Annotated in this window: 53 protein-coding genes, 1 tRNA gene, 2 pseudogenes and 1 riboswitch (2 of these 57 cut by a window edge); of the genes and pseudogenes, 39 read left to right on the top strand and 17 right to left on the bottom strand. The window is 71.7% G+C overall.

The genetic code is table 11. From position 1 onward, the window contains the following. Nucleotides 1-76: the end of an ABC-F family ATP-binding cassette domain-containing protein gene (locus ABS735_RS22425; RefSeq protein WP_373900800.1), read on the top strand. It extends 1,571 nt beyond the left edge of the window; 76 of the gene's 1,647 nt are visible here — the last part of the coding sequence; its start codon lies off the left edge, out of view; it ends in the stop codon at nt 74-76. 205 nt (nt 77-281) lie between these two features. Here the strand turns inward: ABS735_RS22425 and ABS735_RS22420 are convergent, their stop codons facing one another. From ABS735_RS22420 to ABS735_RS22410, 3 genes and pseudogenes are all read right to left on the bottom strand, one after another. Next, the gene (locus ABS735_RS22420; RefSeq protein WP_373900801.1) at nt 282-2,669 is read right to left on the bottom strand and encodes a Tex family protein; all 2,388 of its coding nucleotides are present in this window, start codon (nt 2,667-2,669) and stop codon (nt 282-284) included. A 125-nt stretch (nt 2,670-2,794) separates the two neighbouring features. Beyond that, nucleotides 2,795-2,926, bottom strand: coding sequence for an LPFR motif small protein (locus tag ABS735_RS22415; RefSeq protein WP_007389050.1), 132 nt, complete (start codon nt 2,924-2,926; stop codon nt 2,795-2,797). Between the two features lie 116 nt (nt 2,927-3,042). Beyond that, nucleotides 3,043-3,913, bottom strand: a pseudogene (locus ABS735_RS22410) (SCO6745 family protein). A 113-nt stretch (nt 3,914-4,026) separates the two neighbouring features. Here ABS735_RS22410 and ABS735_RS22405 point away from each other — a divergent pair. Both ABS735_RS22405 and ABS735_RS22400 read left to right on the top strand, forming a co-directional pair. Beyond that, nucleotides 4,027-4,995, top strand: a complete 969-nt coding sequence (locus ABS735_RS22405) for a GlxA family transcriptional regulator (RefSeq protein WP_373900803.1) — start codon at nt 4,027-4,029, stop codon at nt 4,993-4,995. A gap of 48 nt (nt 4,996-5,043) precedes the next feature. After that, on the top strand, nt 5,044-5,679 hold the full coding sequence (locus ABS735_RS22400) for a DJ-1/PfpI family protein (RefSeq protein ID WP_373900804.1): 636 nt from the start codon (nt 5,044-5,046) through the stop codon (nt 5,677-5,679). Here the strand turns inward: ABS735_RS22400 and ABS735_RS22395 are convergent. Beyond that, complete coding sequence (locus tag ABS735_RS22395; RefSeq protein ID WP_373900805.1) at nt 5,666-6,421, bottom strand: enoyl-CoA hydratase/isomerase family protein; 756 nt, start codon at nt 6,419-6,421, stop codon at nt 5,666-5,668. The two genes, ABS735_RS22400 and ABS735_RS22395, sit on opposite strands and share 14 nt — an antisense overlap. Before the next feature lie 195 nt (nt 6,422-6,616). Here ABS735_RS22395 and ABS735_RS22390 point away from each other — a divergent pair, with 195 nt between their 5' ends. Next, on the top strand, nt 6,617-7,069 hold the full coding sequence (locus ABS735_RS22390; protein ID WP_373901273.1) for an ATP-binding protein: 453 nt from the start codon (nt 6,617-6,619) through the stop codon (nt 7,067-7,069). 39 nt (nt 7,070-7,108) lie between these two features. On the opposite strand, the gene idi is transcribed toward ABS735_RS22390, so the two are convergent. Further along, on the bottom strand, nt 7,109-7,702 hold the full coding sequence (gene idi / locus ABS735_RS22385; RefSeq protein ID WP_373900807.1) for an isopentenyl-diphosphate Delta-isomerase: 594 nt from the start codon (nt 7,700-7,702) through the stop codon (nt 7,109-7,111). 331 nt (nt 7,703-8,033) lie between these two features. Then, a complete protein-coding gene (locus ABS735_RS22380) occupies nt 8,034-8,972 on the bottom strand; it encodes a cation diffusion facilitator family transporter (RefSeq protein WP_373900808.1) in 939 nt (312 codons plus the stop codon). Nucleotides 8,973-9,448: 476 nt separating this feature from the next. Between ABS735_RS22380 and ABS735_RS22375 the strand changes: the two genes are divergently transcribed. From ABS735_RS22375 to ABS735_RS22280, 20 genes are all read left to right on the top strand, one after another. Then, nucleotides 9,449-11,266, top strand: a complete 1,818-nt coding sequence (locus ABS735_RS22375; protein WP_373900809.1) for a DUF5941 domain-containing protein — start codon at nt 9,449-9,451, stop codon at nt 11,264-11,266. Further along, the gene (locus tag ABS735_RS22370; RefSeq protein WP_373900810.1) at nt 11,263-12,015 is read left to right on the top strand and encodes a phosphocholine cytidylyltransferase family protein; all 753 of its coding nucleotides are present in this window, start codon (nt 11,263-11,265) and stop codon (nt 12,013-12,015) included. The genes ABS735_RS22375 and ABS735_RS22370 overlap by 4 nt, the downstream gene beginning before the upstream one ends. After that, nucleotides 12,003-13,064, top strand: a complete 1,062-nt coding sequence (locus ABS735_RS22365) for an iron-containing alcohol dehydrogenase family protein (RefSeq protein ID WP_373900811.1) — start codon at nt 12,003-12,005, stop codon at nt 13,062-13,064. Before ABS735_RS22370 ends, ABS735_RS22365 begins: the two co-directional genes overlap by 13 nt. Continuing rightward, on the top strand, nt 13,042-13,821 hold the full coding sequence (locus tag ABS735_RS22360; RefSeq protein ID WP_373900812.1) for a CDP-alcohol phosphatidyltransferase family protein: 780 nt from the start codon (nt 13,042-13,044) through the stop codon (nt 13,819-13,821). Before ABS735_RS22365 ends, ABS735_RS22360 begins: the two co-directional genes overlap by 23 nt. Before the next feature lie 8 nt (nt 13,822-13,829). After that, a complete protein-coding gene (locus ABS735_RS22355) occupies nt 13,830-14,702 on the top strand; it encodes a glycosyltransferase family 2 protein (RefSeq protein WP_373900813.1) in 873 nt (290 codons plus the stop codon). Between the two features lie 95 nt (nt 14,703-14,797). Continuing rightward, complete coding sequence (locus tag ABS735_RS22350) at nt 14,798-15,727, top strand: ABC transporter permease (RefSeq protein WP_373900814.1); 930 nt, start codon at nt 14,798-14,800, stop codon at nt 15,725-15,727. Next, the gene (locus ABS735_RS22345; protein WP_373900815.1) at nt 15,720-16,508 is read left to right on the top strand and encodes an ABC transporter ATP-binding protein; all 789 of its coding nucleotides are present in this window, start codon (nt 15,720-15,722) and stop codon (nt 16,506-16,508) included. The genes ABS735_RS22350 and ABS735_RS22345 overlap by 8 nt, the downstream gene beginning before the upstream one ends. A 359-nt stretch (nt 16,509-16,867) precedes the next feature. Next, nucleotides 16,868-17,788, top strand: coding sequence for a squalene synthase HpnC (gene hpnC, locus ABS735_RS22340; RefSeq protein ID WP_373900816.1), 921 nt, complete (start codon nt 16,868-16,870; stop codon nt 17,786-17,788). Next, a complete protein-coding gene (gene hpnD / locus ABS735_RS22335) occupies nt 17,785-18,735 on the top strand; it encodes a presqualene diphosphate synthase HpnD (protein ID WP_373900817.1) in 951 nt (316 codons plus the stop codon). The genes hpnC and hpnD overlap by 4 nt, the downstream gene beginning before the upstream one ends. Further along, entirely contained in the window at nt 18,735-18,893 is a 159-nt protein-coding gene (locus tag ABS735_RS22330) for a DUF6380 family protein (RefSeq protein ID WP_373900818.1), read from the top strand. The genes hpnD and ABS735_RS22330 overlap by 1 nt, the downstream gene beginning before the upstream one ends. After that, nucleotides 18,890-20,326: a hydroxysqualene dehydroxylase HpnE gene (gene hpnE, locus ABS735_RS22325; RefSeq protein WP_373900819.1), complete on the top strand. Its 1,437-nt coding sequence runs from the start codon at nt 18,890-18,892 to the stop codon at nt 20,324-20,326. The genes ABS735_RS22330 and hpnE overlap by 4 nt, the downstream gene beginning before the upstream one ends. A gap of 68 nt (nt 20,327-20,394) precedes the next feature. Next, nucleotides 20,395-21,459 (top strand): polyprenyl synthetase family protein, encoded by a 1,065-nt coding sequence (locus tag ABS735_RS22320; RefSeq protein ID WP_373901274.1) that lies wholly within the window; start codon nt 20,395-20,397, stop codon nt 21,457-21,459. Between the two features lie 116 nt (nt 21,460-21,575). Then, complete coding sequence (shc, locus tag ABS735_RS22315) at nt 21,576-23,615, top strand: squalene--hopene cyclase (RefSeq protein ID WP_373900820.1); 2,040 nt, start codon at nt 21,576-21,578, stop codon at nt 23,613-23,615. Beyond that, nucleotides 23,615-24,256, top strand: coding sequence for a phosphorylase family protein (locus ABS735_RS22310; RefSeq protein ID WP_373900821.1), 642 nt, complete (start codon nt 23,615-23,617; stop codon nt 24,254-24,256). Before shc ends, ABS735_RS22310 begins: the two co-directional genes overlap by 1 nt. A gap of 6 nt (nt 24,257-24,262) precedes the next feature. Continuing rightward, entirely contained in the window at nt 24,263-25,285 is a 1,023-nt protein-coding gene (gene hpnH, locus ABS735_RS22305; protein ID WP_153176840.1) for an adenosyl-hopene transferase HpnH, read from the top strand. A gap of 4 nt (nt 25,286-25,289) precedes the next feature. After that, nucleotides 25,290-26,444, top strand: a complete 1,155-nt coding sequence (gene ispG / locus ABS735_RS22300) for a flavodoxin-dependent (E)-4-hydroxy-3-methylbut-2-enyl-diphosphate synthase (protein WP_373900822.1) — start codon at nt 25,290-25,292, stop codon at nt 26,442-26,444. Between the two features lie 28 nt (nt 26,445-26,472). After that, a complete protein-coding gene (gene dxs, locus ABS735_RS22295) occupies nt 26,473-28,425 on the top strand; it encodes a 1-deoxy-D-xylulose-5-phosphate synthase (protein ID WP_373900823.1) in 1,953 nt (650 codons plus the stop codon). Further along, a complete protein-coding gene (locus tag ABS735_RS22290; protein WP_373900824.1) occupies nt 28,426-29,811 on the top strand; it encodes an aspartate aminotransferase family protein in 1,386 nt (461 codons plus the stop codon). Between the two features lie 64 nt (nt 29,812-29,875). Continuing rightward, complete coding sequence (locus ABS735_RS22285; protein ID WP_373900825.1) at nt 29,876-30,490, top strand: helix-turn-helix domain-containing protein; 615 nt, start codon at nt 29,876-29,878, stop codon at nt 30,488-30,490. Further along, the gene (locus ABS735_RS22280) at nt 30,487-30,606 is read left to right on the top strand and encodes a DUF6126 family protein (protein WP_007389118.1); all 120 of its coding nucleotides are present in this window, start codon (nt 30,487-30,489) and stop codon (nt 30,604-30,606) included. The genes ABS735_RS22285 and ABS735_RS22280 overlap by 4 nt, the downstream gene beginning before the upstream one ends. A 21-nt stretch (nt 30,607-30,627) precedes the next feature. On the opposite strand, the gene ABS735_RS22275 is transcribed toward ABS735_RS22280, so the two are convergent. Then, entirely contained in the window at nt 30,628-31,425 is a 798-nt protein-coding gene (locus ABS735_RS22275; protein ID WP_373900826.1) for a tyrosine-protein phosphatase, read from the bottom strand. A gap of 424 nt (nt 31,426-31,849) precedes the next feature. Beyond that, nucleotides 31,850-32,009, top strand: a riboswitch (cyclic di-AMP (ydaO/yuaA leader). Nucleotides 32,010-32,011: 2 nt separating this feature from the next. Between ABS735_RS22275 and ABS735_RS22270 the strand changes: the two genes are divergently transcribed. After that, nucleotides 32,012-32,965: a M23 family metallopeptidase gene (locus ABS735_RS22270; RefSeq protein WP_373900827.1), complete on the top strand. Its 954-nt coding sequence runs from the start codon at nt 32,012-32,014 to the stop codon at nt 32,963-32,965. A 235-nt stretch (nt 32,966-33,200) separates the two neighbouring features. Continuing rightward, nucleotides 33,201-33,986 (top strand): SGNH/GDSL hydrolase family protein, encoded by a 786-nt coding sequence (locus ABS735_RS22265; RefSeq protein WP_373901275.1) that lies wholly within the window; start codon nt 33,201-33,203, stop codon nt 33,984-33,986. A 34-nt stretch (nt 33,987-34,020) separates the two neighbouring features. Here ABS735_RS22265 and ABS735_RS22260 read toward each other — a convergent pair whose 3' ends face one another. After that, a complete protein-coding gene (locus tag ABS735_RS22260; protein WP_373900828.1) occupies nt 34,021-34,641 on the bottom strand; it encodes a TetR/AcrR family transcriptional regulator in 621 nt (206 codons plus the stop codon). Between the two features lie 150 nt (nt 34,642-34,791). Here ABS735_RS22260 and ABS735_RS22255 point away from each other — a divergent pair, with 150 nt between their 5' ends. Next, nucleotides 34,792-35,985 carry an MBL fold metallo-hydrolase gene (locus ABS735_RS22255; protein WP_373900829.1) on the top strand — a complete coding sequence of 398 codons (1,194 nt, stop codon included), beginning with the start codon at nt 34,792-34,794 and terminating at the stop codon, nt 35,983-35,985. A 182-nt stretch (nt 35,986-36,167) separates the two neighbouring features. On the opposite strand, the gene ABS735_RS22250 is transcribed toward ABS735_RS22255, so the two are convergent. Continuing rightward, nucleotides 36,168-37,184, bottom strand: a complete 1,017-nt coding sequence (locus ABS735_RS22250) for an SDR family NAD(P)-dependent oxidoreductase (RefSeq protein WP_373900830.1) — start codon at nt 37,182-37,184, stop codon at nt 36,168-36,170. A gap of 73 nt (nt 37,185-37,257) precedes the next feature. On the opposite strand from ABS735_RS22250, the gene ABS735_RS22245 reads away from it, so the two are divergent. From ABS735_RS22245 to ABS735_RS22190, 12 genes are all read left to right on the top strand, one after another. Beyond that, nucleotides 37,258-38,208 carry an AraC family transcriptional regulator gene (locus ABS735_RS22245; protein ID WP_373900831.1) on the top strand — a complete coding sequence of 317 codons (951 nt, stop codon included), beginning with the start codon at nt 37,258-37,260 and terminating at the stop codon, nt 38,206-38,208. A gap of 429 nt (nt 38,209-38,637) precedes the next feature. Then, the gene (locus ABS735_RS22240; protein WP_373900832.1) at nt 38,638-40,524 is read left to right on the top strand and encodes an ATP-binding protein; all 1,887 of its coding nucleotides are present in this window, start codon (nt 38,638-38,640) and stop codon (nt 40,522-40,524) included. 135 nt (nt 40,525-40,659) lie between these two features. Next, complete coding sequence (locus ABS735_RS22235) at nt 40,660-41,094, top strand: roadblock/LC7 domain-containing protein (protein WP_328563914.1); 435 nt, start codon at nt 40,660-40,662, stop codon at nt 41,092-41,094. Between the two features lie 2 nt (nt 41,095-41,096). After that, complete coding sequence (locus ABS735_RS22230; RefSeq protein ID WP_133885222.1) at nt 41,097-41,471, top strand: DUF742 domain-containing protein; 375 nt, start codon at nt 41,097-41,099, stop codon at nt 41,469-41,471. Beyond that, entirely contained in the window at nt 41,449-42,078 is a 630-nt protein-coding gene (locus ABS735_RS22225) for a GTP-binding protein (protein WP_373900833.1), read from the top strand. The genes ABS735_RS22230 and ABS735_RS22225 overlap by 23 nt, the downstream gene beginning before the upstream one ends. Next, nucleotides 42,075-42,650 carry a GAF domain-containing protein gene (locus ABS735_RS22220; protein WP_373900834.1) on the top strand — a complete coding sequence of 192 codons (576 nt, stop codon included), beginning with the start codon at nt 42,075-42,077 and terminating at the stop codon, nt 42,648-42,650. The genes ABS735_RS22225 and ABS735_RS22220 overlap by 4 nt, the downstream gene beginning before the upstream one ends. Before the next feature lie 200 nt (nt 42,651-42,850). Beyond that, complete coding sequence (tdh, locus tag ABS735_RS22215; RefSeq protein ID WP_373900835.1) at nt 42,851-43,879, top strand: L-threonine 3-dehydrogenase; 1,029 nt, start codon at nt 42,851-42,853, stop codon at nt 43,877-43,879. 37 nt (nt 43,880-43,916) lie between these two features. Continuing rightward, nucleotides 43,917-45,110, top strand: a complete 1,194-nt coding sequence (locus ABS735_RS22210; RefSeq protein WP_373900836.1) for a glycine C-acetyltransferase — start codon at nt 43,917-43,919, stop codon at nt 45,108-45,110. Between the two features lie 30 nt (nt 45,111-45,140). Then, nucleotides 45,141-46,043, top strand: coding sequence for a LysR family transcriptional regulator (locus tag ABS735_RS22205; RefSeq protein ID WP_373900837.1), 903 nt, complete (start codon nt 45,141-45,143; stop codon nt 46,041-46,043). Between the two features lie 80 nt (nt 46,044-46,123). Then, on the top strand, nt 46,124-46,483 hold the full coding sequence (locus ABS735_RS22200; protein ID WP_271321574.1) for an MmcQ/YjbR family DNA-binding protein: 360 nt from the start codon (nt 46,124-46,126) through the stop codon (nt 46,481-46,483). A 162-nt stretch (nt 46,484-46,645) separates the two neighbouring features. Then, nucleotides 46,646-47,983, top strand: coding sequence for an MFS transporter (locus ABS735_RS22195; RefSeq protein ID WP_373900838.1), 1,338 nt, complete (start codon nt 46,646-46,648; stop codon nt 47,981-47,983). Nucleotides 47,984-48,088: 105 nt separating this feature from the next. Continuing rightward, a tRNA-Pro gene (locus tag ABS735_RS22190) sits at nt 48,089-48,162 on the top strand. A gap of 188 nt (nt 48,163-48,350) precedes the next feature. Here the strand turns inward: ABS735_RS22190 and ABS735_RS22185 are convergent. The 8 genes and pseudogenes from ABS735_RS22185 to ABS735_RS22150 form a co-directional block, all read right to left on the bottom strand. Beyond that, nucleotides 48,351-48,794 carry a hypothetical protein gene (locus ABS735_RS22185; protein ID WP_373900839.1) on the bottom strand — a complete coding sequence of 148 codons (444 nt, stop codon included), beginning with the start codon at nt 48,792-48,794 and terminating at the stop codon, nt 48,351-48,353. After that, on the bottom strand, nt 48,791-50,191 hold the full coding sequence (locus ABS735_RS22180) for a hypothetical protein (protein WP_373900840.1): 1,401 nt from the start codon (nt 50,189-50,191) through the stop codon (nt 48,791-48,793). The genes ABS735_RS22185 and ABS735_RS22180 overlap by 4 nt, the downstream gene beginning before the upstream one ends. After that, on the bottom strand, nt 50,188-51,465 hold the full coding sequence (locus ABS735_RS22175) for an OmpA family protein (RefSeq protein ID WP_373900842.1): 1,278 nt from the start codon (nt 51,463-51,465) through the stop codon (nt 50,188-50,190). The genes ABS735_RS22180 and ABS735_RS22175 overlap by 4 nt, the downstream gene beginning before the upstream one ends. Next, the gene (locus tag ABS735_RS22170; protein WP_373900843.1) at nt 51,462-52,367 is read right to left on the bottom strand and encodes a hypothetical protein; all 906 of its coding nucleotides are present in this window, start codon (nt 52,365-52,367) and stop codon (nt 51,462-51,464) included. Before ABS735_RS22170 ends, ABS735_RS22175 begins: the two co-directional genes overlap by 4 nt. After that, nucleotides 52,364-54,634 (bottom strand): hypothetical protein, encoded by a 2,271-nt coding sequence (locus tag ABS735_RS22165; RefSeq protein WP_373900844.1) that lies wholly within the window; start codon nt 54,632-54,634, stop codon nt 52,364-52,366. The genes ABS735_RS22170 and ABS735_RS22165 overlap by 4 nt, the downstream gene beginning before the upstream one ends. A 5-nt stretch (nt 54,635-54,639) precedes the next feature. Continuing rightward, a complete protein-coding gene (locus ABS735_RS22160; RefSeq protein WP_373900845.1) occupies nt 54,640-55,251 on the bottom strand; it encodes a toll/interleukin-1 receptor domain-containing protein in 612 nt (203 codons plus the stop codon). A gap of 260 nt (nt 55,252-55,511) precedes the next feature. Beyond that, the gene (locus ABS735_RS22155) at nt 55,512-56,549 is read right to left on the bottom strand and encodes a transcriptional regulator (protein ID WP_476755895.1); all 1,038 of its coding nucleotides are present in this window, start codon (nt 56,547-56,549) and stop codon (nt 55,512-55,514) included. A gap of 87 nt (nt 56,550-56,636) precedes the next feature. Further along, a pseudogene (locus ABS735_RS22150) lies at nt 56,637-56,639 on the bottom strand (helix-turn-helix domain-containing protein) (its annotated part continues 270 nt past the right edge of the window); the annotation flags it as partial.

Genomic DNA, 56,639 nt, shown 5'->3' with positions numbered 1-56,639 from the left:
CCGCATGCTGAACGCGGTACGAGTCACCCGCCGCCTGGAGGTGACGGACGGCAAGGTAGTGGAGGCTCCCGCGTAACTGCGGGCAATTGTGCCTCCCCCAGTGCCTGAACGGCCTGGCAGGTACCCCCAGGGCGATGGGGGTCCCCCCGCGCGAGCGCAGCCGAGCGTGGGAGAGGGGGGGGCGGTGGGGGCACCTCCCGCTCGAGCGGAGCCGAGAGTGGGGGAGGCACCCCGCAACGCCGGGCCGCGCCCCGCGCCCCCACCGCCCCGACGCCGGGCGCCTACGCCAACCCGGCCCGCCGCAACGCGTCAGCCATCGCCCCGTTGGACGGAGCAGGAGCCGATGACGGACGCCCCTTCCCCCCACCGCCGGAAGCACCCCGCTGCTGCCGCTGCCGAGGCGGCCTGCCGCCCCGCTCCTTCTTCGGCTCCCCTGGCGAACCCTGCGGAGCCGCCTCGTCGTCCAGCCGCAACGTCAACGAGATCCGCTTGCGCGGAATGTCGACGTCCATCACCTTCACCTTCACGATGTCCCCGGGCTTCACCACGTCCCGCGGGTCCTTCACGAACGTCCTCGACATCGCGGACACGTGCACGAGCCCGTCCTGATGCACACCGACGTCCACGAACGCCCCGAACGCGGCGACGTTCGTGACGACACCCTCCAGCACCATCCCGGACGACAGGTCGGAGATCTTCTCCACGCCCTCCTTGAAGGTGGCCGTCTTGAAGGCGGGCCGCGGGTCGCGTCCCGGCTTCTCCAGCTCCCGCAGGATGTCGGTGACCGTCGGCAGACCGAACGTCTCGTCCACGAACTGGTCCGGCTTCAGCGACCGCAGCACCGACGTGTTGCCGATCAGCCCGGCCACCTCCTGCCCCGCTGTCTTCACCATCCGCCGCACCACGGGGTACGCCTCCGGGTGCACGCTGGACGCGTCCAGCGGGTCGTCGCCGCCCCGGATCCGCAGGAAGCCCGCGCACTGCTCGTACGCCTTGGGGCCGAGCCGGGACACCTTCTTCAGGGCGGTGCGCGACGTGAACGGCCCGTTCGCGTCGCGGTGCGCCACGATGTTCTCGGCGAGCCCGGAGGTGATGCCGGAGACCCGGGCGAGCAGCGGCGCGGAGGCCGTGTTGACGTCCACCCCCACGCCGTTGACACAGTCCTCGACCACCGCGTCGAGGGAGCGGGACAGCTTCACCTCGGAGAGGTCGTGCTGGTACTGGCCGACGCCGATCGACTTCGGGTCGATCTTCACCAGCTCGGCCAGCGGGTCCTGCAGCCGCCGGGCGATCGACACCGCGCCGCGCAGCGAGACGTCCATGTCCGGCAGTTCCTGGGAGGCGAAGGCGGAGGCCGAGTACACCGAGGCGCCCGCCTCGGACACCATCACCTTGGTGAGCTTCAACTCGGGGTGCTTGGAGATGAGTTCCCCGGCGAGCTTGTCGGTCTCGCGGGAGGCCGTGCCGTTGCCGATGGCGATCAGGTCGACCGCGTGCTCCTTCGCCAGCCGCGCCAGCTTGGCGATCGCCTCGTCCCACCGGTTGGCGGGGACGTGCGGGTGGATCACGTCCGTGGCCACGACCTTGCCGGTCGCGTCGACCACGGCGACCTTCACGCCGGTACGGAAACCGGGGTCGAGGCCGAGCGTCGCCCGGGTGCCGGCCGGGGCGGCAAGGAGCAGGTCGCGCAGGTTGGCGGCGAACACGTTGACCGCCTCGTCCTCGGCGGCCGTGCGCAGCCGCAGCCTGAGGTCGATGCCGAGGTGCACCAGGATGCGGGTGCGCCAGGCCCAGCGGACGGTGTCGCCCAGCCACTTGTCGGCGGGCCGGCCGCGGTCGGCGATCCCGAACCGGCTCGCGACGATCGCCTCGTACGACGAGGGACCTTCGGTGGGCTCCTCGGGCTCCAGGACGAGGTCGAGCACGTCCTCCTTCTCGCCGCGCAGCATCGCGAGGACGCGGTGCGAGGGCAGCTCGGTGAACGGCTCGGCGAAGTCGAAGTAGTCGGCGAACTTGGCGCCGGCCTCCTCCTTGCCGTCCTTCACCTTGGCGGCGAGCCGCCCGCGCCCCCACATCCGTTCGCGCAGCTCGCCGATCAGGTCGGCGTCCTCCGAGAACTTCTCCGCCAGGATCGAGCGCGCCCCGTCCAGGGCGGCCTGCGGATCGGCGACCCCCTTGTCGGCGTCCACGAATGCGGCCGCCGCGGCCAGGGGATCCACCGACGCGTCGGCGAGCAGTCCCTCGGCCAGCGGCTCCAGACCCGCCTCGCGCGCGATCTGCGCCTTCGTCCGCCGCTTCGGCTTGAACGGCAGGTAGATGTCCTCCAGGCGCGCCTTGGTCTCCGCACCGCGGATGCGCGCCTGAAGCTCCTCGGTGAGCTTGCCCTGCTCACGCACCGAGTCGAGGATCGCCGTACGCCGCTCTTCCAGCTCCCGCAGGTAGCGCAGCCGTTCCTCGAGCGTGCGCAGCTGCGCGTCGTCGAGCATCTCGGTCGCTTCCTTGCGGTAGCGGGCGATGAAGGGCACCGTCGAGCCGCCGTCCAGCAGCTCGACCGCGGCCTTCACCTGCCGCTCCCGCACGCCGAGCTCGTCGGCGATCCTGCTTTCGATGGACCTCACGTCGATGGACGCGCTGGACGCGTCGGACGCGCTGGACCCGGGTGTCGTCACGATCCCGTACCGCCTTCTCACTGAGGTTGCGCGGCAATTGTGGCAGGTGGCGACGACAATCGGGGATCAGGGCGCCGTCCCGGCCGGTCGGAACCGGTGGGAAGCCGGTGGGGAAGGGGCCGGGATCAGACCCGGCGGCCCCGGGTGGCGGACGATGCCCCGCCGAAGAGCCGGGCCAGGGCCCGGAAGGGAAGCGTCACCACGGTGGCGACTGCGCCACCGATCTGGCGCAGTACGTCTGCGATGGCACGGAACACGAGTTGCCCCTTTCGTCTCCCGGCCGCCCCGGCCGGGAGACGTACGGGTACCTCCGTACCGGCGCCGCATGCCCGTCCGTACGCCGCTGTGCGCGCCCGGGCGTGTCGACAGCGCGTCAGCGCTTGGCGAGCAGGTCCGCCGGGAAGGCGCCCGCACCGAGTGCCGTACGCGCGAAGACCGCCCCGAGTTCCGTCAGGCGCGCCACACCCTCCGCTCCCAGGTGTGCGTAAGGGGCCGTGTCCAGCCGGTCGGTCTCCCCTTCGATGCCCTCGCGCAGGGCCGTGCCCTCCTCGGTCAGCTCGCCGGCCGCGTCGACCAGCCCCCGCTCGCGCAGCCGGCCGACGGCCGCGTCCCACTCCTCCTGGGTCCAGCCCCGCGTGGTGAAGATCCACTTCGGTGCCATGCCCTTGCCGGTCGCGGTGTGCGTCACCAGCGCCTCCAGGCCGTCCAGTCCCGCGGTCATCAGCGCGGCGAGGTGGCCGTCGCCGCGGTGCTCGCGCAGCAGCGTCGCCGCGTGCCAGAACGCCAGGTGCGGGGCATCGGGCACGGGCAGGTCCGCGTGGGCCGAGTAGAGCGGGCGGGCGCTGCGCGAGCAGGCCTCGGCGGCGCGCAGGGCCAGCCCGGCCGCCTCCGCCATCTCGGCCGACGCCACGGCCTCCTCGCCCAGCAGGCGACGCAGCGTCGCGTCGACGGCGCGCAGGCGTGCCGCCAGGGCCTGCTGCGGCGTGACCTTCTCCCACACGGCGGGCACGTGCCGGGCGACGAGGTCGTGCTTGTAGTTGTAGAACGCCGCCGTCACGGCACCGGCGCCGACCGGACCCAGCGCGGCGGCACGCACCGCGAAATTGACGGCCGGGGCGTCGGTGACCCCGAGGGCGCCCAGCTCCCGGCCCAGGTCGGGGGAGAAAGTAGTGCGTGGAGTGCAGGGAGTTGAGCGCGTTGTGGCAGCGGCGGCCCGCGCGTGCGTCGATGGCGGCGGTTGTCATGCCGCGCAGGTTACCAACCGCTCAGTACGTCCTCCGGGCCTCTGGGGCGCATGGCAGGAAAGGTGGGGTTCTCGTCATTGCGGCCGTCCGGCGGTGGGCGAAGAATCGACGGCATGGCGCAGCGAACCCCGCGGACCGTCCTGGTCCTCCTCTTCGACGACGTCCAGAGTCTGGATGTCACCGGCCCCGTGGAGGTCTTCGCGGGCGCCGAGAAGCACACGCCGGGCACGTACCGCATCCGCACGGCAACGCTGGACGGTGCTTCCGTACGCACGTCCAGCGGTCTGACCGTCGTACCGGACCAGGCACTCGCCGACGCGCCGGAGCCGGACACCCTGGTCGTCCCCGGCGGCCAGGGCACCCGGAACCCCGACCCGCGCCTGACCGACTGGCTGCGCGGGCACGCGCCGCGCGCCCGGCGCCTGGTCTCCGTCTGCACCGGGGCGATCCTGCTCGCCCGGGCGGGTCTGCTGGACGGCCGCCGCGTCACCACCCACTGGGCCTACAGCGACCGGCTCGCCCGCGACCACCCGGCCGTGGACGTCGACCCCGACCCGATCTACATCCGGGACGGGAACGTGGCCACGTCCGCCGGCGTCACCTCCGGCATCGACCTCGCCCTCGCTCTGGTGGAGGAGGACCTGGGCCGGGACGCCGCCCTGACCGTCGCCCGGCACCTCGTGGTGTTCCTGCGCCGCCCCGGGAACCAGGCTCAGTTCAGCGCCCAGCTCGCCGCCCAGACCGCACGCCGCGAACCGCTGCGGGAGCTCCAGCAGTGGATCACCGAGCATCCCGGCGCCGATCTGAGCGTCGAGTCCCTCGCCGCCCGCGCCAGTCTCTCGCCGCGCCACTTCGCCCGCGCCTTCCAGGCGGAGACCGGCACGACGCCCGGCCGCTACGTCGACCGGGTCCGCCTGGAACACGCCCGCCGGCTCCTCGAGGACACCGGTGACGGCGTCGAGGAGGTCTCCCGCGCCACCGGTTACGGCACGCCGGAGGCCATGCGCCGCGCCTTCGTCAGAGCCCTCGGCACCTCACCGGCGGAGTACCGCCGCCGGTTCCGGCCCGCGCCGGCCCACTGAAACCCGTCCACGCACCGTCTCCACCGACCGATACCCGGAAGGAAACACGTGCAGATCGCCATCGTTCTCTTCGACCGTTTCACCGCCCTCGACGCCGTGGGCCCGTACGAGACCATGAGCCGCATACCGGGCGCCGAGACCGTCTTCGTCGCCGAGCGGACCGGCCAGGTCCGCAACGACACGGGGAGCCTGGCCCTCACCGCCGACCGGACCCTGGCGGACGTACCCGCCCCCGATGTCGTCGTCGTGCCGGGCGGCCCCGGCCAGGACACGCAGATGGACAACGAGATGCTGCTGGACTGGCTCCGCGCCGCCGACGCCACCAGCACCTGGACCACCTCGGTCTGCTCCGGCTCGCTGCTGCTCGCCGCCGCGGGTCTGCTGAACGGACGCCGCGCCACCTCGCACTGGCTGGCCCTGGGCCTCCTGAAGCAGTACGGCGTCGAGCCGACCGGGGAACGGGTCGTCACCGACGGCAAGTACGTCACCGCGGCCGGCGTCTCCTCCGGCATCGACATGGGCCTCACCCTGGTCGGCCGGATCGCCGGCGACGAGCACGCCCAGGCGGTTCAGCTGCTGACCGAGTACGACCCGCAGCCGCCCTACGACGCGGGTTCCCCCGAGAAGGCGCCCGCCCATCTCGTCGAGGAGTTCCACACCGGGAACCGGTTCATCCTGACGTAGGCCCGTTCCAGCCGAAACGCGGCTGCCTGCGCTCCAGGAAGGCGGCGACCCCCTCGGCGGTGTCGCCGCTGCCGCGTGCCTGCGCGGCCCAGTGGGCGTCCCGGTCCGTGCGTCCGTTCGCGAACTCCTTCGCCGCGGCCTGCGTCAGCAGCGAGCGGGAGACCAGCACCCGGGTGAACTCCGCCACCCGCTTGCCGAGTTCGCCCTCCGGCAGCACCTCGTCCACCAGGCCGGTGCGCAGCGCCCGCGCGGCGTCGATCAACTCTCCGCTGAACAGCAGGTACTTCGCGGTCGCAGGCCCCGTCAAGGCCACCAGCCGCCGGGTCGCGGACGCCGGATACACGACCCCCAGCTTGGCCGGGGTCACGCCGAACAGCGCCGTCTCCTCGGCGAACCGCAGGTCGCACGCCGCCGCCAACTGCGCCCCGCCGCCCACGCAGTGCCCCCGGATCGCCGCCAGCGTCGGCTTGGGGAACGCGGCGAGGGCCTCCTCGGCCCGTACCGCCAGCCCTTGCGCCTCCTCGGCCGACTCGCGCAGGGTCGAGATGTCCGCACCGGCGCAGAACGTCGCGCCCTCACCGGTGAGCACCAGCGCCCGCACCCCCGGGTCGGCGGCCAGGTCGTCGAGGACACGGGGCAGCGCCCGCCACATCGCGGCCGTCATGGCGTTGCGCTTGGCCGGGTGGTGGACGACGACGGTGGCGACCGAGTCGGCGACCCGGTGCAGCAGCTGCGGCTCCATGGACCGGATGCTATCCACCGGCCCCTCCGCTTCGAGCGGCCGGGCAGGCGGGACAGGAACGGTCGCGTGTCATGCGCCAACGATCAGAAACCGCTCGATATTTGCTGACTTGTGTTCAGTCCCTGGGGGCGGCCCGGCGCGTTACCAACACTCAGGGGTGTGGTGACAATCGAGCCCAGGGGTGGCGACCGGACCATGGACGAGACCGGGCCCGCCGGGCCGCTGCCGTACGAAGGTGTCTGGCGGTTCACCGCCCCCGCCGTGGACGCCTCGGTCCCGCAGGCCCGGCACGCCGTGCGCGACCTGCTGACGCGTCAGGGCGTACCGGTCTCCGACGACGTCACGCAGGCCCTCCTGCTGATCGTCTCGGAACTGGTCACCAACGCGGTACGGCACGCGGCGGTGCTCTCGCCGGTGCTCGCCGTGGAGGTCGCCGTCGGCGCCGAGTGGGTGCGGGTGGCCGTGGAGGACGACCACCCCTACCGCCCGACCGCCCTGGAGACCGACCACGGCCGGACCGGTGGGCGCGGCCTGCTCCTGGTCCGCGAGATCACCCGGGAGGCGGGCGGGGCCTGCGACGTCGCCCACACCGCGAGCGGCGGCAAGGTGATCTGGGCCGCCCTGCCGCTCAAGCACGCCCCGCGGTAGGGCGCCCCGCGGTACGGCGCCCCGCGGCGGGACCCCTGCTCACCAGCCCGCGGACGGGCCCGTCAGCTCGCGGACGGCCGGCCGGGCCGCGTCCAGCACCGTCATGAACCATGCCGAGAAGGTGTCCTTCGCGTGCCGCTCGGTCAGCTCCGCCGGGGACACGAAGGCCGTCTCCGCCACTTCCTCCGGGTCCGCGCGCAGCTCGGCCTGCACCAGGCCGACGAAGAGGTGGTTGTACTCCTGCTCGACCAGCCCGGAGGCCGGGTCGGGGTGGTTGTAGCGCACCGTGCCCGCCTCGGCGAGCAGGGAGGGCGACACCCCCAGCTCCTCGTACGTCCGCCTGGCCGCCGCGGCGAACGGCGCCTCGCCCGGGTAGGGGTGACCGCAGCAGGTGTTGGACCACACACCGGGGGAGTGGTACTTGCCCAGCGCCCGCTGCTGGAGCAGCAGCCGCCCCCGCTCGTCGAAGAGGAACACGGAGAAGGCGCGGTGCAACCGCCCCGGCGGCTGGTGCGCGGAGAGCTTCTCCGCGGTGCCGATCGTCACGCCGTTCTCGTCGACCAGTTCCAGCAAAATCGCGTCTGCGGTGCCGTTCGACGAGCTGGGCGTCGCGGTGGCAGGAGTGATCGGCATACCCATCCTTCACATCGGTCCTCGCGCCCCAAGTGTGCCGTACGAATCCGGCACTCTCGGCACTTCCCGGCACACCCGCATGTCCTGCGTGCCCGCGCGGGCACCGGGGGTGGCCGGTCGGACACCGAGCAGGGGTCCGATGGAAGATCATTCCCGGCGTCACCCTCCGGGAACCCCCGGGTTCGTCGCGCCCCGGCAGGGCAGCGCGGCTGACCGGACGCGGACGGGAGCGTTCAACAGCGCGTCCCGGTGCGTACGCGCCCCCTGGAGCCCTGGACGGTACGCCGGCCCCGCCGTGCCCCCGCCGTGCCCCGCCGTGCCCCGCCGTGCCTCAATGGCACAGCCGCGCCTCGTGCTCCGCGTGACCGCTGGGCTCCAGCTGGAACGTGCAGTGCTCCACGTCGAAGTGGTCGCCCAGGCAGCCCTGCAGCTCGTGGAGCATCTTCTCGTGGCCGATCGCGCTCAGCGCCTCGCCGTTCACCACCACGTGCGCCGACAGCACCGGCATGCCCGAGGTGATGGTCCAGGCGTGCAGGTCGTGCACGTCCTCGACCCCGTCAAGGGCCAGTATGTGGGCGCGCACCTCGGCGATGTCCACGCCCTTGGGTGCCGCCTCGAGCAGCACGTCCAGGGTCTCGCGCAGCAGCCGCCAGGTACGCGGCACGATCATCAGGCCGATCAGCAGCGACGCGATCGGGTCGGCGGGCTGCCAGCCCGTGGCCAGGATCACCAGCGCCGAGACGATCACCGCCAGGGAGCCCAGCGCGTCCGCCGCCACCTCCAGGAAGGCGCCCCGCACGTTCAGGCTCTCCTTCTGGCCGCGCATCAGCAGCGACAGCGACACCATGTTCGCCACCAGGCCGATCGCGCCGAAGACGACGGTCGGCCCGCCCGCGGTGTCGGCCGGCGTGACGAACCGGTCGATCGCCTCGTACAGGACGTAACCGCCGACCCCCAGCAGCAGCAGACAGTTGGCCAGGGCGGCGAGGATCTCGGCGCGGGCGTAGCCGAAGGTGCGGCGGTCGCTCGGCGGACGGCTCGCGAAGTGGACGGCCAGCAGCGCCATGCCGAGCCCCAGGGCGTCCGTCGCCATGTGCGCGGCGTCGGCGATCAGCGCGAGCGAGTCGGCGAGCAGGCCGCCGACGATCTCGACGACCATGACGGTGAGGGTGATCGCCAGCGCCACCCGCAGGCGGCCCCGGTAAGCGGCGGTCACCGTCCCGCCGGTGTGCCCCCCGTGTGCGTGCCCGTGATCGTGCCCAGCCCCCATGAGAAAGCCGCCTCCTTGTCCGCAGGGGCGTCCGGCACCCGGCGCCCGGATGACAGTCAACTACGGGTAGGGGGTATCCGGCAACGCGGCACTGAACACCGTTGTCATCTGCCCTGACCTGGGGAAACGCTATGCAGGTCAGGACGCTGAACGGTGATCGGAAGCACTCCGTCCGCCGGATGAGGACAGGGCCCGCCGAGGGCCGCTCTGACCCTGTGCGAACAACCGCCGACACTGTGCGATGTCCGCGATGCCCGGTCTGGGGGCGCGGTTTGTGAGGCGGGCCCCGGATCCACGATGATGATCGCGGCGAAGGCGGGTGCACGTGGCGTCGACCGACCGTGAAACGGGCGGTGAACACGGCGTTCCCGGCATCCGATAACCTCTGCCGACATGCCGCCCGGGTGCCCCAGGCACGGGCGCTCCACCATGCACAGGCCCGGCGTCCAGGCGCCGGCACCAGGGAGTGAGTTCGGTTGCCGACCGCCATCCTCACCGGTCAGCCGGTCCCCGGTTCGTCGATCGAGAGCGAGCTGCGGTCCCTGGGCTTCGACGTGCACCTCGCCTCCGGCGCCGCCGACACCGAGACCCTCCTGGCCCGGGCCCCGGGCGAGGAGCGGGTCGCCGTGGTCGACGCCCGCTTCGTGGGCCACCCGCACGCCCTGCGCCTCGGCCTCACCGACCCCCGCTTCCCGCTCGCCGCGATCCCGGGTGCCGTGACCGCCCAGCCCGCCGCCCGCCAGGCGCTGACCCGCGCGATGGCCCGCGAGAACTCCGCGGGCGGCGGCACCGCCGTGGCCGTGGACAGCCTCGCCGACCGGATCACCGCCGCCCTCGACGCCGACGGCGCCGACGTGCACCGCCCCGAACTGGGCAGCCTCGTCGCCGCCGTCCCCGCCGACCCGCAGGCCCGCAACGAGGCACGGCAGGCCGTCGCCGCCGTCGACGACGAGGCCGTACGCCTGAAGTCGGCGGTCAAGGCCCGCGACGGCTTCGTCACCACCTTCTTCATCAGCCCCTACTCCCGCCACATCGCCCGCTGGTGCGCGCGCCGCGGCCTGACCCCCAACCAGGTCACCACCGCCTCGCTGATCACGGCGCTCATAGCGGCGGGCTGCGCGGCCACCGGCACCCGCGGCGGCTTCGTCGCCGCCGGCGTCCTGCTCATCGCCTCTTTCGTCCTCGACTGCACCGACGGGCAGCTCGCCCGGTACTCCCTGCAGTACTCCACGCTCGGCGCCTGGCTGGACGCCACCTTCGACCGCGCCAAGGAGTACGCCTACTACGCGGGCCTCGCCCTCGGCGCCGCCCGCGGCGGGGACGACGTATGGGCCCTCGCCCTCGGCGCGATGGTCCTCCAGACCTGCCGGCACGTCGTGGACTTCTCCTTCAACGAGGCCAATCACGACGCCGCCGCCAACACCAGCCCCACCGCCGCCCTCTCCGACAAGCTCGACAGCGTCGGCTGGACGGTCTGGGTGCGCCGCATGATCGTGCTGCCCATCGGCGAACGCTGGGCCATGATCGCCGTCCTCACCGCGCTCACCACGCCCCGGATCACCTTGTACGCGCTGCTGATCGGCTGCGCGTTCGCCGCGACGTACACCACGGCGGGCCGCGTGCTGCGCTCGCTGACCCGCAGGGCCACCCGCACCGACCGGGCGGCGAAGGCGCTGGCCGACCTCGCCGACTCGGGACCGCTCGCCGAAGCCGCCGCCAAGGGCCTGCGGAGCACCGCCCGCCGGCTGCCCGGCTTCACCGCCCCGGCCGTCGCCCTCCTCGGCGGCGCGGCCGTCGTCGCGACCGCCGCTCTCACCGACTTCGGCGGGCCCTGGCCGCTCCTCGCCGCGATCGTCTACGTACTGACCTCCGCCCTCGCCGTCGCCCGCCCCCTCAAGGGCGCCCTCGACTGGCTGGTCCCGCCGTTCTTCCGGGCCGCCGAATACCTCACCGTCCTGGTGCTGGCGGCGAAAGCCGACGTGAACGGGGCCCTTCCGGCGGCTTTCGGGCTGGTGGCCGCGGTCGCCTACCATCACTACGACACGGTCTACCGCATCCGCGGCGACGCGGGCGCGCCGCCGCAGTGGCTGGTGCGGACGATCGGGGGGCACGAGGGCCGAACGCTGGTGACCTGCGTGCTGGCCGTGCTACTCACCGCCACACAGTTCAAGGTCGCGCTCACGGTCCTCGCCGTGGCCGTGGCACTCGTGGTGCTCGTCGAGAGCATCCGCTTCTGGGTCGCCGCCCACAAGGTCGGCGCACCCGCCGTACACGACGAAGGAGAACCCGCATGATCGGCCTCGTGCTGGCGGCCGGCGCCGGCCGGCGTCTGCGTCCCTACACCGACACCCTGCCCAAGGCGCTCGTGCCGGTCGGCCCCGAGGGGGCGGAGGACAGCATCACGGTGCTGGACCTGACCCTGGCGAACTTCGCCGAGGTCGGCCTGACCGAGGTCGGGATCATCGTCGGCTACCGCAAGGAGGCCGTGTACGACCGCCAGGCGGAGCTGGAGCAGAAGTACGGCGTCAAGCTCACCCTCATCGACAACGACAAGGCCGAGGAGTGGAACAACGCCTACTCCCTGTGGTGCGGCCGTGACGCCCTCAAGGACGGCGTGATCCTCGCCAACGGCGACACCGTGCACCCGGTCTCCGTCGAGAAGACCCTGCTCGCCGCCCGCGGCGACGGCAAGAAGATCATCCTCGCCCTCGACACGGTGAAGAACCTCGCCGAGGAGGAGATGAAGGTCGTCGTCGACCCCGACAAGGGTGTCCAGCGCATCACCAAGCTGATGGACCCGGCCGAGGCGACCGGCGAGTACATCGGCGTCACCCTCATCGAGGGCGAGGCCGCCGCCGACCTGGCCGACGCGCTGAAGACCACCTTCGAGCGCGACCCGCAGCTGTACTACGAGGACGGCTACCAGGAGCTGGTCAACCGCGGCTTCAAGGTCGACGTGGCGCCGATCGGCGAAGTCAAGTGGGTCGAGATCGACAACCACGACGACCTCGCCAAGGGCAGGGAGATCGCGTGCCAGTACTGACGAGGCTCATCCCGTCGCCGGTCGTCGTGGACATCCGCGCGGGTGCCCTCGACGACCTGGGGTGTGTGCTCGCCGACGAGCGCATCTCCCACTCGGGCAAGCTCGCCGTCGCCGTCAGCGGCGGCTCCGGCGCCCGGCTGCGCGAGCGCGTCGCCCCGTCCCTGCCCGGCGCCGACTGGTTCGAGGTCGGCGGCGGCACGCTGGACGACGCGATCAAGCTGGCCGGCGCCATGAAGGCCGGCCACTACGACGCGGTCGTCGGCCTCGGCGGCGGCAAGATCATCGACTGTGCCAAGTTCGCGGCGGCGCGCATCGGCCTCCCGCTGGTCGCCGTACCGACGAACCTCGCGCACGACGGCCTGTGCTCGCCGGTGGCCACCCTCGACAACGACGCGGGCCGCGGCTCCTACGGTGTGCCGAACCCGATCGCCGTCGTCATCGACCTGGACGTCGTCCGCGCCGCCCCGGCCCGCTTCGTGCGCGCCGGCATCGGCGACGCCGTCTCCAACGTCTCCGCGATCGCGGACTGGGAGCTGGCCAACCGCATCAAGGGCGAGAAGATCGACGGCCTGGCCGCCGCGATGGCCCGCCAGGCCGGCGAGGCCGTGCTGCGGCACCCCGGTGGCATCGGCGACAACGACTTCCTCCAGGTGCTGGCCGAGGCACTGGTCCTCACCGGTATCGCCATGTCGGTCTCCGGCGACTCGCGGCCCGCATCCGGCGCCTGCCACGAGATCAACCACGCCTTCGACCTGCTCTTCCCCACCCGCGCGGCCGCCCACGGCGAGCAGTGCGGCCTGGGCGCGGCCTTCGCGATGTACCTGCGCGGAGCCCACGAGGAGTCCGCCCACATGGCCGGGGTCCTGCGGCGGCACGGGCTGCCGGTGCTGCCCGAGGAGATCGGGTTCACGCCCGAGGAGTTCTTCCGGGCCGTGGAGTTCGCCCCCCAGACGCGGCCCGGCCGCTACACGATCCTCGAGCACCTCGACCTCAAAACCGACCAGATCAAGGACCTGTACGCCGACTATGTCAAGGCCATCGGTAGCTGAACTACGCCCGGTCGTCCATCCCGCGGGGGTCAAGGACCGGCGCAGCGGTGAGCACTGGGCGGGACGCCTCTACATGCGCGAGGTCTCGCTGCGGATCGACCGCTACCTGGTGAACACCAGGGTCACGCCCAACCAGCTCACGTACCTGATGACCGTCTGCGGCGTGCTCGCGGCCCCCGCGCTGCTCGTGCCGGGCGTCTGGGGCGCCGTGCTCGGTGTGGTCGCGGTCCAGCTGTACCTGCTCCTCGACTGCGTCGACGGCGAGATCGCCCGCTGGCGCAAGCAGTACTCGCTCGGCGGCGTCTACCTGGACCGGGTCGGTGCCTACCTGACCGACGCCGCGGTCCTGGTCGGCCTCGGCCTGCGCGCCGCCGACATCTGGGGCACCGGACGCATCGACTGGCTGTGGGCCTTCCTCGGCACCCTGGCCGCGCTCGGCGCGATCCTGATCAAGGCCGAGACCGACCTGGTGGGCGTCGCCCGGCACCAGAACGGGATGCCCCCGGTCAAGGAGGCGGCCTCCGAGATCCGCTCCTCCGGCATGGCGCTGGCCCGCCGGGCCGCCGGGGCGCTCAAGTTCCACCGGCTGATCCTCGGCATCGAGGCGTCCCTGCTGATCCTGGTCCTCGCGATCGTCGACGAGAGCCGGGGCGACCTGTTCTTCACCCGGCTCGGCACCGCCGTACTCGCCGGCATCGCGGTACTGCAGACCCTGCTGCACCTGGTGTCCATCCTCGCCTCCAGCAGGTTGAAGTGAGCGGGGCCATGAAGGTCGGTGCCGTCGTCATCACGATGGGCAACCGCCCCGAGGAACTGCGCGCCCTGCTCGACTCGGTCGCCAAGCAGGACGGCGACCCGGTCGAGGTGGTCGTGGTCGGTAACGGCTCGCCCGTCCCCGAGGTGCCGGACGGTGTGCGCACCGTCGAGCTGCCCGAGAACCTCGGCATCCCCGGCGGCCGCAACGTCGGCATCGAGGCGTTCGGCCCCGGCGGCAGCGACGTCGACGTGCTGCTCTTCCTCGACGACGACGGCCTGCTCGCCCGCACCGACACCGCCGAGCTGTGCCGCGAGGCGTTCGCGGCCGACGACGAGCTGGGCATCATCAGCTTCCGCATCGCCGACCCGGACACCGGCGAGACCCAGCGCCGGCACGTCCCGCGGCTGCGCGCCTCCGACCCGATGCGCTCCTCCCGGGTCACCACCTTCCTCGGCGGCGCCAACGCGGTGCGCACCCGCGTCCTCACCCAGGTCGGCGGGCTGCCGGACGCGTTCTTCTACGCCCACGAGGAGACCGACCTGGCCTGGCGGGCCCTGGACGCGGGCTGGATGATCGACTACCGGGCCGACATGGTGCTCAACCACCCCACGACCGCGCCGTCCCGGCACGCGGTCTACCACCGCATGGTCGCCCGCAACCGCGTCTGGCTCGCCCGCCGCAACCTCCCCGCGCTCCTGGTCCCCGTCTACCTCGGCGTCTGGATGGCGCTCACCCTGCTGCGCCGCCCGTCGCGACCTGCCCTGAAGGCCTGGTTCGGCGGCTTCCGCGAGGGCTGGACCACCCCGTGCGGTCCGCGCCGACCCATGCGGTGGCGTACGGTGTGGCGCCTGACCCGGCTGGGCCGCCCCCCGGTGATCTGACAAGCTCGTACCGAGAGCGTTCCGGCCCCGACCGGGGCCACCAGGTCCATGCAGGCCCGCGCGGCCGAGCATTTCGAAGACGAAAGTATCCACCAGTGAGTGAGACAACGCACGACGGCACGGTCGCCATGACCAAGCCCGTGTCGCCCGACGAGGGCCTCACACCGGCCCGGCTCGCCGCCAAGTACGGGCTGTCCGTGAGCGGTGCCCGGCCTTCCCTCATGGAGTACGTCCGCCAGCTCTGGGGACGGCGGCACTTCATCCTCGCCTTCTCCCAGGCGAAGCTGACCGCCCAGTACAGCCAGGCCAAGCTCGGCCAGCTGTGGCAGGTGGCCACCCCGCTGCTGAACGCGCTCGTCTACTTCGCGATCTTCGGTCTGATCCTCAACGCGGGCCGCGGCATGCCCAAGGACGTGTACATCCCGTTCCTGGTGACGGGTGTGTTCGTCTTCACCTTCACCCAGTCCTCCGCGATGGCGGGCGTGCGCGCCATCTCCGGCAACCTCGGACTGGTGCGGGCGCTGCACTTCCCGCGCGCCTCACTGCCCATCTCGTTCGCGCTCCAGCAGCTCCAGCAGCTGCTGGCCTCGATGATCGTCATGTTCGCCGTGGTCATCGGCTTCGGCAGCTACCCCTCGCTGTCCTGGCTGCTGGTGCTGCCGGCGCTCGTCCTGCAGTTCCTGTTCAACGTGGGGCTGGCGCTCGTCGTGGCCCGCATGGGGGCCAAGACGCCGGACCTGGCCCAGCTGATGCCGTTCATCATGCGGACCTGGATGTACGCGTCGGGCGTCATGTTCTCCATCCCGATCATGCTGGAGGACAAGCCGGCCTGGCTCGCCGACGTGCTCCAGTGGAACCCGACCGCCCTCTACATGGACCTGATCCGCTTCGCGCTGATCGACGGGTACGGCTCCGAGAACCTGCCGCCGCACGTGTGGGCGGTCGCGCTGGGCTGGGCCGTGGTCCTCGCCGTCGGCGGCTTCGTGTACTTCTGGAAGGCGGAGGAGAGGTACGGCCGTGGCTGAGCAGCAGCAGGACAAGCGGGTTCCGACCGTCATCGCGGACGAGCTCCACATCGTCTACCGCGTCAACGGCGCCAAGACCGGGAAGGGCAGCGCCACCGCCGCCCTGAGCCGCATGATCAAGCGAGGCTCCGACGACGCGGCGCGGGGCGTGCGCAAGGTGCATGCCGTGCGCGGCGTCTCCTTCACCGCCTACCGGGGCGAGGCCATCGGCCTGATCGGGTCCAACGGCTCCGGCAAGTCGACACTGCTGCGGGCCATCGCCGGCCTGCTGCCCGCCGAGCGCGGCAAGGTCTACACCGACGGCCAGCCCTCCCTGCTCGGTGTGAACGCGGCCCTGATGAACGACCTGACCGGCGAGCGGAACGTCATCCTCGGCGGCCTGGCCATGGGCATGACCCGCGAGCAGATCAAGGAGCGCTACCAGGACATCGTCGACTTCTCCGGCATCAACGAGAAGGGCGACTTCATCACCCTGCCGATGCGCACCTACTCCTCCGGCATGGCCGCCCGGCTGCGCTTCTCCATCGCCGCCGCCAAGGACCACGACGTCCTGATGATCGACGAGGCGCTGGCCACCGGTGACCGCAAGTTCCAGACCCGTTCCGAGGAGCGGATCCGGGAGCTGAAGAAGGAGGCCGGCACCGTCTTCCTGGTCAGCCACAACAACAAGTCCATCCGCGACACCTGCAACCGGGTCCTGTGGCTGGAGCGCGGCGAGCTGCGCATGGACGGCCCGACCGACGAGGTGCTCAAGGAGTACGAGAAGTTCACGGGCAAGTAGCCCGACACGCCAGGGCCTCGCCGGAACTGTTCCGGCGAGGCCCCGCGTCTGCAAAGGAAACGTCAACTCCTGGCGTTCTCAGGAATCTTGAAGCCAATCGGTGTGTTGTTGTGATGCGCCGTGCCCCCCGACGGACGCCCGTGAGTTGTACAACGTAAGCTGTACCGGTCCTGAAACGCGGCACATGGGGCGATAATGCCCGACACCCTCGAGCGGGCCTGCCGCGCGGGTGGCAGGGCGGCGTGTCCGAAATAGTGTGTATTGGATCGGCAGTGTAGAACGGGAGATGTGACGGCAATGGCTACGGAAACTCCCCAGCTCCGCGAAGCGTGCGCCGTCCCCGCCCAGGGCAGCCCGCGATGACGGCCACCGACACGGCGCAGGCCGTCGACCCGGAGCGCGGCACCCTGGCCAAGGCCGCGGACGAGAACTTCCCCGTCGCCCCCTTCTTCCTGCCCCGCGCCTGGCGCACCGACCTCATGGCCGTGTACGGCTTCGCCCGCCTCGTCGACGACATCGGCGACGGCGACCTCGCCCCCGGCGGTGCGGACGCCCGCCTCCTCGGCGTCCCCGAGGACCGCGCCGACGACCGGCTGCTGATGCTCGACGCCTTCGAGGAGGACCTGCGCCGTGTATTCGAAGGCGCCGACGGTTCCGACGGGCCGCCCCGCCACCCGCTGCTGCTCCGTCTGGTGCCCACCGTCCGCCGCCGCGCGCTGACCCCCGAGCCCTTCCTCGGCCTGATCGCCGCCAACCGCCAGGACCAGCTGGTCGCACGGTACGAGACCTACGACGACCTCCTCGCCTACTGCGAGCTGTCCGCCAACCCGGTCGGCCGGCTCGTCCTCGCCGTCACCGGCACCTCGACCCCCGAACGGATCCGCCGCTCCGACGAGATCTGCACCGCCCTCCAGATCGTCGAGCACCTCCAGGACGTCGCCGAGGACCTCGGCCGGGACCGGATCTACCTGCCCGCCGAGGACATGAAACGTTTCCACGTCCAGGAGACGGACCTCGCCGCGCCCACCGCCAACGCCTCCGTGCGCGCCCTGATCGCGTACGAGGCCGCTCGCGCCCGCGACCTGCTGAATGAAGGAGCCCCCCTGGTGGGTAGCGTCCACGGCAGGCTGCGACTGCTCCTCGCGGGCTTCGTGGCGGGTGGAAGGGCGGCGCTGCGCGCGATCGCCGCGGCGGATCACGACGTACTTCCCGGCCCGCCCAAGTCAGGCAAGGTCCACTTGCTGCGCGAGGCGGGCGTGGTCCTGCGAGGAGAGGGGTGATCGGGTCCGTGGAGTCGTCAGCGAACATGCCGGCACCGGTGCTCGCCGCCTACAGCTACTGCGAGGCCGTCACCGGTCAGCAGGCACGCAACTTCGCCTACGGCATCCGGCTGCTGCCCACGCCCAAGCGGCGGGCGATGTCCGCGCTGTACGCGTTCTCGCGCCGGGTCGACGACATCGGCGACGGCGTGCTGGCCGACGACGTCAAGGCCGCCCGGCTGGAGGAGACCCGGGCCGTGCTCGCCCGGATCCACGACGGCGCGGTCGACGAGGACGACACCGACCCGGTCGCCGTCGCCCTCGCCCACGCCGCCCGGCAGTTCCCGATCCCGCTGGGCGGCCTCGACGAGCTGATCGACGGCGTCCAGATGGACCTGCGCGGCGAGACGTACGAGACCTGGGACGACCTGAAGGTCTACTGCCGCTGCGTGGCGGGCGCCATCGGACGCCTCTCGCTCGGCGTGTTCGGCACCGAACCGGGGGCGCGCGGCGCGGAACGCGCGCCCGAGTACGCCGACACGCTCGGCCTCGCGCTACAGCTCACCAACATCCTGCGCGACGTCCGGGAGGACGCCGAGGGCGGGCGCACCTACCTGCCCGCCGACGACCTCGCCAAGTTCGGCTGCTCGGCCGGGTTCAACGGGCCGACACCACCCGAGGGCTCCGACTTCGCGGGCCTCGTGCACTTCGAAGTGCGTCGGGCCCGCGCCCTTTTCGCCGAGGGCTACCGGCTGCTGCCCATGCTCGACCGGCGCAGCGGCGCCTGCGTGGCCGCCATGGCCGGCATCTACCGCCGCCTCCTCGACCGCATCGAGCGCGACCCGGAGGCCGTGCTGCGCGGCCGGGTCTCCCTGCCCGGACGCGAGAAGGCGTACGTCGCCGTGCGCGGCCTGTCCGGCCTCGACGCCCGGCACGTCACCCGGCGGGCCGTCAGGAGGCGCGCCTGATGGACACACCGGGCACACTCGACTCCCAGGACCCGTACAAAACGACCGGCGGACAGCAGGGGGCAACCCTCCGGTGGCGGTCGGCGTCCCTGACTGAGACGGTCAGCCGTACGCCGTTCAAACACCACGGCGGCCGGACAGGGAAGGGCGCACCATGACGCAGGGCAAGGGCACGCGCGAGGGCCGAATGCTCGCGGACGTCTCGGCCCTCGGCCCCGGCGGGCATGCCGTCGTGGTCGGCGGCGGACTCGCGGGGGTCACCACCGCGCTGGCGCTCGCGGACGCCGGCGTGCGCGTCACCCTGCTCGAAGGGCGCCCCCGACTGGGCGGACTCGCCTTCTCCTTCCGGCGCGGCGACCTCACCGTCGACAACGGCCAGCACGTGTACCTGCGCTGCTGCACCGCCTACCGGTGGTTCCTCGACCGGATCGGCGGAGCGGCGCTCGCACCGGTGCAGGAACGTCTCGACGTGCCCGTGGTCGACCTGGCCAGGGCCGAGGGCAACCGGCTCGGCAGACTGCGGCGCGACGCCCTGCCCGTACCCCTGCACCTGGGGCGCAGCCTGGCGGCCTACCCGCACCTCTCCCTCGCCGAACGCGCCTCGGTGGGGCGTGCCGCGCTCGCGCTCAAGGGTCTCGACCTCGCCGATCCGACCCTGGACACCCAGGACTTCGGCAGCTGGCTGACCGCGCACGGTCAGTCGGCGCGTGCCGTCGAGGCCCTGTGGGACCTGGTCGGGGTCGCCACCCTCAACGCGGTCGCGGGCGACGCCTCCCTGGGGCTCGCCGCGATGGTGTTCAAGACGGGTCTGCTGTCCGACCCCGGAGCGGCCGACATCGGGTGGGCCCGCGTCCCGCTGGGCGAACTGCACGACCGGCTGGCCCGCAAGGCGCTCGACTCCGCGGGCGTCCGTACCGAGGTCCGTACACGCGTCACCTCCGTCTCTGTAAACGAGAACGGCGGCTGGAGCGTTCAGGTTCCCGGCGAGACGCTCGAAGCGGACGCCGTCGTCCTCGCCGTACCCCAGCGCGAGGCCCACGACCTCCTGCCCCACGGCGCGCTCGACGCCCCGGAAAATCTTCTGCGGATCGGCACCGCGCCGATCCTCAACATCCACGTGATCTACGACCGCAAGGTGCTCGCCACGCCGTTCCTCACGGCCCTCGGCACCCCCGTGCAGTGGGTGTTCGACCGCACCGAGGCCTCCGGACTGAAGGAGGGTCAGTACCTGGCGCTGTCCCAGTCGACGGCGCAGAACGAGATCGACGAGCCCGTGGCCGCGCTGCGCGAGCGGTACCTGCCCGAACTGGAGCGGCTGCTGCCGCGCACCCGGGGTGCCGAGGTGAAGGACTTCTTCGTGACCAGGGAGCGCACCGCGACGTTCGCCCCCGCCCCCGGCGTCGGCCGCCTCAGGCCCGGCGCCCGGACCAAGGCACCCGGCCTCTACCTGGCCGGAGCGTGGACCGCCACCGGGTGGCCCGCGACCATGGAGAGTGCGGTTCGCAGCGGTGTCGGGGCGGCGGCCGCCGCGCTCGGCGCCCTGGGCCGGTCCCGCGGCCTCCTTCCCGATTTCTTCGAGGAGGCGGCGTGAAAGCCGATCCACGCGGGACCGACTCCCGCACTCCCGGCACCGCAACTGGAGGAAAGACTGTGCCCACTGTGCCCCCGGCCCCGAAGGCCGATCGACGGACCACGGTGGACGTGACCGCGCTTCTGGAGCGCGGCCGGACCCTGGCCACGCCGGTCCTGCGGGCGGCGGTCGACCGCCTGGCCCCTCCCATGGACACCGTCGCCTCCTACCACTTCGGCTGGATCGACGCCCAGGGCAACCCCGCGGACGGCGACGGCGGCAAGGCCGTACGCCCCGCGCTCGCCGTGCTCTCCGCCGAGGTCACCGGCGCCGCGCCCGAGGTCGGCGTACCGGGCGCGGTGGCCGTGGAACTGGTGCACAACTTCTCCCTCCTGCACGACGACCTGATGGACGGCGACGAACAGCGCCGCCACCGCGACACCGTCTGGAAGGTGCACGGCCCCGCCCAGGCCATCCTGGTCGGCGACGCCCTGTTCGCCCTCGCCAACGAGGTGCTGCTCGAACTGGGCACCGTCGAGGCCGGCCGCGCCACCCGCCGGCTGACCAAGGCCAGCCGCTCCCTGATCGACGGTCAGGCCCAGGACATCTCCTACGAGCACCGCGACCGCGTCAGCGTCGAGGAGTGCCTGGAGATGGAGGGCAACAAGACCGGCGCCCTGCTCGCCTCCGCCAGCTCCATCGGCGCGGTGCTCGGCGGGGCCGACGAGCACACCGCCGACACCCTCGAGAAGTACGGCTACCACCTGGGCCTGGCCTTCCAGGCCGTGGACGACCTGCTCGGCATCTGGGGCGACCCGGACGCCACCGGCAAGCAGACCTGGAGCGACCTGCGCCAGCGCAAGAAGTCGCTGCCGGTCGTCGCCGCCCTCGCGGCCGGCGGGCCCGCCTCCGAGCGGCTCGGCGAGATCCTCACCGCCGACGCCAAGGCCAGTGACTTCGCGAACTTCTCCGAGGAGGAGTTCGCGGCCCGCGCCGCCCTCATCGAGGAAGCGGGCGGGCGGGAGTGGACCGCCGACGAGGCGCGCCGCCAGCACACCATCGCCATCGAAGCCCTCGACGCCGTCGACATGCCCGACCGGGTGCGGGACCGGTTCACGGCCCTCGCGGACTTCGTCGTCGTACGAAAGAGATGATCATTATCGGTCGAATAGCCCTCGCGTAGTCGCCGGCCGGTGTCGTGGAGACACGAGCACCGGCCGACGGCGGACCCAGCAGACGCACCACATGCACACTGCACGAAGGGGAAGCCATGACAGCGACGACCGACGGAACCGGGGCCTCCCTGCGGCCCCTGGCAGCCTCGGCCAGCGACACCGACAGCACGATCCCCGCCGCGGCGGCCGGGGTACCCGAAGCCGCCGCACGCGCCACCCGGCGCGCCACCGACTTCCTGCTCTCCAAGCAGGACGCCCAGGGCTGGTGGAAGGGCGACCTCGAGACGAACGTCACGATGGACGCCGAGGACCTGCTCCTGCGTCAGTTCCTCGGCATCCAGGACGAGGAGACCACCCGCGCCGCCGCCCTGTTCATCCGCGGCGAGCAGCGCGAGGACGGCACCTGGGCCACCTTCTACGGCGGCCCAGGCGAACTGTCCACCACCATCGAGGCCTACGTCGCCCTCCGCCTGGCCGGCGACTCACCCGACGCGCCGCACATGGCGCGGGCCTCGGAGTGGATCCGCTCCCGCGGCGGAATCGCCTCCGCCCGCGTCTTCACCCGGATCTGGCTGGCCCTGTTCGGCTGGTGGAAGTGGGACGACCTGCCCGAACTCCCGCCGGAGCTCATCTACTTCCCCACCTGGGTCCCGCTCAACATCTACGACTTCGGCTGCTGGGCCCGGCAGACCATCGTGCCGCTCACCATCGTCTCCGCGAAGCGTCCGGTGCGTCCCGCGCCCTTCCCGCTGGACGAACTGCACACCGACCCGGCCCGCCCCAACCCACCGCGTCCCCTCGCCCCGGCGGCCAGCTGGGACGGCGCCTTCCAGCGCATCGACAAGGCCCTGCACGCCTACCGCAAGGTGGCCCCGCGCCGGCTGCGGCGGGCGGCGATGAACAGCGCCGCCCGCTGGATCATCGAGCGCCAGGAGAACGACGGATGCTGGGGCGGCATCCAACCCCCGGCCGTCTACTCGGTCATCGCGCTCTACCTGCTCGGTTACGACCTCGAACACCCCGTGATGCGGGCGGGCCTGGAGTCACTGGACCGTTTCGCCGTATGGCGCGAGGACGGGGCCCGGATGATCGAGGCCTGCCAGTCCCCGGTGTGGGACACCTGCCTGGCCACCATCGCGCTGGCCGACGCGGGCGTACCCGAGGACCATCCGCAGCTGGTGAAGGCCTCGGACTGGATGCTCGGCGAACAGATCGTGCGCCCCGGCGACTGGTCGGTCAAGCGCCCCGGACTCCCGCCCGGCGGCTGGGCGTTCGAGTTCCACAACGACAACTACCCCGACATCGACGACACCGCCGAGGTCGTCCTCGCCCTGCGCCGGGTCAAACACCACGACCCGGAGCGGGTGGAGAAGGCGATCGGCCGCGGGGTGCGCTGGAACCTCGGCATGCAGTCGAAGAACGGCGCCTGGGGCGCCTTCGACGTCGACAACACCAGCGCCTTCCCCAACCGGCTGCCGTTCTGCGACTTCGGCGAGGTCATCGACCCGCCCTCGGCGGACGTCACCGCGCACGTCGTCGAGATGCTCGCCGTCGAGGGCCTCGCCCACGACCCGCGCACCCGCCGCGGCATCCAGTGGCTGCTGGACGCGCAGGAGGCGGACGGTTCCTGGTTCGGCCGCTGGGGCGTCAACTACGTCTACGGCACCGGGTCCGTGATCCCCGCCCTGACCGCCGCCGGGCTGCCCACCTCGCACCCGGCCATCCGCCGGGCGGTGCGCTGGCTGCAGTCCGTCCAGAACGAGGACGGCGGCTGGGGCGAGGACCTGCGCTCCTACCGGTACGTCCGGGAGTGGAGCGGCCGGGGCGCCTCGACCGCCTCGCAGACCGGCTGGGCGCTGATGGCCCTGCTGGCAGCGGGGGAGCGGGAGTCCCAGGCCGTGGAGCGCGGCGTCGAGTGGCTGGCGGCCACCCAGCGGGAGGACGGCTCCTGGGACGAGCCCTACTTCACGGGTACCGGCTTCCCGTGGGACTTCTCCATCAACTACAACCTCTACCGCCAGGTCTTCCCGCTCACCGCGCTCGGCCGGTACGTCCACGGGGAGCCCTTCGCCAAGAAGTCCCGCACCGTGCAGGCCCCCGCCGAGCCCGCCGCAGCCGAGGTGAAGGGCAGCTGATGACCCCGCAGACCGGCCCGTCCCCGCTGCTGATCGCCTGCGCGCTCGGCATCGAGCACCTCGCCCTGCGCACCGGCGACCGCGGTGGCGCCGGCGGGCCGGTCACCGTCCTGCGCACCGGCATGGGCCCGAAGGCGGCGGAGCGCTCGGTCGCCCGGGTCCTCGCCGACCCGGCGCTCGAGTCCGCCGCCGTGCTCGCCACCGGCTTCTGCGCGGGACTCGCCCCCGGCATGCACCCCGGCGACCTGGTCGTCGCCGAGGAGACCCGGGACCCACGCTCCACCGTCACCTGCGCCGCGACCGACCGGCTCGTCAAGGAACTCGTACGAGCCGTCCCGGGGCGCACCGTCCACACCGGGCCGCTGACCGGCTCGGACCACGTCGTCCGCGGCCCCGAACGCGCCGACCTGCTCGCGACCGGCGCGATCGCCGTGGACATGGAGTCCGCGGCCACGCTCCTGAGCGCCGTCCGCACGGGCCCGCGCCCGGTTGCGGCCGTCCGAGTGGTCGTGGACGCTCCAGAACACGAACTCGTCCGGATCGGCACCGTGCGCGGTGGAATATCGGCCTTCCGTGTTCTTCGATCCGTTCTGCCCGCATTTTTCGAATGGCACCGTTCTTTGTTGCTCCCCCGGAGGTGAGCCCAGATGGCCATGCCGCTGCGCCAGTCCATCAAGGTCGCTACATACCTGGCCGAACAGAAGATTCGCCGACGGGACAAGTTCCCGCTCATCGTGGAGCTGGAGCCGCTCTTCGCCTGCAACCTCGCGTGCGAGGGGTGCGGCAAGATCCAGCACCCCGCAGGTGTGCTCAAGCAGCGCATGCCGGTCGCGCAGGCCGTGGGAGCGGTGCTGGAATCGGGCGCGCCGATGGTCTCCATCGCCGGCGGCGAGCCCCTGATGCATCCGCAGATCGACGAGATCGTGCGGCAGCTGGTGGCCAAGCGGAAGTACGTCTTCCTCTGCACCAACGCCATGCTCATGCGCAAGAAGATGGACAAGTTCAAGCCCTCGCCGTACTTCGCCTTCGCGGTGCACATCGACGGGCTGCGTGAGCGGCACGACGAGTCCGTGGCGAAGGAGGGCGTGTTCGACGAGGCAGTCGAGGCCATCAAGGAGGCCAAGCGGCGCGGCTTCCGGGTCACCACCAACTCGACCTTCTTCAACACCGACACCCCGCAGACCATCGTCGAGGTGCTCAACTACCTCAACGACGACCTCAAGGTCGACGAGATGATGATCTCGCCCGCCTACGCCTACGAGAAGGCGCCCGACCAGGAGCACTTCCTGGGCGTGGAGCAGACCCGCGAGCTGTTCAAGAAGGCCTTCGCGGGCGGCAACCGGGCCCGCTGGCGGCTCAACCACTCCCCGCTGTTCCTCGACTTCCTCGAGGGCAAGGTCGACTTCCCGTGCACCGCCTGGGCGATCCCGAACTACTCCCTCTTCGGCTGGCAGCGCCCCTGCTACCTGATGAGCGACGGATACGTCCCGACGTACCGGGAGCTGATCGAGGACACCGACTGGGACAAGTACGGCCGCGGCAAGGACCCGCGCTGCGACAACTGCATGGCGCACTGCGGCTACGAGCCCACCGCCGTCCTGGCCACCATGGGCTCGCTCAAGGAGTCCCTGCGCGCCATGCGCGAGACCGTCTCCTCGAACCGGGAGTGACGTCATGACCGCCATTCCCTTGGGGCTCCCCGAGGTACCGGTCCGGCCGATCGCCGAGCGGCGCGTGTCGCGGCGGATCCACGTCGGGCCGGTGGCGGTCGGGGGCGGGGCCCCGGTGTCGGTGCAGTCGATGACCACGACCCGTACGTCCGACATCGGTGCCACCCTCCAGCAGATCGCCGAGCTGACGGCGTCGGGCTGTCAGATCGTGCGGGTGGCCTGCCCCACCCAGGACGACGCCGACGCCCTGCCGGTCATCGCGAAGAAGTCGCAGATCCCGGTGATCGCGGACATCCACTTCCAGCCCAAGTACGTCTTCGCCGCGATCGAGGCGGGCTGTGCGGCGGTCCGGGTGAACCCGGGCAACATCAAGCAGTTCGACGACAAGGTCAAGGAGATCGCCAAGGCGGCGAAGGACCACGGCACGCCCATCCGCATTGGCGTGAACGCGGGCTCGCTGGACCGGCGCCTGCTCCAGAAGTACGGCAGGGCGACCCCCGAGGCCCTGGCCGAGTCCGCCCTCTGGGAGGCGTCCCTCTTCGAGGAGCACGACTTCCGCGACATCAAGATCTCGGTCAAGCACAACGACCCGGTCGTCATGGTCGAGGCCTACCGACAGCTCGCCGCCCAGTGCGACTATCCGCTGCACCTGGGGGTGACGGAGGCGGGGCCCGCGTTCCAGGGCACGATCAAGTCGGCGGTCGCCTTCGGCGCGCTGCTCTCCCAGGGCATCGGCGACACCATCCGGGTGTCGCTCAGCGCTCCGCCGGTCGAGGAGATCAAGGTCGGCATCCAGATCCTCCAGTCGCTGGGGCTCAGGGAACGCCGGCTGGAGATCGTCTCCTGCCCGTCCTGCGGCCGCGCCCAGGTCGACGTCTACAAGCTGGCCGAGGAGGTCACCGCAGGTCTGGAGGGCATGGAGGTGCCGCTGCGCGTGGCCGTCATGGGCTGCGTCGTCAACGGCCCCGGCGAGGCCCGTGAGGCGGACCTCGGGGTCGCCTCCGGCAACGGCAAGGGGCAGATCTTCGTCAAGGGCGAGGTCGTCAAGACCGTCCCCGAGTCGAAGATCGTGGAGACCCTCATCGAGGAGGCGATGAGGATCGCCGAACAGATGGAGAAGGACGGCGCGTCGGGGGAGCCGGCCGTCACCGTGAGCTGACACACCACGGACCGAAGGGGGCCCGAGCGTGACGATTCTGGAGAGCATCCGGGGACCACGCGACCTGAAGGCACTGTCCGAGGCGGAACTCGGTGAACTGTCCGACGAGATACGTGACTTCCTGGTGCACGCGGTCGCCCGCACCGGCGGTCACCTCGGACCCAACCTGGGCGTGGTGGAACTCACCGTCGCCCTGCACCGGGTCTTCGAGTCGCCGGACGACCGCATCCTGTGGGACACCGGCCACCAGAGCTACGTGCACAAACTCCTGACCGGACGTCAGGACTTCTCGAAGCTGCGGAGCAAGGGAGGCCTGTCCGGCTACCCCTCGCGCGAGGAGTCCGAGCACGACGTCATCGAGAACAGTCACGCCTCCACGGTCCTCGGCTGGGCCGACGGACTCGCCAAGGCCCGTCAGGTGCAGGGCGAGCGGAGCCACGTCGTCGCCGTCATCGGTGACGGCGCGCTCACCGGCGGCATGGCCTGGGAGGCGCTGAACAACATCGCGGCGGCGAGGGACCGGCCGCTCATCATCGTCGTCAACGACAACGAACGCTCGTACGCCCCGACCATCGGCGGCCTCGCCAACCACCTCGCGACCCTGCGCACCACCGACAGCTACGAGCGGGCCCTGGCCTGGGGCAAGGACGTGCTCCAGCGCACGCCCGTGGTGGGCAACACCGTCTACGAGGCCCTGCACGGCGCCAAGAAGGGCTTCAAGGACGCCTTCGCCCCGCAAGGGCTCTTCGAGGACCTGGGACTGAAATACCTCGGCCCGATCGACGGGCACGACATCGGCGCCGTCGAGTCGGCGCTGCGCCGCGCCAAACGCTTCCACGGCCCGGTGCTGGTGCACTGCCTCACCGAGAAGGGCCGCGGCTACGAACCCGCCCTGCGCGACGAGGAGGACCACTTCCACACCGTCGGCGTGATGGACCCGCTCACCTGCGAGCCGCTGAGCCCGTCGGGCGGGCCGTCCTGGACCTCGGTGTTCGGTGAGGAGATCGTCCGGATCGGCGAGGAGCGCGAGGACGTGGTGGCGATCACCGCGGCCATGCTGCACCCGGTCGGCCTGGCGCCCTTCGCCGCGCGCTTCCCCGACCGGGTCTGGGACGTCGGCATCGCCGAGCAGCACGCCGCCGTGTCCGCCGCCGGCCTCGCCACCGGCGGACTGCACCCGGTCGTCGCCGTGTACGCCACCTTCCTCAACCGTGCCTTCGACCAGCTCCTGATGGACGTGGCGCTGCACCGCTGCGGCGTCACCTTCGTCCTGGACCGGGCCGGCGTCACCGGTGTCGACGGGGCCTCGCACAACGGCATGTGGGACATGTCCGTCCTCCAGGTCGTCCCCGGGCTGCGCATCGCCGCGCCGCGCGACGCCGACCAGCTGCGCGCCCAGCTGCGCGAGGCGGTCGCCGTGGACGACGCGCCGACACTGCTGCGCTTCCCGAAGGAGTCCGTCGGGCCGGCCGTGCCCGCCGTCGACAGGATCGGCGGCCTGGACGTCCTGCACGCCGCGGACCGGCCCGAGGTCCTGCTCGTGGCCGTGGGCGTGATGGCGCCCGTCTGCCTCGGGGCCGCCGAGCTGCTGGAGGCCCGCGGTATCGGCTGCACCGTCGTCGACCCGCGCTGGGTCAAGCCCGTGGACCCGGCGCTCGCGCCCCTCGCGGCCCGGCACCGGCTGGTGGCCGTGGTCGAGGACAACAGCCGCGCCGCCGGGGTCGGTTCCGCGGTGGCCCTGGCACTCGGCGACGCCGAGGTCGACGTCCCCGTGCGCCGCTTCGGCATCCCCGAGCAGTTCCTCGCGCACGCCAAGCGCGCCGAGGTGCTCGCGGACATCGGTCTCACCCCGGTCGACGTCGCCGGCCGGATCAGCGCGAGCCTGGCCCTCGCCGAACCGGCCGACACACAGGCAGGGGAACCGGCAGTGGAACAGTCCGGCGACGGACGGATCGTCATGCCAGCGCAAGGAGAGAACTGAATGACCAAGGAGTTCGACCTCGCCGCGCTCTTGGCCGAGCGCGGAGCCGAGCGGTACGAGCTGCACGCCAAGCACCTCAACCACCAGCTGCCGCGCATGCTGCACACCATCGGCTTCGACAAGGTCTACGAGCGGGCCGAGGGCGCGCACTTCTGGGACGCGGACGGCAACGACTACCTGGACATGCTCGCCGGGTTCGCGGTCATGGGCCTGGGCCGCCACCACCCCGTCGTCCGCAAGGCACTGCACGACGTCCTCGACGCGTCGCTCGCCGACCTGACCCGCTTCGACTGCCCGCCGCTGCCCGGCCTGCTGGCGGAGAGGCTGCTCTCCTACAGCCCCCACCTGGACCGCGTCTTCTTCGGCAACAGCGGCACCGAGGCCGTCGAGACCGCCTTGAAGTTCGCCCGCTACGCGACCGGCAGACAGCGGATCCTGTACTGCTCGCACGCCTTCCACGGACTGACCGCCGGCTCCCTCTCCGTCAACGGCGAGGACGGGTTCCGCAAGGGCTTCGCCCCACTGCTGCCCGACACCGCCGTCCCGCTCGGCGACCTGGACGCCCTGGCGCGGGAGCTGAGGAAGGGTGACGTGGCCGCGCTGATCGTGGAGCCGGTCCAGGGCAAGGGCGTGCACGAGGCCCCGCCCGGCTACCTGCTCGCCGCGCAGGAGCTGCTGCACCGGCACAAGGCGCTGCTGATCGCCGACGAGGTGCAGACGGGCCTCGGCCGTACCGGCAAGTTCTACGCCTACCAGCACGACGACGGCGTCGAACCCGACCTGGTCTGCGTCGCCAAGGCGCTGTCCGGCGGCTACGTGCCGGTGGGGGCCACCCTGGGCAAGGACTGGATCTTCCAGAAGGTGTACTCCTCGATGGACCGCGTGCAGGTCCACTCGGCGAGCTTCGGGTCCAACGCACAGGCCATGGCCGCCGGGCTCGCCGTGCTGTCGGTGATGGAGAACGAGGAGATCGTGGCGAACGCCGCCGCGGTGGGGGAGCGGCTGAAGTCCCGGCTGGGAGAGCTGGTGGACCGCTACGAGCTGCTCGCCGACGTCCGGGGCCGCGGCCTGATGATCGGCATCGAGTTCGGCCGGCCCAAGTCCCTGAAGCTGCGCAGCCGCTGGACGATGCTGCAGGCCGCGCGGAAGGGACTGTTCGCGCAGATGGTGGTCGTGCCGCTGCTGCAACGGCACCGGATCCTGACCCAGGTGTCCGGCGACCACCTGGAGGTGATCAAGCTGATCCCGCCGCTGATCATCGACACCGACGACGCCGACCGGTTCGTCGACGCCTTCACGGAGGTGATGGAGGACGCGCACAATGGGGGTGGCCTGATGTGGGACTTCGGAAAGACCCTGGTCAAGCAGGCGGTGGCCAATCGCTGAGCGGGCCTTTTGCCTGGGAGGCAAGGAATTTGCCTGACGGGCAAGGTTCGGGCTGAATGGAGGCATGAGCTCCTCCGAGACCGGCCCCGCCGAGGGGACGGTCGCCGCCGTCGCGCCCCAGCTGCGTGAGCTGCGGCGGCGGGCCGCCCTCACCCTCGAGGCCGCGGCCCGTGCCGCAGGGCTGTCGCCCGCCCACCTCTCCCGCCTGGAGACCGGGCAGCGCCAGCCCTCACTCCCGATGCTGCTGGCCCTCGCCCGTATCTACGGTACGACCGTCGCCGAGCTGCTCGGTGAGACGGCCGCCGACCGGGACGCCGTCGTGCGTGGTGCCGACATGGAACCCACCACCGCGGGCGGCTGGACGTACTGGCAGGCGGGCGCGCCGGGCCGCGGCATGCAGGCCCTGCGCGTCCAGGTACCGTACGGCTCCCAGGGCGACGTCGTGCGGGTGCACCCCGGAGAGGAGTGGCTGCACGTCCTCAGGGGCCGGCTGCGGCTGCGCCTCGGGGACACCGAGCACCGGCTCACCGCGGGGGACAGTGCCCACTTCGACTCCATGACCCCGCACCGGATCGCGGCACAGGACCCCGACGGGACTGAGCTGCTCTTCGTCCACACCCTGCTGCAGAGCCCGACGGCCGCGCTGTGCCTCGGGCCGACCCCTGGAGAGACGCCATGAGTGCCATCGAGGACAAGTTCCCGCGCGCCCTGTGGGTGCGACTGGTCATCTACATCGCCCTGGGTCACGTCTTCGGCGGCTTCCTCTACCTGCTGTTCGAGGTGGGCGCCAAGTAGTGCCGTCCGCGAGCGGGCGGCTCAGTCCACCATCCGCTCGCGCAGCCGCTCCCGGGTCTCGGGAGCGAGCCGCAGCCCCTTCTCCAGGTAGGCGTCGACGCCGCCCCACGTCTCCTCGATCGTCCCGAAGGCCGCCGCCAGGTACTCGGCGCGCGCGTCGAACAGGGGGCTGAGCAGCTCCATGACCTCGGGGGAGTAGGCCGAGGCCGCGGAGCCGCTGCGGCGCACCTTGTAGCGCCGGTGCGCGGCGTTCGACTTCAGGTAGTCCTCGACGACGGCCTCGCGCTCGACGCCCAGAGCGAGCAGGGTGACGGCGATCGACAGACCCGCGCGGTCCTTGCCGGCCGCACAGTGCATCAGCGCGGGGACGCTGTCCTCGGCGAGCGCGTGCAGGATCCGGGAGTGCTCCGCCGTGCGCTCGGTGACGATCATGCGGTAGGAGTCGATCATCCGGTTGGCGGCCTTGCCGTCGGCGAGGATCTCGCGCAGCTGGTCGAGGTCTCCGTCACGGACCATCTTCCAGAACTCGGCGCCGTCGGCCGGATCGCTCAGCGGCAGGTTCACGTTGCGCACGCCCGGCAGCTCGACGTCCGGGCCGTCGAGCTTCTGGTCGGCCGCGTTGCGGAAGTCGAAGATCGTGTGCAGGCCCAGTGAGGCCAGGAACGCGGCGTCCTCCCCGGTGGCGTGCGCCAGGTGGCCGCTGCGGAACAGCACCCCCTGTCGCACCCGCCGACCGTCCACGGTCGGCAGTCCGCCCACGTCCCGGAAGTTGCGCACACCGGTCAGCTCGGGTTCGGTCGACGGGACCTGCTGCGTCACGGGGGCTCCTCCCACTCCGCCCCGCCGCCGCTGCTCGCCGGCGGGCACCACTCGACGATACGGCATGACCGGTGGGTGAAAGCCGTTCCGAGAGGGGCATTGTGGACCGGTAAAGGTCTTCTGTCCGAATTGGCGCCTTAGTGGTAACTAGCCCTGAAATGGCGGAGGGTGGGCAAGGGGTGCGTGAGCAGCGTCATATCCGTGACCGAGCGTTGCCCGTCATGTTCACGTAATTCAGCTGGTTCTCAAGGGCATTCACGGAAAACGGTGCGACGGAAATCGACGCAGGGTTACCGGTTTTCCCATAAAGGATCAATCGAAACGCCTGCCGCGGGAACCCCTCGCTTGTCCGTGTGCGTCTTGGTCCCTTACGTTCACCACCGATCCGGACGGACGCCTAATCCTGCCGCCGACCGGAGCCCGCACTCATCCACCACCCGTACACGGCAGGAGCGGGGGACCCACAGGTAGAACTGCCTGTTCCGGTTCCCGGAACGGCTTGGGGTAAAGCCGCGTCTCGGCGCGGCCGGGCATCTCCAGCCCGCACCCGACAGCTCACCTCGCAGGCGCCGGAGAGGAATTCGCCATGCCCGCGAAGGGTAAGCACCGCCGTACCAGGGCCATGCGCCTGACCCGCACCATCGCCGTCGCCGGAACCGGTGGCGCCGCGCTCGCACTCCCGCTGATGGGCGCCGCCTCCGCCAACGCCGCCCCCGCGCACTCCGTTTCCGAGCAGGCCGTGCAGTCCATTCCGACGTCGGCCAAGAAGGCCGCCGCGAGCAGCGCCGAGAAGAACTCGGACTCCCGGACGTACACCGTGAAGAGCGGTGACTACCTTTCGAAGATCGCCGACGAGCAGAACGTCGACGGCGGCTGGAAGAAGCTCTACGCGGACAACCGCGAGGCCGTCGGTTCCGACCCGTCGCTGATCCACCCCGGCCTCGAGCTCTCGATCGGCACTCAGGCCGCCAAGTCGTCGGCGCCGTCCGCCGCGCAGTCGCAGAAGCCCGCCGAGAAGCCCGCCGCCGAGAAGCCGGCCCAGAAGTCGGCGGACGCCGCGAAGACCTCCTCCTCGGACGCTTCCGGCTCTTCGGAGTCCTCGAACACCGACACCCAGTCCGCGGGCACCACCAGCGGTTACACCTCCCCCGTCGCGGGCGGCACCGTCGGTACCCCGTACCACCAGTCCGGCAGCATGTGGTCCAGCGGCTACCACACCGGCACCGACTTCGTCGTCCCGACCGGCACCTCGCTGAAGGCCGTCGGCGCGGGCACCGTCGTCTCGGCCGGCTGGGGCGGCGCGTACGGCAACCAGGTCGTCATCAAGCTCGCCGACGGCCACTACGCCCAGTACGCCCACCTCTCCTCGCTCTCCGTCTCCGCCGGTCAGTCGGTGACGGCGGGTCAGCAGGTCGGCCTTTCGGGCGCCACCGGCAACGTGACCGGCCCGCACCTGCACTTCGAGATCCGCACCACGCCGGACTACGGCTCGGACATCGACCCGCTCGCGTTCCTGCGCTCGCACGGCGTCTCCGTCTGACGACCGGTTCCGCGCAGCCTCCGCGCCCCGAAGGCCGGACCCCGATCCCCGGGTCCGGCCTTCGGCGTACCCGCCCCTCGGTGCGGCCGGACCTCGGCGTATTCCGGAATTGACGAACACTTTAGGCGTGGCCTTTCTCACCGCCCGTCAATCCCTTCCTACGGTCGCGTAGGTCACATTCCAAGGTGAATCATGGGCCGACGTGGCAGACGATTCGAAGAGTGACAGCAGAGCAGTGATCGGGTCGTACGTGGCGGTGGGGGACAGCTTCACCGAGGGCGTCGGCGACCCCGGCCCCGACGGGGCGTTCGTCGGCTGGGCCGACCGGCTCGCCGTACTGCTCGCGGACCGGCGCCCCGAGGGCGACTTCACGTACACGAACCTCGCCGTGCGCGGCAGGCTCCTCGACCAGATCGTGTCGGAACAGATCCCGCGGGTCGTCGCCCTCGCGCCGGACCTGGTCTCGTTCGCGGCGGGCGGCAACGACATCATCCGGCCCGGCACCGACCCCGACGAGGTCGCCGAGCGGTTCGAACTGGCGGTGGCCGCGCTGACCGCCGCGGCCGGCACCGTCCTGGTGACCACCGGGTTCGACACCCGTGGGGTGCCCGTCCTCAAGCATCTGCGCGGCAAGATCGCCACGTACAACGGACACGTCCGTGCCGTCGCCGACCGCTACGGCTGCCCGGTGCTCGACCTGTGGTCGCTCCGCAGCGTCCAGGACCGCAGGGCGTGGGACGCCGACCGGCTGCACCTGTCGCCGGAGGGCCACACCCGCGTGGCACTGCGCGCCGGACAGGCCCTCGGCCTGCGTGTCCCGGCCGACCCGGACCAGCCCTGGCCGCCCCTGCCGCCCCGCGGCACGCTGGACGTGCGGCGCGACGACGTGCACTGGGCGCGCGAGTACCTGGTCCCGTGGATCGGACGCCGGCTGCGCGGCGAGTCCTCGGGCGACCACGTGACGGCCAAGGGCACCCTGTCGCCGGACGACATCAAGACGCGGATCGCCGCGGTGGCCTGAGGCGGGGCGGGCGGCCCGCGTCCGCGCGACGCCCCTAGCGTCGCGTGGCTGTCAAGGCCGCTCGCTCCAGGCCCAGTTCCCGGGCCAGTGCCTCGTCCACCCACTCCTGCGCCCGGGCCCGCGACACCGTGCCCGCGTACGACGTGAGCTGTACCGCCAGCCCGTCCAACAGCGCGGTGAGACGCAGGGCGGCGGCGTCCGGCTCGGGGCAGGAGAACTCACCGGCGGCCGCGCCCTCGGCGATGACCTCGGCGATCGCCGTCTTCCACTGGCGGTCCAGCTCGCGCGTGACCTCCCGCAGCGCCGGTTCGCGCGGCGCCGCCGCCCAGCCCTCGATCCACAGCCGCCAGCCCTTGGCCTGACCGGTCGGCGCGTACCACCGCACGGCCGCCCGCAGGCGGCGCAGCGCCGACGTACGACGGGCGAGCAGCCCGTGCAGATGGGCGAGGTCGGCCTCGGCGGCGTGGGTGAACGCGGCGGCGACCAGCCGCTCCTTCGTGGAGAAGTGATAGAGCACCAGGGCGTTGCTGACACCGAGCGCGGCGGCCACGTCGGCGATCCGCAACGCCGCCACGCCCCGCGCCGATATCTGCTCGATGGCCGCGCGCAGCAATTCCTCGCGCCGCTCCGCAACGCTCAACCGGACTCTCCCCACGCACGTCACCCTATACAGCCCCCGGACACGCGGTGGAGCCCGCTCCGTTCGCGGCGGGCCCGGGGAACACGGATATGACATCCGTCGTTCGAGGTGACGTAGGACGAGACGAACATGATGAGAGCCTGAACCACTCCACCTGGAGGTACCGTGGCCGCTTTCCGTTTCCCGAGTCCCGGGTTCAGCGTGCCGCGGCCCGCGGCCTTCGGCGCGGACCCGGGCGGCGAGCGCATGGCGCGCATCCGCAGATCGCCCAACTTCCGCGACGGAGTCTTCCAGAACCCCGGGGGCACCGCCCGGACCCGGCCCTCCGGCTCGGCCGCCGAATTCGCCAAGATCTACTTCAACAAGGAGGCGCGGCTCCAGCGGGCCCCGAAGGACCCGGTCCCGGTGCACGCCACCACCCTCGCCGACCTCGTCCGGCCGCCCGCCACCGGACTCCGGCTGACCTGGCTGGGCCACTCCAGCGTGCTCGCCGAGATCGACGGGCAGCGCGTGCTCTTCGACCCCGTGTGGGGCGAGCGCTGCTCCCCGTTCCCCTTCGCCGGCCCCAAGCGACTGCACCCGGTCCCGCTGCCCCTGGCCGCACTCGGCCCCGTCGACGCCGTCGTCGTCTCCCACGACCACTACGACCACCTGGACATGCCGACCATCAAGGCGCTGGCCGGCACGGACACCGTGTTCGCCGTGCCGCTGGGCGTCGGCGCCCACCTCGAACACTGGGGTGTCTCCGCCGACCGGCTGCGCGAGCTGGACTGGCACGAGTCGACCCGCGTCGGCGGCCTCACCCTCACCGCCACCCCGGCCCGGCACTTCTGCGGGCGCGGGCTGCGCAACACCCAGCACACCCTCTGGGCATCCTGGGTCGTCGCCGGGGAGGAGCACCGCGTCTACCACAGCGGGGACACCGGCTACTTCGACGGCTTCCGGGAGATCGGCGCCGCGCACGGCCCGTTCGACGCCACGATGATCCAGCTCGGGGCGTACGCCGAGTTCTGGCCGGACATCCACATGACCCCCGAGGAGGGCGTCCGTGCCCACCTCGACCTCCAGGGCGGCGGGCCCCACGGTGCCCTGCTGCCGATCCACTGGGGGACCTTCAACCTGGCGCCGCACGCGTGGGCGGAGCCGGCGGAGTGGACGAACGACGTGGCCGAGGAGGCCGGCCAGGCGGTGGCGTTCCCGCGGCCGGGGGAGCCGTTCGAGCCGGCGGGGGAGCTGCCGGTGGAGCCGTGGTGGCGGGCGGTGTCCGGGCCGATCGCGCACCCGTGGCGCCGTCCCCGGATCACCGAGGGCGTGGCCGGGACGAGCAAGGGGGATCTCGACCTCGCGGGTGAGCGGTGAGGCCGGTCGGGGACGAGCCGGGGAATATGGTCCGGATACCGGAGCGTCTTCCGGCTGAAGCGCGTGACGGCACTGTCCGGCCTTGGACGGGGCGCCTGGGCCGGCGGATCATATGCCCGGTCCCGGGCAGTCTCGCCCGACGGCGGCGTCGTCGAAGGCCGACGCCGCCTTGGTCCGGCGAGTCAGGCCGAAGGCCTCCTGACCAGCCGCTCGCTCAGCTCCCACAACCGCTGGGCGGACCGGGGGTCAATGGAGTGCGGTACGACATCGGCCGGGACCTCGGTGTCGGGATCGGTGAGATCGATGGGCCTCGGGTCCTCGTCCAGCGGTGAGATGTCGCTGTTGTTGAGGTAGACGCCACCGATGTCGGCGAGCAAGGGGCTGGTGGCCGCGAACACGATGGTCGCGGCGCCCTGCTCCGGCGTCTTCTTTCCACGGTCCGGGTCGATGACCGGCTCACCGGATTCGTCGATGAGGCCCATGGCCCGCTGTGCCTCCTCGCCCACCGACCTGTTGAAGGCAGTGGCGGGCACGATGCCCGGGTGCGGGGCATAGGCACGGATTCCGTCGGCGGCCCAGCGGCGGTCCAGCTCGACCGTGAACAGCACATTGGCGGTCTTCGACTGAGGATAGGCGAGGCTGGGGTCGTACCGCCCGGTGGTGAAATGCGGGTCGTCCCACAGAATGTCGGACATCCGCTGGGCGCCCGACGTGGTGTTGACGACCCGGGCGCCGCCGGCTGCACGCAGTGCGGGGTACAGGCCCAGCGTCAGCTGAAAGTGGCCGAGGTGGTTGGCCGCGAACTGCGCCTCGTAGCCGCGAGCGTCGCGCACGATCCCGCCCGAGCCCGGGAAGCCCGCGTTGTTGATCAGGATGTGGAGCGGCCGGCCGGAGTCGAGGTAGCGGGCGACGAAGGCGTCGATCGAAGCCGGTTCCAGCAAGTCCAGCTGACGGACCTCGACGTCCGCGATTGCGGCGACCGCCTTCTCGGCACGGTCGGTGTTGCGGGAGCCGACGGTGACCGTGGCGCCGGCCTTGGCCAGCGCGCGTGTGGCCACCAGTCCGAGCCCGGAGTGGCCGCCGGTGATGATCACGTTCTTGCCGGTGAGGTCGATGCCCTCCATGACGTCGTCGACCGTCGACGCGGGAGTGAAGCCGGATCCGACGGGGCGCTGATCGTGCGTGGTGCTTGGTGTCATACCTCCAGCCTGTGCCGCGGCGCGTGGATTCTGAATGCTTGTGGATCCGCATTTCTTTCGCGACAGTACGGAGGTGGACAAGGATCAGCTCTCCGAGGTGTTCGACCTCATCGAGGTCCGTGGTGTGCTCTCCGGCGGGTTCGCGGCACGTGGCCCGTGGGTCTCGCGCGGGGCGCTCGGGACCCCGTTGAAGTTCTTCGCAATGGTGAGTGGTCGTGCACGGCTGACCACGGACGGCATCGACTCGTCCGTCGAGCTCGAGCCGGGCGACGTCGCCGTGCTGAACAACCGGTCGTGGCTGGAGCTCGAAGGTGGCACCGGCGCCGCGCCGCGCCGCGAGATCCTGCCCGAGGAGAACGATCCCTCGACCGATCTCCTCGGTGCCGACTTCGACACCGACGACGTCGTGGTCGGTGGCCGAGTCGAGCTCAACCCGACCGGTCAGGCACTGCTGCAGCAGGCGCTCCCACCGGTCGGGCACGTCCGCGGATCAGCCGCCACCGCGAACAACCTGCGCGGCACCATCCATCGGCTGTTCGACGAGGTGAGCACACGCCGGATCGGCATGGAATTCGCGATCCGGCAGCACGTGCAGCTCTTGGTGCTGGAGATGGTGCGCGCCTATGCCTGTCAGGCCGAACTGCCCCCGGGCTGGCTGCGAGTGCTGGCCGACGAACGGTTGCGCCCGGCGATCGGGCTCATGCACGCCGATCCCGGAAAGCCCTGGGGGCTGGACGAGCTGGCCCGCGCCGCGGCGATGTCACGCACCTCGTTTGCCGAACGCTTCCGGACCGTGGCGGGCGTCCCGCCCTTGGCCTACCTCGGTCGCTGGCGGATGCTGCTCGCGCAGCAGGCACTGCGCGACGGCGACGTCCGAGTCGGAGCCCTTGCCTCGAAGCTGGGATACACGTCCGAGAGTGCGTTCAGCACCGCGTTCAAACGTCAGGTCGGACTGTCGCCCCTGCGGTATCGGCAGCGCCTGCGCACGCAAGAGCTCGGGGAGCCGCGACGCACCGGATCGTAGGAGGGCCCACGGCCCACGGCTCACGGCTCACGGCTCACGGCTCACGGCGCCGGCGCGTGAGCGGAGCGGCAGCGGCCACCTGGCTCCTGCCGGACCCTCTGCCGTTCGCCTGACACCCCAGGGATGGACGTGGCTGCGGCCGGGGCGGTCGGGCCGGTGGTCCACTGTCCGTTCCCGGCCCTGGCCCGTCCGCTCCGTCATCACTCAACGTGACTGAATCTGATCGACTCCGATCGAGCCGCAGTGTTTCACGAACGGGTGCTTCACCGGCTTATCGGTCTGTCGTACGAGGCCTCATACCAGAGCGGGACGTTGTCCGAGGGACTTTGGCAACTGCCCACCGCACATGAGGGCCAGGCGACTACTGTCAGTGTCCGTCGGGCGACGTAGGGCCGACCAACCAGTACACGGACCAGTACGAGGACACCGATGTCTCACCTCCGCGCACCGGCCGCGCGCGCAGACCGCCGCGAGGGCGGGCGGCACGGCCGGCCGGCCCCGCGTACCACCGCCGCGCTGCCCGAGACCCACATACGGCCTCAACTCCTGCGGCTCGCCGTCCTGCCGCCGGTCGCGGTCGCCCTCAGCGCCTGCGCGGTCGTCCTGTTCACCGTCCGGTCCACCGGCGCCCGGCCCGGCCCCGTCCTGTGGGGCGTACTCGCCGGGGCGGTCTCGGTGACCCTCGCCGCCGTCGTCATCGCCGCCGTCGCCGCCGACCGCGCGGCGCGGTCGGTGCACGACCGCGTCGGCGCCCTGCGCCGCAGCACCGCACGGCAGGAGGGCGACCTGCGCGCCGTCGTCGAGGCGTTGCGGCGCGGCGAGACCCCGTCCCCGCGCACACCGCGCGGCGGGCCACCGGACGACGCCGACGACTTCGAACTGCTCGCCGCCGATCTCTCCCGCGCCCACGACGGGGCCGTCGCCGCCGTCGTCCGGGCCGCCCAGCTCTCCACCCAGGCGGGCAGCGAACAGAAGCTGGAGGTCTTCGTCAACCTCGCCCGGCGCCTGCAGTCCCTGGTGCACCGGGAGATCTCCATCCTGGACGAGCTGGAGAACGAGATCGAGGACCCCGATCTCCTCAAGGGCCTCTTCCACGTCGACCACCTCGCCACCCGGATCCGCCGCCACGCCGAGAACCTCGCCGTGCTCGGCGGTGCGGTCTCCCGCCGCCAGTGGAGCAACCCGGTGGACATGACCGAGGTACTGCGCTCGGCCATCGCCGAGGTCGAGCAGTACTCCCGGGTCCGGCTGGTCCCGCCGATCGACGGCACCCTGCGCGGCCACGCCGTCGCCGACGTCATCCACCTGCTGGCCGAACTCGTCGAGAACGCCACCCTGTTCTCCGCCCCGCAGACTCAGGTGCTGATGCGGGCCAACCTCGTCACCTCGGGCCTCGCGGTCGAGGTCGAGGACCGCGGACTCGGCATGCCCGTCGGCGAGCAGGACCGGATGAACGCCCTGCTCGCCGACCCCGACCAGGTCAACGTCGCCCGCCTGCTCGCGGACGGGCGCATCGGACTGTTCGTCGTCTCCCAGCTCGCCAAGCGGCACGGGATCACCGTCCGGCTGCAGACCAACATCTACGGCGGTGTCCAGGCCGTCCTGGTCGTGCCGCAGGCACTGCTGGGCACGGAGCCGGGCGCGCTCCCCGGGGGTGCGGCCCGTCCGGCGGAGGTCACCGGTGCCGAACCGGTGCCCGTGGCGCCGCCCCGGCAGCAGCCGAGGGCCGTGACCCCCGCGATGCCGCCGACACAGGCCGCACCCGCTCCGGACAGACCGGTCTCCCTGCCACCTGCGCCCGCCACACCGGCTTCGCGCGAACCTGCTCCCGTCGCGCCGGATTCCGCCGTACCGGCTCCCGTCAGGCAGGCTTCCCCGGCGCCCGCCCCGGCGGCGCCCGCCCCGGCGGCGTCCGCCCCGGCCGAGGTCCGCAGGCCCGACGGCGACCCCGTGCCGCTGCCCGTGCGCGGCACACACCGGAACCGGCCCACCCCGGCCGCCGCCGTGCCCGGCGTGCGACCCGACGACCGGGGCGCGCTCGCGGAACACGCGGCCACCCCGCCCGTCCCGCGGCACAGCGCGGTGCGCGGCACCATGGGGAAACCCCAACTACCGCGCCGCCGGGCCCAGGAGCACCTCGTGCCCCAACTGCGCGGTGGCCCCGCGCCGCGCCAGGAGCCCGAGCAGTACACCGGTCACGACCCCGGCCTGATGGCCGCCTTCCAACGCGGCATCGGCCTCGCGGAGGCCCAGCAGCAGACGGAACCGGCGCCCCTGACACCGACCCACGGGGACCCGGGTGTGACAGCCGAATGACCACCGGCACGACCACCTCCACCCCCCACTACCACCCCCATGACGTCCCCCACGCCCACCTCCACCCTCACGACCACCCCCACCCTCACGACCCGCGCTCCCGCAGACCTTCGTACCCCAAGGAGTCGATCCACCATGGCGAGCGATGCGCCGACCGGCCAAGTGTCCGACCTCGACTGGCTGATGAGCGGCCTCGTCCAGCGCGTGCCGCACACGAGCAGCGCGGTGCTGCTGTCCGCCGACGGACTGGTGAAGTCCGTCCACGGCCTCGACGCCGACAGCGCCGACCACATGGCGGCCCTGGCCTCCGGCCTGTACTCCCTCGGCCGCAGCGCCGGCGTCCGCTTCGGCGACGGCGGTGACGTGCGGCAGGTCGTCGTCGAACTCGACTCGACCCTGCTCTTCGTCACCACCGCGGGCTCCGGCACTTGCCTGGCCGTGCTGGCCGGCCGCGAGGCCGACGCGGCCGTGCTCGGCTACGAGATGGCGATGCTGGTCAAGAGCGTCCGCCCCTACCTGGTCACCGCGCCCCGGCAGCACTCCGTCGAACCCCCGGCGATGAGGCCTTGACGGTGGCCGCGGCCGGCGACGGGCCCTGGCTCGACGACGCGGCCGGACGGCTGGTGCGTCCCTTCACCGTCAGCAACGGCCGTACCCGGCCCACCGTCGCGCTCGACCTGATGTCCCAGGTCATGGCCACCGGGGCGACCCCCCTCGGCTACCTCGGACCCGAGCACACGCAGGCACTCGACCTGTGCCGGGCGCCCCTCCCGGTCGCCGAACTCGCCGCCCGCCTGCGGCTTCCGGTGGCGGTCACCAAGGTGCTGCTCTCGGACCTCGTCGACTGCGGCGCGCTGACCACCAAACCCCCCGCCGCGTTCCACCACAATCCCACGGACCGGGCCCTTCTGGAGGCAGTGCTCGATGGACTACGACGACAGCTCTGACCACGCACACGGCGAAGGCGCCGACCCGTTCCCCACCGCCCTGAAGATCCTCGTGGCGGGCGGATTCGGCGTCGGCAAGACGACCTTCGTCGGCGCAGTCAGCGAGATCGCGCCGCTGAGCACGGAGGAACTGCTCACCACGGTCAGCGCCGCGACCGACAACCTCGACGGAATCGAGAACAAACTCGAAACGACCGTGGCCATGGACTTCGGCCGCCTCACCCTCGACGCCGAACACGTCCTGTACCTCTTCGGAACGCCCGGCCAGGAACGCTTCTGGTTCATGTGGGACGAACTGTGCGAAGGCGCGCTCGGGGCTGTGATCATCGCCGACACCCGCCGCCTGGAGGAGTCCTTCGCCGCCGTCGACTTCTTCGAGGAGCGCGGCCTGGGCTTCGTCGTGGCGATCAACGAGTTCGACGGCGGGTACCGCTACGACCCCGAGGAGGTGCGCGCGGCCATGGACCTCCACCCCGAGATCCCGATCGTGCGCTGCGACGCCCGGATCTCCAGCTCCGGTGTCCAGACGCTGCTCACCCTCGTACGCCACCTCATCGCCCACACGCCGGCCCCCGCCCCGGGGTTCGGCGCCGGAGTCCGCCCATGAGCTACGACCCGCCGCGCCCGGCCGGACGTCTGCTGCTCACCCCCGAGGACCGGGAGGCCCCCGAGCGGGTACGACGGCTGCGCCGGCTCGGGCTCGCGGAACGCGCCGACCCGGCCCTGGACGCCTTCGCCACGCACCTGGCGGTCCTCGCCGAGGCGCCGTACGCGATGGTCAACTTCCTGGTGGAGGGCGGGCAGTTCTTCGCGGGCCTGCGGGTGCCGGACGTTCCGCCCATCACGCGCGGGGATGGGACCAGTCCCGAGTTCGGGCGGGTCCAGCCCCGCGACCACGGCTTCTGCCCCCACGTGGTGGTCCGGCGCAAGGCGCTGGTCCTGGAGGACGTGCGCGACTACCCGCGCTTCGCGGGCAACCCCGTCGTCGACGCGTTCGGCATCCGGTCCTACCTGGGCGCCCCGCTCATCGACAGCACGGGGACGGTCCTCGGCACCGTGTCCGCCGCCGACGTGCAGCCGCGGACGTGGGGGACCGCGGGCCTGGCGACGATCAAGTCGGCGGCGGCCGACCTCGTACGGCGCATCGAGCGCAGCGCGGAGGACGGGCTCCCGCTGTGACCGGCGGCGGGCCGGCGCCGGGCGCGTGCGGGCCTTCGCCGGGCGCGTGAAGGAAAGCTGCGGCCGGGCTTAAGAAAGGCTCGATGGACCGGGGGCGGTGTCGTACGGCAGATTGCTGTGCGATTCCCCTCCCCTTCCCGGACGCGGGCCGCTTCGGCATGCCCACCGCCGGGACCTCACCCCCGTCAGGAGCCGTAGCGTTGAAGGCGCTGGTCAAGGAGAAGGCGGAGCCCGGGCTGTGGCTCGCGGACGTCCCGGAGCCCACCATCGGGCCCGGTGACGTGCTCATCAAGGTGCTGCGCACCGGCATCTGCGGCACCGACCTGCACATCCGGGCCTGGGACGGCTGGGCGCAGCAGGCCATCCGCACCCCGCTCGTCGTCGGCCACGAGTTCGTCGGCGAGGTCGTCGACACCGGCCCGGACGTCACCGACATCAAGACCGGCGACCGCGTCAGCGGCGAGGGACACCTGGTCTGCGGCAAGTGCCGCAACTGCCTGGCCGGACGGCGCCACCTGTGCCGCGCCACCGTCGGCCTCGGCGTCGGCCGGGACGGTGCGTTCGCCGAGTACGTCGCCCTGCCCGCCGGCAACGTCTGGGTGCACCGCGTCCCCGTCGACCTCGACGTCGCCGCGATCTTCGACCCGTTCGGCAACGCCGTGCACACCGCGCTGTCCTTCCCGCTGGTCGGCGAGGACGTCCTGATCACCGGCGCCGGTCCGATCGGCCTGATGGCCGCCGCCGTGGCCCGGCACGCGGGCGCCCGCAACGTCGTCGTCACCGACGTGAGCGAGGAGCGGCTGGAACTCGCCCGCAAGGTCGGCGTCAGCCTCGCCCTGAACGTCTCGCAGGCGACCATCGCCGACGGACAGCGCGAACTGGGCCTGCGCGAGGGCTTCGACATCGGCCTGGAGATGTCCGGCCGCCCCGAGGCCATGCGCGACATGATCGCCAACATGACGCACGGCGGCCGGATCGCCATGCTCGGCCTGCCCGCCGAGGAGTTCCCGGTCGACTGGGCCCGCATCGTCACCTCCATGATCACCGTCAAGGGCATCTACGGCCGCGAGATGTTCGAGACCTGGTACGCCATGTCCGTGCTGCTCGAAGGCGGCCTCGACCTCGCCCCGGTGATCACCGGCCGGTACTCCCACCGCGACTTCGAGGCCGCGTTCGCCGACGCGGCGAGCGGCCGCGGCGGCAAGGTCATCCTCGACTGGACCGCGTAAGCCACCCTCAACTCCCGCCTTCCCAGGAGCTTCTGACATGTTCGACTCCGTGCGCGACGACCTGCGCGCCACCCTCGACGAGATCCGCGCCGCCGGCCTGCACAAGCCCGAGCGCGTCATCGGCACCCCGCAGTCCGCGACCGTCAACGTCACCGCGGGCGGCCGCCCCGGCGAGGTCCTCAACTTCTGCGCCAACAACTACCTCGGCCTCGCCGACCACCCCGAGGTCGTCGCCGCCGCCCACGAGGCGCTGGACCGCTGGGGATACGGCATGGCGTCCGTGCGCTTCATCTGCGGCACCCAGGAGGTGCACAAGGAACTGGAGGCCCGGCTCTCCGCGTTCCTCGGCCAGGAGGACACGATCCTCTACTCCTCCTGCTTCGACGCCAACGGCGGCGTCTTCGAGACCCTCCTCGGACCCGAGGACGCGGTGATCTCCGACGCCCTCAACCACGCCTCGATCATCGACGGCATCCGGCTCTCCAAGGCCAAGCGCTACCGCTACGCCAACCGCGACATGGCCGACCTGGAGGCGCAGCTCAAGGCGGCGGGCGAGGCCCGCCGCAAGCTGATCGTCACCGACGGCGTCTTCTCCATGGACGGCTACGTCGCCCCGCTCGACGAGATCTGCGACCTCGCCGAGCGCTACGACGCCATGGTCATGGTCGACGACTCGCACGCCGTCGGCTTCGTCGGCCCCGGCGGCCGCGGCACGCCCGAGCTGCACGGCGTCATGGACCGCGTCGACATCATCACCGGCACCCTCGGCAAGGCGCTGGGCGGCGCCTCCGGCGGCTACGTCGCGGCCCGCGCCGAGATCGTCGCCCTGCTGCGCCAGCGGTCGAGGCCGTACCTCTTCTCCAACACCCTCGCCCCGGTGATCGCCGCCGCCTCCCTCAAGGTGCTCGACCTGCTGGAGTCGGCCGACGACCTGCGCGTCCGGCTCGCCGAGAACACCGCCCTCTTCCGCCGCCGGATGACCGAGGAGGGCTTCGACATCCTCCCCGGCGACCACGCCATCGCGCCCGTCATGATCGGCGACGCGTCGAAGGCGGGCCGCATGGCGGAGCTGCTGCTGGAGCGCGGCGTGTACGTGATCGGCTTCTCCTACCCGGTCGTCCCGCAGGACAAGGCCCGCATCCGCGTGCAGCTGTCCGCCGCCCACTCCACGGACGACGTGCACCGCGCGGTGGACGCCTTCGTGGCGGCCCGGGAGCAGCTCGCGGCCTGAAACCCCCGGTGACCTGAGAGAATCGATCCCATGATCGAGGCGCGGCGGCTGCACATCCTGCGAGCGGTGGCGGACCACCGCACCGTGACGGCGGCTGCCGCCGCGCTCTACCTCACCCCGTCGGCGGTCTCCCAGCAGCTGGCCGCCCTGGAGCAGGAGACCGGCCACCGCCTGGTCGAGCGCGGCGCCAAGGGCGTACGGCTGACCCCGGCCGGCGAGATCCTGCTCAGCCACACCAACGCCGTCCTCGCCCAGCTGGAGCGGGCGGAGGCCGAGCTGGCCGCGTACGGCTCGGGCGAGGCCGGGACGGTCACGGTCGCCTCCTTCGCGACCGGCATCGCCCTGGTTGTCGCGCCCGCCCTGGCCCGCCTCGCCCGGTCGGCGCCCGGCATCCGCATCCGCGTCCAGGACGCCGAGGGGGACGCCAGCCTGCCGATGGTGCTGGACCGGCAGGTCGACGTGGCCGTCGCCGTCGAGTACCGCGGGGCGCCGTCCGCCGACGACCCGCGCCTGACCCACGTCCCCCTGTACGCCGAGCCCTTCGACGCGGTCGTCCCGGTGGCCCACCGGCTCGCCGACGCCGAGGAGGTGCCGCTCGCCGAGCTGGCCAAGGACACCTGGATCGGCCCCTACCCGGGCAACCCGTGCCACGACGTGGTCGTTCTGGCCTGCGAGAGCGCCGGGTTCCAGCCCCGCCTCGAACACTCCTCGGACGACTTCCGCGCCGTGGTGTCCCTCGCCGCGGCCGACGCCGGCGTGGCCCTCGTCCCGCGCTCGGCGCTGCACGGCACCGACCTCACCGGCGTGGTCGTCCGCCCGGTCGACGGGGTCGCGCCCACCCGACGCGTCTTCGCGGCCGTACGCCGGGGAGCGGAGGAACACCCGCTGATCCGCCCGGTCCTTGACGCACTCGGCGAGGCGGCCCGGGAGTGACGCCAGGCGCTCTCGCCCTGCTCGACGGCGCCTTCGCGGCCGCCGGGTGATTGTCAGTGGTGGCGGCTACCGTGCCTGTCATGCCGGACGCAGAAGACGTACGCCGTATCGCCCTGTCCCTGCCGGACACGACGGAGAAGACCGCCTGGAGCATGCCCACCTTCCGGGTCGCGGGAAAGATGTTCGCGACGCTGCCCGAGGAGGAGACCTCCCTCGCGGTGCGCTGCCCGAAGGAGGAACGCGACGAACTGGTGCTGGCGGAACCGGAGAAGTTCTGGATCGCCGGACACGAGGCGCAGTTCGCGTGGGTGCGGGCCCGGCTGGCCGCCCTCGAGGGCGAGGACGAGCTGCGCGACATCCTCGCCGACTCCTGGCGGCAGGCGGCCCCGACGCGGCTGCTGGAGGCCCACCCCCGGCTGGGGCTGCCCGCCGGGGGCTGAAAACCCCTCGGGCGTTGTCAGTGCCCCGTGGCATGATCCGAAGACGTGCGTGACAGCCGGGACCGGAGGGGGGTTCCGGCTGTCGGACGTACGGTGCGAGCGGGACCAGCGGGTGCACGGGCGGTTCGCCGGCGGGGACCGGCGGGGGAGGGGAGAGCGCGGATGGCCGGTACGTCGTCACAGACCGGGCACGAGGGTGCGCCCGGGGGCGGGCAGCCGGCAGCGGCGCGAGCCGTCTGGTCGCGGGACTTCGCGCTGTTCTTCACCGCCCGGGCAGTGGCCCGGCTGGGCGACACCATGCTGCCCGTCGCGCTCGCCGCCGGCCTGCTCCAGCACGGGTACGGGGCGGGCGCGGTCGGTCTCGCCATGGCCGCGACGGCCGCCGCCTTCGCCGGTCTGGTCGTCTTCGGGGGAGTCCTCGCCGACCGCTTCAGCACCCGCAAACTGATGATCGGCGCCGACCTGGTGCGGCTCGGCACCCAGGCGCTGGCCGCCGCGCTGTTCTTCTCCGGCCACGTCGTGCTCTGGCAGATCTGCGCCATCGGGTTCGCCAACGGCGTCGCGGGCGCCGTCTTCCAGCCCGGCGTCGCCAGCACCGTCCCCCGGCTCGCCTCCGACGTCCAGGGCGCCAACGGCGCGATACGCGTCGCCGAGTCCGCCGCCCAGCTCGCCGGCCCCGCCGTGGCGGGCCTCCTGGTCGGCTTCGCCTCACCCGGCGGGGTCTTCGCCGCGCACGCCACCACGTACGCGATCAGCGCCCTGTGCCTGCTGCTGCTCCGGCTGCCACCGCTCGCGCCGGGGAGCCGAGCGGTGTCCGGCCGCGGGAGCAAGGCCTTCCGTGCCGACCTGGCCCAGGGGTGGCGGGAGTTCCGTTCGCGCCGGTGGCTGTGGAGCGTCATCGCCGTCTGGTGCGTCTACATGATCGCCGTCTGGGGCCCGACCGTTCCGCTGGTCGCCACCGAGGTGGTGCAGGAGCACGGGCCGCGCGCCTACGGACTGGTCAACTCCGCCCTGGGCGCGGGAACCGTCGTGGGCGGCCTGATCGCCCTGCGGCTGCGGCCGCTGCGCATGCTCCGGGCCGGGGCGATCGCCCTCGTCGGCTTCGCCGCCTTCCCCGCGAGCGTCGGAGCCGGGCTCGGCATACCCGCCATGGCGGCCGGGGCCGCCGTCGCCGGGGCAGGCATGTCCTTCTGGGGCGTCATGTGGGCGACCAGCGTGCAGACCCAGGTCCCGCCGGACGTCCTCAACCGCATCCACGCCTACGACGTGGCGGGCTCCCTCGCCATGATGCCCGTCGGCCAGGCCCTGGCCGGCCCGGCCGCCTCCGCCCTCGGCGCCGACCACGTGCTGCTCCTCGCCGGAGCGACGAGCTTCGCCGTGTGCGCCGCCCTGCTCCTGATACCGGCGGTGCGCGGTCTGGTGCGGGCCGACGCGGCCGCGGCCGGGCCGGGCCGGACGGCGACGGCCGCGGCCGAACCGTCCCGCACGCAGAAGTGCTGACCCCGCAGGACCACGCCCCGGAAAAGCGATGCGCGACCACCGGCCCGAGTGCGGTATGGTTTTCCTGCGCGTTCGGCCGGGGGAAACCCCAGGTCAGGCGGGCAACGGGACGTGGCGCAGCTTGGTAGCGCACTTGACTGGGGGTCAAGGGGTCGCAGGTTCAAATCCTGTCGTCCCGACTGGAGACAGTCGCAGGTCAGGGCTGGTTTCGGAGATCATCCGAAACCAGCCCTTGATCATTCTTGGGACCAGTTGGGGATCGGTGTCCTTGACTGAGGTCAGCGGGCCACGACGAACGGGCTCGGCAGCAGACGTGGTGCGCGGAGCACGCCGAGGAGCCGTCCTGGCCGCGTGTCCGCATGGCCTGTCAGAGCACCGGCGCGGGGTGGGTCATGAGCAGCACGGTCACGGCGATGCCCACCACCGTGAACGTGCCGTAGAAGAGCGACATCGTGCGTGACAGAGCCACCAGGCGCCAGGGCTCCGGCCGGGCGTAGCGTTCCACGTCCATGGTGAAGAGGGGAATCCGGTCGGCCGGGGTGATCGACGAACGTTCGTAGAGGGAACGGAACAGCCGCTCTTTCTCCAGGTAGTAGCAGTCGAGGAGCCAGAACCCGGCGGTCATCATGAGCGCGATCAGTGCCACGGGCCAGCCCGCTCCGCCCATGGCCGCCGCTGTCAGACCGCCGCTCACGGTCATCGCCCAGCCCTTGATGAGGAAGGAGTTGGTGCCGAGCCGGTTGACGGTCGCCTGGAGGAGTTCGAGGTGTTTGATCCGGGCGTCGTCCGGGACATACGGGGAGGTGCTCACTCCGGGGTCTCCTTCGGCTGCCGGTTCTCGCTCCCCCGCGCGTCGGTGGCGACGTCCGCGACCGGGTGCTGCGATGCCGGCGGGCTCTCGTCGGGGCCCCACAACTGGTCGAGGCCTGCCAGGACGTCGTGCAGGCGGCGCGACAGGTGGTCGTGGCGGTGGTCATCGAGGATCTTTCTGGCTTCGTCGAGCAGGTCGATCCTGATCCGTGGTTCGCCGGGCCGTCGCGCGGGAGTGATGGCCGCGGCCGCCGGAGCGCAGGCGATCGCCGGTTGCTGTTCCAGCGGCCACGCCGGCGACTCGAGCGGGAACTCGAAGGAGCCGGCCGCTCCGGTGCGGGCGCGCTCCTCGACGAGGTCGGTCGAGGCGTCCTCGACGCGTTTGCGCGCACGTTGCTCGGCCGCGTCCGCCGCGGCCTTGAGCGCGAACCAGGCGGTCACGTGCTGGGCCATTGCCTTCAGGGCTTTGTCGGCCAGGTTGTCGGCCGTCCGGCAGCGCGTCTTCAGGGCCTTCGCCGACGCGCCGTCCGTGGCCGTCGAGGCGGAGGCCGGGTTGTGGGAGAGGACCTTGGCGGTCACCGAGGAGACCGCGAGGAACATCAGAAGGGCGATCATGACCCACCGGTACCGCTCCATCACCGGTTCCCCGGACTCCTCCACGGCCATGGAGACCCGAACGACACCGCACATGACGATGAGCGACAGGACAGCGGTGATGAACAGCAGCGAAGACTTCAGTCGCCAGAGCCACTCCAGGGCGGGGTAGCGCGGCCTCCTCGAAGCGCCGGTGGCCTCGCGTGCCTCCCGCAAGACCTGCAATTGCTCGGCGAGGAAGGATCCGGCTGCCAGGAGGCATACGGCGATGCCGATCCCGGGCAGATACGCCAACCAGTAGTGCACGGAATCCGCCCGCACGTTCAGGAGCTGCTGGACGATCGAGGCGATGAAAGCGGAGTCGAAGACGGCGCTGGCGATGGTCACCGGCCAGAGCAGCAGCCGCCACATGAGCGCGGCCCGCCTGGGCCGGGGGATCGCGGTTGCCTGTTCACCATGTTCCTGAGGCCTTGCCGGGGCTACCGTGCGGGGGGCGCGCCGATCGGCCTCGATGCGGCGGAAGCGCTCGATGGCACCGATGCCTCGTTCCACCCGCAGCGCAGAGCGCACCACAGCCGTGCAGGCGGCGCCGAGACGGGACTGTTCGTCGACGAGGTCGGTCCCGCTGTTGGTGAAAGCCCGCATCAGCACGGCGCGCTCGTGGCTGTCCGTGCGGTTGACCAAGCGATTGGGCGGCGGTGCGTTGCCGATGCCGTCGCCGGGGTGTTCCCCGCCCGGGCAGCGCACCGCTGCGGGCAGCAGCCGACCCTGCGCACGGCCGTTCGTACTGTTCGCGGTGCTCATCGGTCCCTCCCCACCTGGTCGACCAGAATGTCGACCCGGCGGTCGCACCGCAGTTTCTGCTCGGTGCTGAGCCGGGTCTCGGCCTTAGGGCACCCGTCGGCGATGCCCTTCCCGGTGGCCGTCACCTTCTTGACGCCGAGTTCCTCGAGCTTGCTCTTGACCGCGTCGGCTCGCGCCTGGGAAAGGGAGTGGTTGTTGGCCGAGCCGCCCCGGGGATCGACGTAGCCGAAGACCCGGACCTGGGCTCCGTCGAGGTTCCGGAGCTCGACCGCGATCTTCGTGATCTCCGGCAGGGCGTTGTCGAGGAGAACGGACGAGTTCGGCGAGAAGAACGCGTTGGCGCCGGCGCGCGTGTACGTCCGCCCCGGGAAGGCCGGTACCGGGTCGTCGGGGCGGGCGACGGGTTTCCCGCCGAGGGGTTCGGCTGCGGGAAGTGCGGTCACCGCGCAGTCCTCGGGACGGGCCGGTTTCGGGTGGGCCGCTTGGCAGAGCCGTTTCCACAGCTTGCCGATCCAGTCCGTCTGGGCGGCGTTGGCCTGCGGCTGGTCGCGGGCGGTCCTTCCGAGGTCCACGAGCACGGTGTCGATGAGGGCGAGGGTGTCGGAGGTGAGTTCTTGGTCGTCCTGGCAGCGCTGTGCTATCGCGTCGATCTCCAGGGGGTCCTTGAAGGTGGAGCCTCTCAGGTCGGCGCAGCCGGTGGTGGCCAGACCGTCGGTGAGCACGACGAGTCTGCGGGTGCCCTTGTGCTCCGCGAGGGTGACGGCCGCTTCCCGGACGGCGTCCAGGACGTCTGTGCCACCGGACTGCGGGGCCGCGGCCTGTGCTTCCGCCACCTGATGTGCCACGCACTCCGACACCATCTCAGCGCGCCGTTTGCGGTTCTCCTCGTTGTCCTTCGCACTGGGGCCGGTGGCCCAGTTCTCAGCGACCCACCGGATGTCGTCCGTGCCGCCGAACGCCGCGACGGACATCGTCCCAGTACCGGAGAGCCACTTCTCCATGTACTGGGCGGCGGGCTCGCTGTGGTTGACTCCGCCGGATTCCGCCTTCGGGCCGCGCACGGAGGAGGTGACGTCCACGAGGATCGCGGTGTGACCTGTCCGCCGGGCGCCCGCGTCCGGGTCGTCCGGGAGCTTGCTCATCCAGTTGCACTTGGCCCACGGATCCGGGTCCTGGTCGGCGCATCCCGTGAGCAGCCCGGCGAGGAGAACGGGCAGCACGGCGAGGACCCGTGCGGCCTGCGCGTGGTTCTTGGCCGCGGACCTGGTGTTCATGCGGTGCCCTCCGCCTGGTCCGCCGGAGCGGGGATGAAGGTGGAGGGACCGAGGCCCATCTGCTGGGAGAAGCTGTTCAAGGCTTTGTCGTAGGCCTTGGCGAATTCGAAGAGGCCGATCTGCTCGTGGTTCCTGGCCGCCTGCTGCAACACGTCGGCGAGGCTCCTGGCCCCTTGACGGCGGGCGGCCCTGAGGTCCTTCGTCGCCGCGGCGAACTCCTTGTCGGAGAGGGCGGCGACGAAGGGAACCAGGAACTGGCGCTGCTCCCGGGTGAGTTCGTCGGCGCCCTCGAGTCGGCGGAGGACCTCCAGCCACGTCTCGGTCAGGTCCTGGGTGTGGGAGGCCTTGAGGATTCCCAGGCGGTGCTCCTCCCGCATCACCTGTTCCTCCAGGCGGATGGGGCGGATCCGGTCGCGCAGGACGGGGTCGACGCGGACCCGGACGGTCGGTCGGCACTTGACGAGGCCTTCCAGGCTCTCGTAGCACCAACCGTCGGCTATCTCCGCGTTGATCAGGGTTTCCGCTTCGGCCGGGGCGTCCGGGTCGCAGGATCGCGCGATGGGCCACGCGCGCCTCAGGATCTCCTTCAGCACGGCGTCCGAGAGATCGCGTCGGCGGTGGTTCAGGTTCTCCTCCGACATGTCGTGGCTGGTCAGCCGGACGCTCGGTAGGACCTCGAACTCGAACACTCCGTCGCGCGCGGCGAGGCGCAGGACATGGTTCTCGGGCTCGCCCAGGTCGACCTCCACCTCGGCGCGCATCGGCGCGGCCAGGGCCGAAGGGTAGAGGTCCTGGTCGTTGCCCGGAGCCGACGTGGGGGAGAAGAGGGACTGGTCGGCGGCCGCGCGCCGGCGCCACCAGCGGCGCCAGCGGGAGAAGAGCCCTCCGTTGCCTTCGTTCATGATCGGTCGGTCCTTTCGGCGTTGTCGGAGGTGTCGGCGGTGCGCTGCCGGAGCGACTCCTCAAGTCGGCGCAGCGCTGTGGAGTCGGGGTGCTTCGACCGCCATACGTGGGTGACGTGGAACCTGGCCCGCTCCTCGAGCGGACCGGTGAAGACCCGTGCGGCGAACGACTGGTAGAAGCGCGCCAGGTCGTCGTTTCCGTCACCGTCGGAGTCCCTCAGCCAGCGCTGCAGGAGGTTCCAGGTGCGGGTGGATGTCCCCCTGGTGAGCAGCGCCCGGTGGCACAGGGTGGTGAGCAGGTCGGCGTGCTCGCGGTTGATGAGGGCGAGTTCGGCCAGGGCGGACCGTCCTCCGCTCACGGTGCAGCGGCCGAGGGCGAGCATGGTGCGTACCGCGTGGCGTGAGAGGTACTCGTCTTGCGAGTACGTCCATGCCTTCAGCGTGAGCATGACGTCGTCGACATGGCCCTCGAGGAACAGCCAGGCGGTGGAGTGGGCTACGGAGGCGGCGGTGGCGAGTTCGGGCCGCTTGCCGAGCGTGGTCAGCTCCGACAGCGTGGCGGGGAGGTCGTGAAGGCCGATGGAGGTGCCGTAGGCGCGGGCCGCAGTGTCCTGGAGTTCCCGGCTCGGGCTGTGGGCCCACTGCTGGACGCGGGCGGCGACTCGGCGGGTGGGACCGTCCTCGGCGGCGGCCATCTCCGCCGCGAGCGCGGCGCAGAGCCGTTTCCCGCCGACCTCGGACCTGGCCCACGGGCCGACGCACTCCCGGTAGACGAAGTCGAAGTCGCGCCTCATGAGGAGACCGGCGATCTGGGCGACGCGGACTCTGGTGCGTTCGTGTCCGGGACCGCGTCTGCCGGTCAGGTCGTTGAGCCATCCCAGGAACGGTCGGCGGAAGCCGCTGTAGGCGCTCCAGGTGGTCTCCAGCATGACGCGCAGAAGTTCGTCGTCCACGAGTTTTGCCCGCACGGGGACCGTGGCGGCCGGGGCCCGCATCTGTGGCGGCACGAGCGCGTCCATGTGGGGCGCGTGCCGCACCGGGCTCTCGTCCGCGGTGTCGAAGTAGGGCCGCATGACGCGGCTGAGACGGTCGCCCGCTTCGTCGACGTCGGGCAGCGGGTGCTCGTTGAAGAGCGCGTAGGCGATCCGGATGGCGCGCTCGTAGGTGCCGGGCCTGGTCTCCTTTCCCTGACGGGCGTCCAGGCCGAGCATCTCCTTGGCGAGCCGTGGCAGTCTGTCCCGCCACGCGGCGACGGCGTCGTCGAGGGTTTTGTCGGCGTCGAAGGCGTCAGTCACCTCGCGGTGCTCCGCGTGGAAGGCGTCGAAGGCGCCCGCCAGTGTGTGGGCGAGCCGGACGACGTCGGCCACGGAGCGCGCGAGTCCGAGGGTCTCCTTCAACCTGCTCTTGTTCTTGACCGTGGCCACGAACTCGGCGCCGCTCTCCCCGGTGCGGAGAGCGCGGCGGGCGAGACGTGCTTCGAGGTGCTCTTTCAGCACCTCGACGGCGTCGGGTGCGCGGTGCTCGATGACGGGGGTGTCGGAGGTGAGGCTGGGGAAGGCGGACGGGGGACCGATCACGATCAGCCGTGCCCGGGCCTCAAGGACCAGTCGGGCCAGACGGTCCAGGGTCTGCGGGGTGACCGGCCGGTCTCCCGCCTCCACCAGGTAGCCGTGGTCGTGGCCCAGCACCTCGTCGCCCTGGGCGCACAGGGCTTGCAGCACGTCGGCGTCCTCACAGTGGAGGGTGCCGACGGCCGAGGTGACCCGTCCGAGGAGGGCGATCGCCGTGGAGCGCCGGCCGGAGCCCTCCTCTCCGTAGAGCGCGATCACTCCGTGTTCGCGCAGGCCCTTCTCCATGTCGGCGTGTCCGGGAACCGGCACGTACCTCCGGGTGAGGTAGTCGATGGAGAAGTCGGAGACCTGGAGGTCGGCCTTCGCGGGGCTCGTGTCGTCGCCGACGATATTCTCGAGATAGATGGCGGGCCCGCTGCCCAGGGAGACGGCGGAGCGCTTGGCCTTCTTCAGCAGTCCCCGCTCGCGGGCACCGGTCTCCTCCTCGAACGAGTCCGTCTCGGCACGGCCGACGGGACTGGGCGGCGACGTGTCGTCGGCCGTGGCTTCCCGCTCCGCCTGACTGGGGAACTGGACGCCGTCGGAGTGCGGGAGATGCTCCTCCCCCGCTGCCTGTCCGAGGGGCTCTGGCGCGGTGATCGTCGCTGCGCTCTCGTAGGGCTCGGGGGAAACAACCTCGTACTCCGGCTCGTCCATCCGGATCACCTGCCCTTCCGGCCGTGCCGGCGCGGTGGAGCTCCTTCGGAGTACACCGGGTTGGTGCCGACCGCGCTGCGTTTGAACTTGGCGTTGCTCAGGTCCACGACGTCGCCGGAGCGGTGGTCCTTCTTGTCCCCCCGCTTCCGGGTCTTCGCGGGCACGCGCTGGCGGAGCCTCTTGGTGAGGATGTCGAGGTCGTGGTGCGAGTAGCCCTCCCGCAGGTGTGCGACCTGCTGGGTCGCCAACCCCGCGATGTCCGGCGGCAGATCCTTGGCGGCGGGGAGCGAGGCGTCCAGCAGGACCGGGATCACGATCTTCTTGAGGTCGAGCGCGGTCTTGATCTCGTCGTGGACGTAGTCGTTCGGCATGTCGATCCGGCGCATGCCTGTTTCCGCGTCACGGATGTCCAGCCAGCGCCGGCCGATCACCGCGAGGAGCACCGTGCAACCGTTCAGTTCCCGGCGGAGCTTCTCCGGGAAGTCCGCCCCTTCCCTGATGGAACGCCGGTCCCGGAATACCCGCTTCTTTCCGAAGGTCGAAACGAGCTCCCGGTCGATGAGCTCCGGGGCGCGTTCCCCGTCCCCCGTTCGGTAATTGATGAAGATTCCCGTCATTCTCGTTCCTCGGAGTCGAAGGCGTGCGCCGGTAGAACCGGCTCCGCGGGGGCAGCCGTAGAGGCTTCCCCTGGCGAGATTTCCAGTCGGCCGTGATCTGTTCAATCCGTTTCCCTGACCCAATCCGGAGGGAAACGGAACACCCCACAGGACTCAGGGAAATACATGGCGGCAGGCAGTGGAGGGTTTCCCCGCGAGATCGCTCGCGGGCACCACCGCGCCGCCCCGGGGCAGTCCGCGCCGGGTCGCGCGGACCCGGCTCACAGCCCGGTGTGCAGAACCTCGGCGATGCGAGTGGCGGCGAGTTTGGCGTCGGGGTCGCGCGGCCACCGGTTCAGCCTGCGCGCCAGCCTCTGCAGGTCGACCCGGATGGTGGCCGAGTCGAGCACGGGCGCCGACGATGTCACCGCCTCGACGATGGCGCAGGCGGACCTCAGGTCGCCCGCCTCGGCCAGGGCCAGCGCCAGCCGGGCCGCGTAGCGAGCCCTGGCGCTGCGCGCCCGCACCGGGATCCTGTCGAGTCCACCGGAGAGCCGGCCGACGGCCTCGTCGGTGCGGCCCAGGTCGTGGAGGCACCAGCCGGCGACGAAGTCGGCGAGCCCCGCCAGGTGCATGCTGCCGATCACGGGCTCGTCCCCGGCGGCCGCTCCGGCCTCGTGCTCCTCCTGGGCGGCTCGGGCCATCAGGTCGGCCGCGCGGTCCAGCGACCGGAAGCACTCGGCGTCCTGTCCCAGAAGGGCGTGCCCCTGGGCCCTGCGCTGGGCGGCGAGTCCTCGTATGCGTGCGGTCCTCGACCGCTCCTCCGCGGTCCTCGCGTACTCCACGGTGGACCGGCCGTCCATCCGGTAGAGCGCGATGTCCGCCCGCCGCACGAAGGTGTAGGCGGCGAACTCCGTGTCCCCTCCCGCCGTCGCCAGGCCGACGGCACGGTCGGTCCACCACAGCGACGCCCGGTCGTCCCCGGCCTCCTGGGACATCCAGCCGGTGTACTCGGCGTACCGTGCGGCCAGACGAAGGACCGCTTCCCGGTCCGTTTCGCCGGCCGCCGGTCCGGCGAGTCCTCGCAGTGCGTTCATCGAGGAGATGAGGATCTGGATGACGACGCCGGGACCGAAAGTCTGTCCGAGGCCGCGGCATTCGGCGAACAGCGAGGCGAAGGGGGCCAGCGCGCTACTCGCCCCGCCGCTGGAGGCCGGCAGGGAGGCCGTCTGCCAGGACATGACCGTCGGTGTGACCAGGGGCGCTCCCAGCGCGCCTTCGTCGTAGGCCACGAAGTGGTTTCCTTCGTCGGCCGACATGCGCAAGGTCCATGGCATGGACCATTCCGTCGGCGTCCGGGAAACGGGTATCTCCTGGTGGTCCTCTTCCGGTGCCAGAGCGGTGAGTTC

This window comes from Streptomyces sp. MMCC 100 (genome assembly GCF_041538145.2).
Classification (GTDB): Bacteria; Actinomycetota; Actinomycetes; order Streptomycetales; family Streptomycetaceae; genus Streptomyces.
The sequence above is the reverse complement of the archived record's forward strand: the minus strand, read 5'-3'. Positions and strand labels throughout refer to the sequence as shown.

What these genes read in the sequence shown, in the direction of transcription:
- ABS735_RS22405 (WP_373900803.1), top strand. Translation starts at nt 4,027, where the DNA reads ATGGCGCAGCGAACCCCGCGGACCGTCCTGGTCCTCCTCTTCGACGAC.
- ABS735_RS22395 (WP_373900805.1), bottom strand. Translation starts at nt 6,421, where the DNA reads ATGGAGCCGCAGCTGCTGCACCGGGTCGCCGACTCGGTCGCCACCGTC.
- ABS735_RS22390 (WP_373901273.1), top strand. Translation starts at nt 6,617, where the DNA reads ATGGACGAGACCGGGCCCGCCGGGCCGCTGCCGTACGAAGGTGTCTGG.
- idi (WP_373900807.1), bottom strand. Translation starts at nt 7,702, where the DNA reads ATGCCGATCACTCCTGCCACCGCGACGCCCAGCTCGTCGAACGGCACC.
- ABS735_RS22380 (WP_373900808.1), bottom strand. Translation starts at nt 8,972, where the DNA reads ATGGGGGCTGGGCACGATCACGGGCACGCACACGGGGGGCACACCGGC.
- ABS735_RS22370 (WP_373900810.1), top strand. Translation starts at nt 11,263, where the DNA reads ATGATCGGCCTCGTGCTGGCGGCCGGCGCCGGCCGGCGTCTGCGTCCC.
- ABS735_RS22360 (WP_373900812.1), top strand. Translation starts at nt 13,042, where the DNA reads ATGTCAAGGCCATCGGTAGCTGAACTACGCCCGGTCGTCCATCCCGCG.
- ABS735_RS22355 (WP_373900813.1), top strand. Translation starts at nt 13,830, where the DNA reads ATGAAGGTCGGTGCCGTCGTCATCACGATGGGCAACCGCCCCGAGGAA.
- hpnC (WP_373900816.1), top strand. Translation starts at nt 16,868, where the DNA reads ATGACGGCCACCGACACGGCGCAGGCCGTCGACCCGGAGCGCGGCACC.
- ABS735_RS22330 (WP_373900818.1), top strand. Translation starts at nt 18,735, where the DNA reads ATGGACACACCGGGCACACTCGACTCCCAGGACCCGTACAAAACGACC.
- hpnE (WP_373900819.1), top strand. Translation starts at nt 18,890, where the DNA reads ATGACGCAGGGCAAGGGCACGCGCGAGGGCCGAATGCTCGCGGACGTC.
- shc (WP_373900820.1), top strand. Translation starts at nt 21,576, where the DNA reads ATGACAGCGACGACCGACGGAACCGGGGCCTCCCTGCGGCCCCTGGCA.
- ABS735_RS22310 (WP_373900821.1), top strand. Translation starts at nt 23,615, where the DNA reads ATGACCCCGCAGACCGGCCCGTCCCCGCTGCTGATCGCCTGCGCGCTC.
- hpnH (WP_153176840.1), top strand. Translation starts at nt 24,263, where the DNA reads ATGGCCATGCCGCTGCGCCAGTCCATCAAGGTCGCTACATACCTGGCC.
- ispG (WP_373900822.1), top strand. Translation starts at nt 25,290, where the DNA reads ATGACCGCCATTCCCTTGGGGCTCCCCGAGGTACCGGTCCGGCCGATC.
- ABS735_RS22290 (WP_373900824.1), top strand. Translation starts at nt 28,426, where the DNA reads ATGACCAAGGAGTTCGACCTCGCCGCGCTCTTGGCCGAGCGCGGAGCC.
- ABS735_RS22285 (WP_373900825.1), top strand. Translation starts at nt 29,876, where the DNA reads ATGAGCTCCTCCGAGACCGGCCCCGCCGAGGGGACGGTCGCCGCCGTC.
- ABS735_RS22280 (WP_007389118.1), top strand. Translation starts at nt 30,487, where the DNA reads ATGAGTGCCATCGAGGACAAGTTCCCGCGCGCCCTGTGGGTGCGACTG.
- ABS735_RS22270 (WP_373900827.1), top strand. Translation starts at nt 32,012, where the DNA reads ATGCCCGCGAAGGGTAAGCACCGCCGTACCAGGGCCATGCGCCTGACC.
- ABS735_RS22250 (WP_373900830.1), bottom strand. Translation starts at nt 37,184, where the DNA reads ATGACACCAAGCACCACGCACGATCAGCGCCCCGTCGGATCCGGCTTC.
- ABS735_RS22240 (WP_373900832.1), top strand. Translation starts at nt 38,638, where the DNA reads ATGTCTCACCTCCGCGCACCGGCCGCGCGCGCAGACCGCCGCGAGGGC.
- ABS735_RS22235 (WP_328563914.1), top strand. Translation starts at nt 40,660, where the DNA reads ATGGCGAGCGATGCGCCGACCGGCCAAGTGTCCGACCTCGACTGGCTG.
- ABS735_RS22225 (WP_373900833.1), top strand. Translation starts at nt 41,449, where the DNA reads ATGGACTACGACGACAGCTCTGACCACGCACACGGCGAAGGCGCCGAC.
- ABS735_RS22220 (WP_373900834.1), top strand. Translation starts at nt 42,075, where the DNA reads ATGAGCTACGACCCGCCGCGCCCGGCCGGACGTCTGCTGCTCACCCCC.
- ABS735_RS22210 (WP_373900836.1), top strand. Translation starts at nt 43,917, where the DNA reads ATGTTCGACTCCGTGCGCGACGACCTGCGCGCCACCCTCGACGAGATC.
- ABS735_RS22205 (WP_373900837.1), top strand. Translation starts at nt 45,141, where the DNA reads ATGATCGAGGCGCGGCGGCTGCACATCCTGCGAGCGGTGGCGGACCAC.
- ABS735_RS22200 (WP_271321574.1), top strand. Translation starts at nt 46,124, where the DNA reads ATGCCGGACGCAGAAGACGTACGCCGTATCGCCCTGTCCCTGCCGGAC.
- ABS735_RS22195 (WP_373900838.1), top strand. Translation starts at nt 46,646, where the DNA reads ATGGCCGGTACGTCGTCACAGACCGGGCACGAGGGTGCGCCCGGGGGC.
- ABS735_RS22180 (WP_373900840.1), bottom strand. Translation starts at nt 50,191, where the DNA reads ATGAGCACCGCGAACAGTACGAACGGCCGTGCGCAGGGTCGGCTGCTG.
- ABS735_RS22175 (WP_373900842.1), bottom strand. Translation starts at nt 51,465, where the DNA reads ATGAACACCAGGTCCGCGGCCAAGAACCACGCGCAGGCCGCACGGGTC.
- ABS735_RS22170 (WP_373900843.1), bottom strand. Translation starts at nt 52,367, where the DNA reads ATGAACGAAGGCAACGGAGGGCTCTTCTCCCGCTGGCGCCGCTGGTGG.
- ABS735_RS22165 (WP_373900844.1), bottom strand. Translation starts at nt 54,634, where the DNA reads ATGGACGAGCCGGAGTACGAGGTTGTTTCCCCCGAGCCCTACGAGAGC.
- ABS735_RS22160 (WP_373900845.1), bottom strand. Translation starts at nt 55,251, where the DNA reads ATGACGGGAATCTTCATCAATTACCGAACGGGGGACGGGGAACGCGCC.
- ABS735_RS22155 (WP_476755895.1), bottom strand. Translation starts at nt 56,549, where the DNA reads ATGTCGGCCGACGAAGGAAACCACTTCGTGGCCTACGACGAAGGCGCG.